Annotated in this window: 57 protein-coding genes and 1 other annotated feature (2 of these 58 cut by a window edge); of the genes, 20 read left to right on the forward strand and 37 right to left on the reverse strand. The window is 53.0% G+C overall.

The genetic code is table 11. The features are described from left to right. The 3 genes from OGX86_RS14570 to OGX86_RS14580 all read left to right on the forward strand — a co-directional run. Positions 1 to 614, forward strand: the 3' portion of a protein-coding gene (locus tag OGX86_RS14570) for a winged helix-turn-helix domain-containing protein (protein WP_071444560.1). It extends 160 nt beyond the left edge of the window; only the last 614 of its 774 coding nucleotides appear in the window; its start codon lies beyond the left edge, outside the window; it ends in the stop codon at positions 612 to 614. Next, positions 611 to 1075 carry a YqeJ family protein gene (locus OGX86_RS14575; protein ID WP_003827183.1) on the forward strand — a complete coding sequence of 155 codons (465 nt, stop codon included), beginning with the start codon at positions 611 to 613 and terminating at the stop codon, positions 1073 to 1075. The genes OGX86_RS14570 and OGX86_RS14575 overlap by 4 nt, the downstream gene beginning before the upstream one ends. 342 nt (positions 1076 to 1417) lie before the next feature. Further along, positions 1418 to 2914 carry a C69 family dipeptidase gene (locus tag OGX86_RS14580; protein ID WP_286640236.1) on the forward strand — a complete coding sequence of 499 codons (1497 nt, stop codon included), beginning with the start codon at positions 1418 to 1420 and terminating at the stop codon, positions 2912 to 2914. Between the two features lie 36 nt (positions 2915 to 2950). On the opposite strand, the gene OGX86_RS14585 is transcribed toward OGX86_RS14580, so the two are convergent. Next, positions 2951 to 3853 (reverse strand): LysR family transcriptional regulator, encoded by a 903-nt coding sequence (locus tag OGX86_RS14585; RefSeq protein WP_048215260.1) that lies wholly within the window; start codon positions 3851 to 3853, stop codon positions 2951 to 2953. A gap of 238 nt (positions 3854 to 4091) precedes the next feature. Between OGX86_RS14585 and OGX86_RS14590 the strand changes: the two genes are divergently transcribed. Beyond that, positions 4092 to 5099 carry a zinc-binding alcohol dehydrogenase family protein gene (locus OGX86_RS14590; protein ID WP_048215259.1) on the forward strand — a complete coding sequence of 336 codons (1008 nt, stop codon included), beginning with the start codon at positions 4092 to 4094 and terminating at the stop codon, positions 5097 to 5099. Positions 5100 to 5115: 16 nt separating this feature from the next. Continuing rightward, complete coding sequence (locus tag OGX86_RS14595; RefSeq protein WP_162623446.1) at positions 5116 to 5406, forward strand: putative quinol monooxygenase; 291 nt, start codon at positions 5116 to 5118, stop codon at positions 5404 to 5406. A 39-nt stretch (positions 5407 to 5445) separates the two neighbouring features. Here OGX86_RS14595 and OGX86_RS14600 read toward each other — a convergent pair whose 3' ends face one another. After that, positions 5446 to 6222 (reverse strand): SDR family NAD(P)-dependent oxidoreductase, encoded by a 777-nt coding sequence (locus OGX86_RS14600; protein ID WP_286640237.1) that lies wholly within the window; start codon positions 6220 to 6222, stop codon positions 5446 to 5448. A 146-nt stretch (positions 6223 to 6368) separates the two neighbouring features. Between OGX86_RS14600 and OGX86_RS14605 the strand changes: the two genes are divergently transcribed. Next, entirely contained in the window at positions 6369 to 7313 is a 945-nt protein-coding gene (locus OGX86_RS14605) for a LysR substrate-binding domain-containing protein (protein WP_286640249.1), read from the forward strand. Between the two features lie 25 nt (positions 7314 to 7338). Continuing rightward, positions 7339 to 8241: a carboxylate/amino acid/amine transporter gene (locus OGX86_RS14610; protein ID WP_003827166.1), complete on the forward strand. Its 903-nt coding sequence runs from the start codon at positions 7339 to 7341 to the stop codon at positions 8239 to 8241. A gap of 28 nt (positions 8242 to 8269) precedes the next feature. On the opposite strand, the gene nlpA is transcribed toward OGX86_RS14610, so the two are convergent. The 9 genes from nlpA to OGX86_RS14655 all read right to left on the reverse strand — a co-directional run bounded on the left by nlpA (position 8270) and on the right by OGX86_RS14655 (position 17221). Further along, a complete protein-coding gene (gene nlpA, locus OGX86_RS14615) occupies positions 8270 to 9088 on the reverse strand; it encodes a lipoprotein NlpA (protein ID WP_234096624.1) in 819 nt (272 codons plus the stop codon). A 215-nt stretch (positions 9089 to 9303) separates the two neighbouring features. Then, positions 9304 to 10047: a 2-dehydro-3-deoxy-phosphogluconate aldolase gene (gene dagF, locus OGX86_RS14620; protein WP_048227346.1), complete on the reverse strand. Its 744-nt coding sequence runs from the start codon at positions 10045 to 10047 to the stop codon at positions 9304 to 9306. Further along, positions 10034 to 11143 carry a D-glucosaminate-6-phosphate ammonia lyase gene (dgaE, locus tag OGX86_RS14625; RefSeq protein WP_167820540.1) on the reverse strand — a complete coding sequence of 370 codons (1110 nt, stop codon included), beginning with the start codon at positions 11141 to 11143 and terminating at the stop codon, positions 10034 to 10036. The genes dagF and dgaE overlap by 14 nt, the downstream gene beginning before the upstream one ends. 3 nt (positions 11144 to 11146) lie before the next feature. Further along, entirely contained in the window at positions 11147 to 12007 is an 861-nt protein-coding gene (locus tag OGX86_RS14630) for a PTS system mannose/fructose/sorbose family transporter subunit IID (RefSeq protein WP_005121522.1), read from the reverse strand. Further along, positions 12004 to 12753 carry a PTS mannose/fructose/sorbose/N-acetylgalactosamine transporter subunit IIC gene (locus OGX86_RS14635; RefSeq protein WP_003023960.1) on the reverse strand — a complete coding sequence of 250 codons (750 nt, stop codon included), beginning with the start codon at positions 12751 to 12753 and terminating at the stop codon, positions 12004 to 12006. Before OGX86_RS14635 ends, OGX86_RS14630 begins: the two co-directional genes overlap by 4 nt. Before the next feature lie 25 nt (positions 12754 to 12778). Continuing rightward, positions 12779 to 13264: a PTS sugar transporter subunit IIB gene (locus OGX86_RS14640; RefSeq protein ID WP_126317202.1), complete on the reverse strand. Its 486-nt coding sequence runs from the start codon at positions 13262 to 13264 to the stop codon at positions 12779 to 12781. A 12-nt stretch (positions 13265 to 13276) separates the two neighbouring features. Beyond that, entirely contained in the window at positions 13277 to 13702 is a 426-nt protein-coding gene (locus tag OGX86_RS14645) for a PTS sugar transporter subunit IIA (RefSeq protein ID WP_048215255.1), read from the reverse strand. A 213-nt stretch (positions 13703 to 13915) separates the two neighbouring features. After that, on the reverse strand, positions 13916 to 16714 hold the full coding sequence (dagR, locus tag OGX86_RS14650) for a transcriptional regulator DagR (protein WP_103014659.1): 2799 nt from the start codon (positions 16712 to 16714) through the stop codon (positions 13916 to 13918). 90 nt (positions 16715 to 16804) lie between these two features. Then, entirely contained in the window at positions 16805 to 17221 is a 417-nt protein-coding gene (locus OGX86_RS14655) for a GNAT family N-acetyltransferase (protein ID WP_003827152.1), read from the reverse strand. Between the two features lie 130 nt (positions 17222 to 17351). On the opposite strand from OGX86_RS14655, the gene OGX86_RS14660 reads away from it, so the two are divergent. Both OGX86_RS14660 and gmuD read left to right on the forward strand, forming a co-directional pair. Further along, positions 17352 to 17645 carry a YicS family protein gene (locus OGX86_RS14660; RefSeq protein WP_003827149.1) on the forward strand — a complete coding sequence of 98 codons (294 nt, stop codon included), beginning with the start codon at positions 17352 to 17354 and terminating at the stop codon, positions 17643 to 17645. Between the two features lie 93 nt (positions 17646 to 17738). Then, on the forward strand, positions 17739 to 19121 hold the full coding sequence (gmuD, locus tag OGX86_RS14665; protein ID WP_286640238.1) for a 6-phospho-beta-glucosidase GmuD: 1383 nt from the start codon (positions 17739 to 17741) through the stop codon (positions 19119 to 19121). Between the two features lie 56 nt (positions 19122 to 19177). On the opposite strand, the gene nepI is transcribed toward gmuD, so the two are convergent. From nepI to OGX86_RS14680, 3 genes are all read right to left on the reverse strand, one after another. Continuing rightward, on the reverse strand, positions 19178 to 20362 hold the full coding sequence (nepI, locus tag OGX86_RS14670) for a purine ribonucleoside efflux pump NepI (RefSeq protein ID WP_286640239.1): 1185 nt from the start codon (positions 20360 to 20362) through the stop codon (positions 19178 to 19180). Positions 20363 to 20503: 141 nt separating this feature from the next. Beyond that, positions 20504 to 21028 carry an SRPBCC domain-containing protein gene (locus OGX86_RS14675; RefSeq protein WP_003827143.1) on the reverse strand — a complete coding sequence of 175 codons (525 nt, stop codon included), beginning with the start codon at positions 21026 to 21028 and terminating at the stop codon, positions 20504 to 20506. A 99-nt stretch (positions 21029 to 21127) separates the two neighbouring features. Continuing rightward, positions 21128 to 21580 carry a DUF1198 family protein gene (locus OGX86_RS14680; protein WP_003827141.1) on the reverse strand — a complete coding sequence of 151 codons (453 nt, stop codon included), beginning with the start codon at positions 21578 to 21580 and terminating at the stop codon, positions 21128 to 21130. A 105-nt stretch (positions 21581 to 21685) separates the two neighbouring features. Here OGX86_RS14680 and OGX86_RS14685 point away from each other — a divergent pair, with 105 nt between their 5' ends. Further along, on the forward strand, positions 21686 to 22591 hold the full coding sequence (locus tag OGX86_RS14685; RefSeq protein ID WP_048227350.1) for a LysR family transcriptional regulator: 906 nt from the start codon (positions 21686 to 21688) through the stop codon (positions 22589 to 22591). Positions 22592 to 22638: 47 nt separating this feature from the next. On the opposite strand, the gene uhpT is transcribed toward OGX86_RS14685, so the two are convergent. The 7 genes from uhpT to rbsK form a co-directional block, all read right to left on the reverse strand. Beyond that, entirely contained in the window at positions 22639 to 24030 is a 1392-nt protein-coding gene (gene uhpT, locus OGX86_RS14690; RefSeq protein WP_048227351.1) for a hexose-6-phosphate:phosphate antiporter UhpT, read from the reverse strand. Positions 24031 to 24172: 142 nt separating this feature from the next. Beyond that, positions 24173 to 25501, reverse strand: a complete 1329-nt coding sequence (locus tag OGX86_RS14695; RefSeq protein ID WP_048237040.1) for an MFS transporter — start codon at positions 25499 to 25501, stop codon at positions 24173 to 24175. 9 nt (positions 25502 to 25510) lie between these two features. Next, positions 25511 to 27013: a signal transduction histidine-protein kinase/phosphatase UhpB gene (uhpB, locus tag OGX86_RS14700; RefSeq protein ID WP_213785866.1), complete on the reverse strand. Its 1503-nt coding sequence runs from the start codon at positions 27011 to 27013 to the stop codon at positions 25511 to 25513. Beyond that, complete coding sequence (gene uhpA, locus OGX86_RS14705) at positions 27010 to 27603, reverse strand: response regulator transcription factor UhpA (protein ID WP_003023923.1); 594 nt, start codon at positions 27601 to 27603, stop codon at positions 27010 to 27012. Before uhpA ends, uhpB begins: the two co-directional genes overlap by 4 nt. Positions 27604 to 27756: 153 nt before the next feature. Next, positions 27757 to 28770, reverse strand: a complete 1014-nt coding sequence (locus tag OGX86_RS14710) for an aldose 1-epimerase family protein (RefSeq protein WP_048215247.1) — start codon at positions 28768 to 28770, stop codon at positions 27757 to 27759. Between the two features lie 11 nt (positions 28771 to 28781). After that, on the reverse strand, positions 28782 to 30098 hold the full coding sequence (gene fucP / locus OGX86_RS14715; RefSeq protein ID WP_048227353.1) for an L-fucose:H+ symporter permease: 1317 nt from the start codon (positions 30096 to 30098) through the stop codon (positions 28782 to 28784). Between the two features lie 27 nt (positions 30099 to 30125). Further along, positions 30126 to 31046 carry a ribokinase gene (rbsK, locus tag OGX86_RS14720; protein ID WP_003827124.1) on the reverse strand — a complete coding sequence of 307 codons (921 nt, stop codon included), beginning with the start codon at positions 31044 to 31046 and terminating at the stop codon, positions 30126 to 30128. A gap of 324 nt (positions 31047 to 31370) precedes the next feature. Between rbsK and OGX86_RS14725 the strand changes: the two genes are divergently transcribed. Next, a complete protein-coding gene (locus OGX86_RS14725; protein ID WP_003827122.1) occupies positions 31371 to 32156 on the forward strand; it encodes a DeoR family transcriptional regulator in 786 nt (261 codons plus the stop codon). Between the two features lies 1 nt (position 32157). On the opposite strand, the gene ilvN is transcribed toward OGX86_RS14725, so the two are convergent. The 3 genes from ilvN to ivbL form a co-directional block, all read right to left on the reverse strand. Beyond that, positions 32158 to 32448, reverse strand: a complete 291-nt coding sequence (gene ilvN / locus OGX86_RS14730) for an acetolactate synthase small subunit (protein ID WP_003023914.1) — start codon at positions 32446 to 32448, stop codon at positions 32158 to 32160. Between the two features lie 3 nt (positions 32449 to 32451). Continuing rightward, positions 32452 to 34140, reverse strand: coding sequence for an acetolactate synthase large subunit (gene ilvB, locus OGX86_RS14735; RefSeq protein WP_286640240.1), 1689 nt, complete (start codon positions 34138 to 34140; stop codon positions 32452 to 32454). A gap of 107 nt (positions 34141 to 34247) precedes the next feature. Then, positions 34248 to 34346, reverse strand: a complete 99-nt coding sequence (ivbL, locus tag OGX86_RS14740; RefSeq protein ID WP_003827118.1) for an ilvB operon leader peptide IvbL — start codon at positions 34344 to 34346, stop codon at positions 34248 to 34250. Positions 34347 to 34868: 522 nt separating this feature from the next. On the opposite strand from ivbL, the gene tisB reads away from it, so the two are divergent. The 3 genes from tisB (at position 34869) to emrD (ending at position 37291) form a co-directional block, all read left to right on the forward strand. Beyond that, positions 34869 to 34958 carry a type I toxin-antitoxin system toxin TisB gene (gene tisB / locus OGX86_RS14745; protein WP_003023909.1) on the forward strand — a complete coding sequence of 30 codons (90 nt, stop codon included), beginning with the start codon at positions 34869 to 34871 and terminating at the stop codon, positions 34956 to 34958. Between the two features lie 123 nt (positions 34959 to 35081). Beyond that, positions 35082 to 35915: an EamA family transporter gene (locus OGX86_RS14750; protein WP_286640241.1), complete on the forward strand. Its 834-nt coding sequence runs from the start codon at positions 35082 to 35084 to the stop codon at positions 35913 to 35915. A gap of 191 nt (positions 35916 to 36106) precedes the next feature. After that, on the forward strand, positions 36107 to 37291 hold the full coding sequence (emrD, locus tag OGX86_RS14755) for a multidrug efflux MFS transporter EmrD (RefSeq protein WP_048227356.1): 1185 nt from the start codon (positions 36107 to 36109) through the stop codon (positions 37289 to 37291). Here the strand turns inward: emrD and OGX86_RS14760 are convergent. Both OGX86_RS14760 and dsdC read right to left on the reverse strand, forming a co-directional pair. Then, positions 37218 to 38300, reverse strand: coding sequence for a cellulase family glycosylhydrolase (locus OGX86_RS14760; protein ID WP_048227380.1), 1083 nt, complete (start codon positions 38298 to 38300; stop codon positions 37218 to 37220). The genes emrD and OGX86_RS14760 overlap by 74 nt on opposite strands. A gap of 78 nt (positions 38301 to 38378) precedes the next feature. Then, complete coding sequence (gene dsdC / locus OGX86_RS14765) at positions 38379 to 39305, reverse strand: DNA-binding transcriptional regulator DsdC (protein WP_286640242.1); 927 nt, start codon at positions 39303 to 39305, stop codon at positions 38379 to 38381. Positions 39306 to 39534: 229 nt separating this feature from the next. Between dsdC and dsdX the strand changes: the two genes are divergently transcribed. Together dsdX and dsdA are read left to right on the forward strand one after the other, a co-directional pair. Beyond that, complete coding sequence (dsdX, locus tag OGX86_RS14770) at positions 39535 to 40872, forward strand: D-serine transporter DsdX (RefSeq protein ID WP_048227357.1); 1338 nt, start codon at positions 39535 to 39537, stop codon at positions 40870 to 40872. Between the two features lie 16 nt (positions 40873 to 40888). Next, a complete protein-coding gene (gene dsdA / locus OGX86_RS14775; RefSeq protein ID WP_286640243.1) occupies positions 40889 to 42211 on the forward strand; it encodes a D-serine ammonia-lyase in 1323 nt (440 codons plus the stop codon). 12 nt (positions 42212 to 42223) lie between these two features. Here dsdA and OGX86_RS14780 read toward each other — a convergent pair whose 3' ends face one another. The 5 genes from OGX86_RS14780 to OGX86_RS14800 form a co-directional block, all read right to left on the reverse strand. Next, on the reverse strand, positions 42224 to 43336 hold the full coding sequence (locus tag OGX86_RS14780) for an anaerobic sulfatase maturase (protein ID WP_167493765.1): 1113 nt from the start codon (positions 43334 to 43336) through the stop codon (positions 42224 to 42226). Further along, positions 43333 to 43695 (reverse strand): DUF202 domain-containing protein, encoded by a 363-nt coding sequence (locus tag OGX86_RS14785; RefSeq protein ID WP_043018797.1) that lies wholly within the window; start codon positions 43693 to 43695, stop codon positions 43333 to 43335. Before OGX86_RS14785 ends, OGX86_RS14780 begins: the two co-directional genes overlap by 4 nt. Beyond that, the gene (locus OGX86_RS14790; protein WP_006687714.1) at positions 43685 to 44032 is read right to left on the reverse strand and encodes a YidH family protein; all 348 of its coding nucleotides are present in this window, start codon (positions 44030 to 44032) and stop codon (positions 43685 to 43687) included. The genes OGX86_RS14785 and OGX86_RS14790 overlap by 11 nt, the downstream gene beginning before the upstream one ends. 98 nt (positions 44033 to 44130) lie before the next feature. Then, the gene (locus tag OGX86_RS14795; protein ID WP_286640244.1) at positions 44131 to 45624 is read right to left on the reverse strand and encodes a sulfatase-like hydrolase/transferase; all 1494 of its coding nucleotides are present in this window, start codon (positions 45622 to 45624) and stop codon (positions 44131 to 44133) included. Further along, positions 45621 to 47336 (reverse strand): solute:sodium symporter family transporter, encoded by a 1716-nt coding sequence (locus OGX86_RS14800; RefSeq protein ID WP_286640245.1) that lies wholly within the window; start codon positions 47334 to 47336, stop codon positions 45621 to 45623. Before OGX86_RS14800 ends, OGX86_RS14795 begins: the two co-directional genes overlap by 4 nt. Positions 47337 to 47502: 166 nt before the next feature. Here OGX86_RS14800 and OGX86_RS14805 point away from each other — a divergent pair, with 166 nt between their 5' ends. After that, positions 47503 to 48366: a helix-turn-helix transcriptional regulator gene (locus OGX86_RS14805; protein WP_048227363.1), complete on the forward strand. Its 864-nt coding sequence runs from the start codon at positions 47503 to 47505 to the stop codon at positions 48364 to 48366. Positions 48367 to 48415: 49 nt separating this feature from the next. Here the strand turns inward: OGX86_RS14805 and OGX86_RS14810 are convergent, their stop codons facing one another. The 3 genes from OGX86_RS14810 to ibpA all read right to left on the reverse strand — a co-directional run bounded on the left by OGX86_RS14810 (position 48416) and on the right by ibpA (position 51136). Then, entirely contained in the window at positions 48416 to 50077 is a 1662-nt protein-coding gene (locus OGX86_RS14810) for a putative transporter (protein ID WP_048227364.1), read from the reverse strand. Between the two features lie 124 nt (positions 50078 to 50201). Then, the gene (gene ibpB / locus OGX86_RS14815; protein WP_003827096.1) at positions 50202 to 50630 is read right to left on the reverse strand and encodes a small heat shock chaperone IbpB; all 429 of its coding nucleotides are present in this window, start codon (positions 50628 to 50630) and stop codon (positions 50202 to 50204) included. A gap of 92 nt (positions 50631 to 50722) precedes the next feature. Beyond that, positions 50723 to 51136, reverse strand: coding sequence for a small heat shock chaperone IbpA (gene ibpA / locus OGX86_RS14820; RefSeq protein WP_003023882.1), 414 nt, complete (start codon positions 51134 to 51136; stop codon positions 50723 to 50725). After that, positions 51130 to 51202: a sequence feature (ROSE (Repression Of Heat Shock gene Expression) occurs in the 5'-region of heat shock genes and acts as an RNA thermometer to modulate expression.), on the reverse strand. Its footprint overlaps the gene before it by 7 nt. Before the next feature lie 238 nt (positions 51203 to 51440). Between ibpA and OGX86_RS14825 the strand changes: the two genes are divergently transcribed. Further along, entirely contained in the window at positions 51441 to 51773 is a 333-nt protein-coding gene (locus OGX86_RS14825) for a YceK/YidQ family lipoprotein (RefSeq protein ID WP_003023879.1), read from the forward strand. 1 nt (position 51774) lies between these two features. On the opposite strand, the gene OGX86_RS14830 is transcribed toward OGX86_RS14825, so the two are convergent. Then, a complete protein-coding gene (locus OGX86_RS14830) occupies positions 51775 to 53001 on the reverse strand; it encodes a YidR family protein (protein WP_136391321.1) in 1227 nt (408 codons plus the stop codon). Positions 53002 to 53100: 99 nt separating this feature from the next. On the opposite strand from OGX86_RS14830, the gene cbrA reads away from it, so the two are divergent. After that, positions 53101 to 54246 (forward strand): colicin M resistance lipid reductase CbrA, encoded by a 1146-nt coding sequence (gene cbrA / locus OGX86_RS14835; RefSeq protein ID WP_032945448.1) that lies wholly within the window; start codon positions 53101 to 53103, stop codon positions 54244 to 54246. Positions 54247 to 54328: 82 nt separating this feature from the next. Continuing rightward, positions 54329 to 54898 carry a YidX family protein gene (locus OGX86_RS14840; protein WP_053069302.1) on the forward strand — a complete coding sequence of 190 codons (570 nt, stop codon included), beginning with the start codon at positions 54329 to 54331 and terminating at the stop codon, positions 54896 to 54898. A 44-nt stretch (positions 54899 to 54942) separates the two neighbouring features. Here OGX86_RS14840 and yidA read toward each other — a convergent pair whose 3' ends face one another. Both yidA and gyrB read right to left on the reverse strand, forming a co-directional pair. After that, complete coding sequence (yidA, locus tag OGX86_RS14845) at positions 54943 to 55755, reverse strand: sugar-phosphatase (RefSeq protein ID WP_003827086.1); 813 nt, start codon at positions 55753 to 55755, stop codon at positions 54943 to 54945. Between the two features lie 211 nt (positions 55756 to 55966). Continuing rightward, a protein-coding gene (gyrB, locus tag OGX86_RS14850; protein ID WP_048215237.1) for a DNA topoisomerase (ATP-hydrolyzing) subunit B crosses the window boundary here: on the reverse strand, positions 55967 to 56285 show its 3' portion. The gene runs 2096 nt beyond the window's last position; 319 of the gene's 2415 nt are visible here — the last part of the coding sequence; its start codon lies beyond the right edge, outside the window; it ends in the stop codon at positions 55967 to 55969.

Genomic DNA, 56285 nt, shown 5'->3' on the forward strand with positions numbered 1-56285 from the left:
CAATTGGTTGGGGTGAAAGAAATAATGTGACCACCACCAACACATTTTACCAGGCTATTCTGACGCTACGAAACGCGCTGGCGGACGTGGGGTTGCCTCGTGATACGGTGAAAACTATTTCCCGACGCGGGCTCAGATTAAATGAGAATACGCAAGTAGAGACAATAACGCTTCAACAGAGTGAAGTTTCCCCGTCGCCGGTTATTGAAGAAATCACCCCCGCAAAGATAATTCCTTCGACACCACAACAAACGACGCAGATACCCTGGTTTGAGGTTTTATTTAGCGCCAGTGCCGTGATTGCCACGTTGATCATCTGGCTGGTGTGGTATCAAACGCGCCCTGTTATGCCGTTTAGTAAATTTGTCCAGGCTTCCATGCAGACGCCATCGCGGCAAAATTGCAAAATCTATTACTCACCAAATGAACACGACCAGCAAGGCTATTTCAATCTGATGCAGTTACATCCCTATCTCTGTGAAAACAACAAGCACGTGTTTCTTACCGGTTACAGCAAAGCGGAAAGGATCGTGGCATTTGTCTGTGATAAAGATGCACGGGTGGATGCTAACGCATTTTGTTCTACTCATTATTACTGGATGCGCGGGCAATGAAAAAAACACGCCACCTTATAGTGCTCGTGGCCGGGCTGGTTACTGTGCTCGGTTCAGGCGGATGGTTATGGCATTCACGCTATGCCGACAAACCGCTGAATTGCATCGGTAACATGGAATGGAATATTGGCAGCAACCGCTTTACGGGTACGTTATCGTTTCGGATGTACAACAGTGAAGGCCTGGCCACTATTACCGGCAAACTGTACGGGCGTAATACCTCAGACATTAGCAGGAACATCTATTTTAACTACACCCAAAAGCGCGATGCCCGAGTGCTACAGGCGATGCAGGTCGTCAAAACCTTCGCTGACACCGCTGATGAAGCGGATATTAACGACACATTACCTGGATTTTACCGCCAAAGCGGACGAAGCCTGAGCCTGGTCATGGAGGAGTATAAAGGTGCATGGATTTTTGCCAGCTCCAATGTGCCCTCGCTGTATTGCCGCAAAAGGTAGCGTCATATCCGGAAACAAAAAGTACGGCCCCTCAATGAAATTCACATTTGTCATCATTGACTTACGCGACATGGGTCACTGAATCCACACATAACCCATTGCTATTCTTCATCGCGAATCAGGAAACATCCTGAATATCATAATATCCGTTGCGTAATAATTAAGCGAAATGGGCGTTATATTTTGCCCAGAAGACTTCAACCTACGGATGGATATTTGGAGAAGACGTGGGCAGGGGCGTTTATCTCTCTCGCGAGCAATGTCTGAGCGTTCAGGCGTTATCGCATTTCAGGAAACGGTGTGTTTCCGGTGTATTTTTGGCGTACATATGAGGGATACGTAATGTTTACTTTTAAAAAGTGCCTGATTGCACTTTCTATAAATTTGGCCGTTGTTTCATCAGGTTTTGCTTGTACGACCCTGCTGGTCGGCAACGAAGCATCAGCGGACGGCTCCATGCTGGTCGCCCGTAGCGCAGACAGCGATGCCCTGAAAGCACAGCATTTTGTCATTCATCCGGCAAAGCAAAATCAGACCGGGGTATACAGCACCAAAGCACATAATGGTGCGAATGATTTTACCTGGCCACTGCCGAAAAACTCTCTGCGTTATACCACTGTCCCAAACTGGAAAACCCAACTGCACGGCGCGACCGGATTTAACGAGCTGGGTGTCGGCGTGAGCGGTACAGAATCCATTTTTGCCTCACCGAAAGCACTGGCCGCCGACCCGTACGTTGAGGATAAAGGGATCACCGAAGACGATATCCCGGATATTCTGCTGTCACAAAGTAAAACCGCACGTGAAGCTGTGGCGCTGTTGGGCCATATCGTTGAGACCGTCGGCGCAGGCGAAGGTTTTGGCGTTGCCGTCGTCGACGATAACGAGATCTGGTACCTGGAAACCGGTAGCGGCCACCAGTGGATGGCGCAGCGTCTGCCGAATAACCAGTATTTTGCCACCGGTAATCAGGGCCGGTTACAGGATTACGATCCTAAAAATCCGGACATGATGGCGTCAAAAAACCTGATTCAATTTGCGACTGAAAAAGGGCTGTACGATCCGGCGAAAGACGGTAAATTCAACTTCTCCAAAGCCTATACCCGTGATGACGAGCGTGACCGCACGTATAACGACCCTCGCGTATGGACCATCCAGAAAGAGTTCAATCCTTCCGTAAATCAGGATATGGCCAAAGGGCGCGAATTCCCGGTCTTCATGACGCCAGAGAAGAAAATGACGCTGGACGATGTGAAAGCCGTGTTGCGTAGTCACTATGAAGGGACCAGCCATGACCCGTACACCAACGGTCTGAACGGCAAAGAGCCATGGCGTCCGGTCAGCGTTTTCCGTACCTATGAAGCGCACGTTATGCAGGTCCGTCCGTGGTTGCCAAAAGAGATTGGTGAAACGACCTACATTGGCCTGGGCATGGCTGACCTCACCGCCTTCGTTCCGTACTACAGCAGTCTGAAAGCGTATCCGGCTAACTACACGATGGGTACCGATAAAGCGGACGATCAGTCTATCTACTGGAAATATCGTAAATTACAAACGCTGACGATGACCGATTATCCGAAGCTCGCACCAATCGTCAAAAAAGCCTACAAAGCGTGGGAAGACAAAGTGGCGAAGGAGCAAAAAGAGGTCGAAGCAGAGTATCTGAAGATGGCGAAAACCGATAAACCCGCCGCGGATAAGATGCTGAATGACTTCAACCTGCGCATCATGGCCGACGCCGAGAAGCTGACGGAAGATCTGACTAATCAGCTCTTTACCATCCGCACTAAAGACATTCAGTCTGATATTTTCTTTGCGAATGCAACGAAAAAAGACTGAGTAACGACGCGATAGTATTCTGGCGTAAAGCGCTTATTAGCTTTGCGCCAGCATTTCACACCGTGCCTTCACCGCCTCGTGCAGAAGGCGTACCGCGGTTGAAAGCTGCTTCCGATGCGGGCAAATCATATTCAGCGGGACTTTCTCTCCCTGATAATCCGGCATCAGCAGTTGTAATCGACCGTCACGCACATCCTCGCTGACATCCAGCCACGACTTGTACGCCACACCTTCTCCGGCAATCGCCAGGCGCCGGATCACTTCCGCATCGTCACTCATAATGGTGCCGTTAACCTGCACACTGCTGACCTCGCCGTTGCGCGTAAACGTCCAGCGATCGTGCAGGCGGCCGCGTAATACGAAAGTCATGGCGTTGAGCTGTGTTAAATCATCCAGTTTTTGCGGCGCGCCGTTTTGCTCAACCCATTCCGGTGATGCCACCAGCACGCGTCGGTTACCCGGTGCAACCGGCAGCGCAATGTAAGACGCGTCTTCGGTGTTGCCATAGCGAAACGCAACATCGACGGGGTCTTTAAAGACATCCGTTACCTGGTCGGAGAAAAAAATCCGCAGGCGCAGCGCGGGATAGCGGCGTCGAAACGACTGAAAGACCGGTAGCAGCAGGTTACGACCGAGATCGGAAGGCACGGCGATTTGCAGCGTGCCTGACACTTCATCTTCCGGGGTCTGAATTTTTTGCAGCCCGGCATGCATTACATCCAGCATCTGGCGGGCATAGGGTAACCAGACTTCACCTTCTGGTGTCAGGCGCAGGCTGCGCGTGGAGCGGGCGAACAAGCGGATAGCCAACGTAGACTCCAGGCGCTTGATAGCTGAACTGACCTGAGCAGGCTGAACGCCGACTTCGCGCGCAGCATCACTAAAACTATTCAGCGCCGCGGCGCGGACAAACAACGTGAGATCTTCAAGCCGGAACATTTTCACTCCCCGAGTATAAGTCCTGTCGCCGTAGGGCTATTTTTCCCGTTCTGTTACCGGTTTACCATCAAATTATATCAACAGATATACCCTAAATAATTCGAGTTGCATGAAGGCAGCAAGAGAGTGAATCTCCAGGAGCATAGCAAACTATGTGACTGGGGTGAGCGAACGTAGCCAACGCACATGCAGCTTGAAGTATGACGGGTATAAACTGATTCCTGTGACCGGAGAGAATATGAAAGCCATCGCCATTACCCGCGCCGCGACCGACGGCAATAACATTGAATTTTTACAAGAGATTGACCTGCCCATGCCAGTTGCTACCGGGCACGATCTGCTGGTTGAAGTGAAAGCCATTTCCGTCAACCCCGTTGATACCAAGGTCCGCGAAGGTTTTAACGCTGATGTGCCGCGTGTGCTGGGCTGGGATGCCGTTGGCGTGGTGAAGTCCGTGGGCGAAGCCGTCACCCTGTTCGCACCCGGCGATGAAGTCTGGTACGCCGGAGCGCTCGGCCGCGCTGGCAGTAACAGTGAATTTCAGCTGGTTGATGAACGTATTACCGCGCTGAAGCCAAAAACACTGGATAATGCTTCTGCTGCGGCGCTGCCACTGACCGCTATCACCGCCTGGGAAATGCTGTTCGACCGTCTGGGCGTTGAGGAAAATGGCAATGAAGATGATGTGTTATTGATTGTTGGCGCGGCTGGCGGCGTCGGTTCTATTCTGACGCAACTGGCCAGTAAGCTGACCAAAATGACCGTCATCGGTACCGCATCACGTCCGCAGAGCCAGAAATGGGTACGTGAAGCGGGCGCTCATCATGTGATTGACCACAGCAAGCCGTTGACGGAAGAGCTGGCACGGATAGGCATTAAAGAGGTGACGCACGTTGCCAGCCTGAACAATACCGAGCAGCACTATTCGCAAATTATTGCCGCACTGGCGCCGCAGGGCAAACTGGCGCTGATTGACGATCCGCAAACTCTCGATGCGCGCCCGCTGAAGGCCAAAAGCATTTCGCTACATTGGGAGTTTATGTTTACCCGTTCGATGTTCACAACCCACGACATCATTGCTCAGCATCAGTTACTGACCCGCGTGGCGCAGCTGATCGACGACAGCACCCTTCGTACCACGCTGGGCGAACATTTTGGCGCGATTACCGCGGCAAATCTGCAAAAAGCCCACACGCAAATTGAAACCGGCCGCTCGGTTGGCAAGATTGTGCTGGAGGGGTTTTAACATGTCTGATTCTGACGTGATTTCAATTATTGCGGTACTGAAAGCCAAACCGGGGAAAATCGACGCACTGAAACAGGCGCTACAAGCTCTGCTGCTGCCCACGCGCCGGGAGCCGGGCAATATTGAATATGCCCTGTTCCAGTTACGCGACACGCCGGATGTGTTCTACGTGCGCGAATCCTGGCGCGGTCAGGCCGGTCTGGATGAGCATATCGCTCTGCCACATTTCCAGGCGTTCATTCTACAAATGAACGATCTGCTAGCCGAACCGCTACGGCTGGATTATCTGACGCCGATTGAGCCTTAATGTCTCGACACTCCCCCGCAGCTGTGCGGGGGATTTCCATCAGCCATTACGTCCGGCCATAACACCGCCATCCACATCCCAGATAGCGCCAGTTACCCATTGCGCTTTGTCTGACAACAGGAACGCGACGGATTCAGCCACATCACGCGGCGTACCAACCCGACCAATCGGATGGAAGCTGTCAAAGCTGCTCATCACACCTTGTACGTCTTCTTTCGGGATAAATCCTTCGTAGATAGGTGTATGCACAACTGCTGGCGAAACGGCATTGACGCGGACCCCATTCGCCCCCAGCTCGATGGCCAGATTTTTAGTTAATGCATGCAGGCCCGCTTTTGCCATTGAGTACGCTGAAGAAGGTGTTGCGCCAATTGCCTGTTGTGCCCACATCGAACCAATATTCACGATGGCACCCTGGATGTTAGCCGCCACCATATTACGCACGACATCGCGGGTGATAAAAAACGTCGCGCGGTTGAGGCTCATGTACAGTTCATAATCTTCAACTTCATGATCAGTGAAAGGTTTTGGGAAGAAAACCCCAGCTGCATTTACTAACAGGTTGATGTCTTTGTGCTCAGCATTCACCGTTGCCATCACCTGCTTAACGCCCGCTTCTGACATCAGATCCGCCACAATGACAGAGACGTCACCCAGCTCCGCCAACGCCTGATGGGCCTGTTCCGCTTTCTCGGCACGATTGCCAACCAGCACCACTCGACCACCACCCTGGAGGATCAGTTTTGCGGTTTCAAATCCGATACCACTGGTACCGCCCACCACTAACAGTTTTTTGCCGACAAATAATGTGTTCATCGCTAGCCTCGTTTCAAGTATTCGTTAATGCGCTAACAATGCCACTCCCCTGAGGCGCTGACGAATGAGAAGAAATAGCGAACCGAGAAAGAAAATCTATCTCGATGGCATATACTGAAGATATTCACAAAACGGGAAATGACCTGATGCGCTCGCTTAATCGGCTTAAATGGTTACACGCTTTTGAGGCCACAGCCCGCCACGGCAGTTTTACTGGTGCGGCGCAGGAACTGGGGGTCACTCCGGCTGCCGTTGGGCAACTGGTTCGTGCGCTGGAAGACTGGGTTGGCCACCCGCTGCTGCATCGAACCCGTTCAGGCAAAGAGCGTCTCACGCTGGTCAGCGAAGCACAGTACGCGTTGCGTGAAATAACCCAAGGACTGGATAGCCTGGAATCTGGGCTGAACAAGTTACGCGGCCGACGGGCGCGCTCGGTGGTGATCATCACGGCCTCTCAGGTACTGGTGATGAACTGGCTGATGAGCCGCCTCAATCGCTTCTCACAAGCGCATGAAAACATAGAATTACGCTTGAACGTGACGGAAAAGCTGATGGATGTTGCTCATGGCGAAGCGGATCTGGGCGTACGTTGCGGTAAAGGCGACTGGCCTGGGGTAAATAAAACCTGGCTGATGGATGAAGAAGCGGTTCTGGTTTGTAGCCCGCGTATTGTGCCAGTAGATAAAATTTCCTGTGGAGAATGGTTGGCCGCACAGAAGCTTATCCATGATGACACTCCCCACCCCGGCGCCAATTTCCCGGGCTGGAATGATGTCCTGACCGCCACCCAGGCACCTGCCGTTTGCGACAGTGGATTGCACATCAACTCTACCTCTGCGGTGATTCTGGCGGCGCTCAGCGGTCAAGGTGTCGCCATTGTGCGTAGAGCATTGGTGCAGCAGCTACTGACAGACGGACAACTGGTTCAGCTTCATCCCAACACCCGCTGGCCTCTGGCGTGGTCTTACTACATTGTTACGCCACAGCACGCGGTAATGCGTCCGGAGGTAAAAGTCTTTAATGACTGGCTGATTGCGGATGTGCTGGCAGAAATCACAACCATCTCTGCTATGATGCCTGCACACAAATAAAACAAAACAACATGCCGAGGGAAAGATGAGTTCCACCAGAAGAGGGATGATGAACGTCCTGATTGCCGCCGTATTGTGGGGAAGTTCAGGCGTTTGCGCGCAATACATCATGGAGCAAAGCCAGATGTCGTCGCAGTTTCTGACCATGACGCGCCTGATTTTCGCCGGGCTCATTCTGCTGATGCTCTCTTTCGTTCACGGCGACAAAGTGTTCTCCATTATCAAAAACCGCAAAGACGCCATCAGCCTGCTGATTTTTTCCGTGGTTGGGGCGCTCACCGTACAGCTAACCTTTCTGCTGACTATTGAAAAATCCAACGCCGCCACCGCGACGGTGCTGCAATTTTTGTCACCGACCATAATCGTGGCGTGGTTTTCCGTGGTGCGCAAAGCACGACCGGGGATTTTAGTTCTGACTGCGATCTTCACATCGCTTATCGGCACCTTCTTGCTGGTCACCCACGGTAACCCGACGTCGCTGTCTATCTCACCTGCCGCGCTGTTCTGGGGAATTGCCTCGGCGTTTGCCGCCGCGTTCTACACCACCTACCCCTCAACGCTTATCGCGCGCTACGGCACGCTGCCAGTTGTCGGCTGGAGTATGTTAATCGGCGGGATGATCCTGCTGCCGTTTTATGCCGGACAGGGCACTAATTTCGTGGTGAATGGCAGTTTGATTCTGGCGTTTTTCTATCTGGTGGTCATCGGCACGTCGCTGACGTTTAGCCTGTACCTGAAAGGCGCGCAGATGATTGGTGGACCGAAAGCGAGCATTTTAAGCTGCGCGGAACCGTTGAGCAGCGCATTGCTGTCCCTGCTGCTGTTAGGTATTACCTTTACCCTGCCAGACTGGCTGGGCACGCTTTTGATCCTCTCTTCGGTAATACTTATCTCAATGGACTCACGTCGCCGCGCCAGAGCGGTTTAACACCAACCGGCGCGGCAAAAGGTCATGATTACCAGCCCGGAACCGCGCCACCGTTAAAGATAGTTTCTGCCGCCTTCGCCACTTCAAGTGACTGATAAGATTGCAGGAACTCTTTCACATTCTCGGCATCTTTGTTGTCTTCTCGCGCCACCAGAATGTTCACATACGGTGAGTTTTTGTCTTCAATAAATACGCTGTCATGTACCGGGGAAAGCCCGGTTTGCTGGATGTAGGTGGTACTGATAATCGCCACATCCACTTTCTGATCGTCCAGTACACGCGGCAACTGCGCACCTTCCAGTTCCATAATTTTCAGATGCCGCGGATTATCAGTGATATCCAACGCTGTTGGCAGCAGGCCGGTATCCGCTTTCAGCGTAATTAACTTCTCTTTTTGCAGCAGCAACAGCGCCCGGCCCAGATTGGTAGGATCGTTAGGTATCGCAATCGTTGCACCGTCTTTTAGTTCAGCGACAGTTTTGATTTTCTTCGAATAACCAGCCATCGGGAACACAAAGGTATTGCCCACTGCGACCAGCTTATAGCCGTGTGCTTTATTATCTTGTTCAAGGAACGGGCGATGCTGGAAGACGTTGGCATCCAGCTCACCATGATTGGTGGCATCGTTGGGCAGCAGAGAACCGCTAAAACCCACCAGTTCCACCTCCAGACCATATTTTTCTTTAGCGACTTTCTTCGCGACCTCCGCTACATCCTGCTCAGCACCGTTAATTACACCCACTTTGATATGCTTTGCATCACTGCTCTGTTGATCGCATCCTGCCAGCAATAATCCCGCCAGTAATACCGCCGCCCCGGCCCCGAAATAAGGTATCTTCAGCTTCACGTTTTATCCTTTTGCAATAACCGCCTGATGAGTAATGAAATGACTATAGCGGGAAGGCCGCTGCGGTTTAAAAAACGAAAAAGCATCAGCAAGAAGAAAAAAGCATAAAGCAGACATATGGACAAAAATGCCCGATAGCGCTTACGCTGACCGGGCTGGTGACATGAGGTTATCTGTAGGCCGGATAAGCGAAGTGCCATCCGGCGATAGCAACATCACACCAGGGTTTTAACTATCTCCATCAACCTGACGACGTCTGCAGGCCGGGTATTACCGGTCTGTGGGTCGATAATCGAGCTGTAAACATGCGGCATGACGCGCGGTACTCCCGCCTCCAGACAGGATTGCAGGATAACGCCGAAGTTATCGAGATCGATACCGCCGGTCGGTTCAATCAGCGTCATGCCGTTTCTCGCCGCTGTCGTCGCCAGTGCATATAGCTCAGGCAGCGACTGTTCACCGCCCATTGGGAAGAACTTCGCCGCATGGGCTCCTGAATCCAACATCATACGGACCGCTGCATCGCAGGAAACGCGGGCTGGCGTGCCCTGGCTGCTGCTGACGCCGGTCGAGATCAACACGTCCCCCGGCGTGCCACTGGGACTGACTAACGCGTTGATATGGGTCTGTTCACCGCCCGTTGCCGCCAAGGCGCCTGCCGCAAACCCGCAACCGGTAAAGGTCTGGTTGACGTGTGCTGGATGTACCTGTGAGGCAATCATCGCCGCTTTGTAATACTGCGCCGGGTCACCGGCCCCCAACCCCACAGAAATCGACGGCACGTCGTTCATCCAACGTTTTACTTCCAGAATACCTTCCTCAACCGAGGAAAACTGCGCCGAAAGAATGCCGATCACCGCGTGGCCTTCGGCAGCATCATAGATTTCCCGCGCATTGGCGATATCCTTCGCCAGCACGTTAATAGCCACTTTATTACGATAAAAATTAATGTGTTGCATGTTCTGCAATCTCCTTTAATCGGGCCACGATCAGCGCCATTTCCCCTTCTGCGACCGTACGCGGGTCAAGGCTAAAGACGCCCTGATGAAGGTTGTAACGGCGAGCGTAGATCGCGATATCGCCCTCACGCAGGTGCGCTTCTACAGCGTAAGCATCCATTCCCAGCACCTGCGCATTCACCCGAATACGAATCCGCCAGATGGCGCGTCCGGCCTCATCCTGCTCGATATCCGCATCCAGTCCGCGAATCTCTGAAATCGCCTGCGCCACGGGGCGGAGCTCTTCGGCAGTGACTACGGTTTGTCCCTGATGGTAGTTTTCCAGGGCATACACCAACCCAACCATATTCTCTTTACCGATTTTCATCGCCCGGGCAATCCCGTGGTGCTGCGCTTTACACGCGGCAATCCACTGTTTCTTCCCGGTGATAAATCCGGAGGTCGGCGCGTTAAAGGCTTTTGCCCCGCTGTAGACCACCATATCCGCCCCGCTCGCCACCCATGCGTGTAAATCCTCCTCGGCGGCAGCATCGACAATCAGCGGCAGGTTGTGAACCTGCGCGATCTGCACAAAATCCGCAATGCTCAACATCCCCTTCTGCACGCAGTGGTGCGATTTCACGTACAGCAGCGCGGCGGTGCTATCGGTAATCGCGCTCTCCAGCTGCCAGCGGGCCGCCAGATTACTTGAGCCAACCTCCACCACCCGCCCGCCGCCCAAACGGATGGCGCTGGTGATGGGCGCACCGTAGTCAACGTTATGCCCGCGCAGCATGACCACTTCATTGGCCATACCTGCGCTGTCCGGCATCAGCGAGACTCGCGCCTGGTCGCCGCGAGTAATGGCGGCGGCAACAGCGATAGCAATGCCCGCCGATGCACAGGAGGTGACATAGCTGTCTTCAGCCCCGGTGTAGCGGGAAACCAGTTCTCCAGTTCTGTCCACCAGCCGATCAATTTCAACAAAGGCTGAAGCAGCCCGCGCGGTGGCCTGCATTACTTCCGGCGCTACGCTGGAAACACCCAGAATAGTCATCTTGCCGCAGGCGTTAATGACCTGTTTTAGCCCCAATTGTTGGTAGATATTCTGTGTCATGGCTTACAGTACTCCCAGCAGCGAACAAACCACGCTGAGCGCGACAATCGACAGTAAAATCGTTGTGTAACGCGGTCCTTTCTTCACCAGATAGAAATAGATGGCGAACACCGCCGCCAGCGGCAACAGGCCGGGGGCAATAGAGTCGAGGATTTGCTGGACCACAACTTCAGAGCCTTTCAGGGCGCTAAGTTTTAACGGCGTGGTGATCTTGACGTAGCTTGCAGAAAGCGCGCCCATCATGATCAAACCCAGCACGTTAGCGCCGTAGATAAGTTCCTTTATTCGCCCTCCCTGCAGCAGCCCAATTATCGAGTCACGCCCCAGCGTATAGCCTTTGTGAACCATGCCATAGCTGATTGCCAGCGTAATAGCAGGATAGAGAATTAACGGTACAATTCCGCCCATCGCGCTGCCATTCGCCGCAAACGGGATGAATATAGCAATTAACAGCGGCATCACGGCGGCCCAGATGATGGAGTCCCCCATCCCGGCCAGTGGTCCCATCAACCCGGTTTTAATCCCGGTAATTGAGGCGTCGCTGATCGGCTCGCCGCGGGTTTTCTGTTCCTCCATCGCAATGGAGATCCCCTGAATCACCGCCCCGAACGTCTGCTCCGAGTTAAAGAAGTTCAAATGGCGTTTCAGCGCTTCAACCTGCTCCTCTTTTTGCGGGTAGAGTTTTTTGATGATCGGCGTCATTGAGGCGCAGAAAATAAGGCTTTGCAAACGTTCATAGGAGCTGGAAACTTCCGCGCCTAGCCAGTAGATAAACCAGGCTTTGGTGATGTCTGCTTTGGTCAACGTGCCGCTTTCACGCGCGCGCTCCACCAGTTCATGCTGCATTACATCGCTGCTCATCATGCTGCTCCTTCATTTTTCGCCAGACCTTTAATGAGGAAGGCCACACAGGTACCAAAGATTGCCATCGCCATGATGTCTACCTTCAGGTACAGCACCGCAAAGAAACCGCCGATAAACCATGGCAGCAGGCTCTTTTTACCGATCACCATAATGGTGATGGCGAAGCCCAGCGCCGGCAGAATGCCGCCCATAATTTCAAAGGAGTGCGTCAGCCAATGCGGCATCAGCTTAAGGAAGCTTTCCACAACGTCCTGACCAAAATAGTTGGCGGCGAAGACCACCGGGAAACGCAGTACCAGCCCGAGCAAAGCCGGGTAGAGGAACGCACAGCGCATAATGCCCGCCATGTTTGCCGTTTCCGCATGCTTGTCGGCCATATGTACCCACGCCGCGTTTAGCGTGCGGCGCAACTGGTCGAGGAACACGCCGATAACGCCAAACGGGATCGCCAGTGCGATAGCCAGGTTCGGGTCCATTCCGGCCTTCACGGCGATAGGAATTGAAATGCAGGCAGCCAGCGCCGGATCCGACGGGACGTTGCCGCCTGGCGTGGAGGTCACGCCGAGATAAACCAGCTGCATACCTGCACCGATGATCATCGCCGTTTCCATGTTGCCTAACAGCAGACCAACGAATACGGCAATCACCACTGGCTGTAGCAGCATGGCGGAGAAGGTGTAGCCAAGGCGTAATCGGGCAAACCAGTAATACAACCCCATCAGGCTTGCGAAGACTAAAGTATCCATAATTAAGTACCCTGTTATCAAAGAATTAGAATTTTTTCAGGATATCGTCCAGCGACTGCGGCTTATCTTCCGGGATAGTCTGGAAGAACACCTGAATCCCACGATTTTTCAGGTCGCTCAGAATGCCGACGTCTTTTTCATCCAGCGTAATGTTCTGAAATACCGCTTTGCGGTTTGGCCCTCCGCCCAGCCCACCGACCTGAATGGTGGTGACATCAAAACCCAACTGGACCGCTTCCTGAATCGCCGCCAGAGAGGGGAAAAGCACCAGCACTTTGCCGTCACCAAGCTGATTTTCTTTCCAGGCAGCCGCAAAACTTTGGTTACCAAAGCAATCCACTTTGATGTTCGGCGGCGCTGCCATCAGGTAGATGTTTTTCATAAACGGATCGGCATCCAGCTCATCGCTGACCACCGCAATCCGGTTTGCCTGAGATTGCCCAACCCATTTGGTCACCACTTGTCCATGAATCAGACGGCTATCAATACGACATAAGACGATGTTTGCCATGATGTTTATTCCTTATTGTGATTGTTGTAATTGACGTACGTGGGCAACAACGTCCAGGCAGCTGCTACGCCCGGCCTCGACCAGATCGGCCACGCAGGTGGTCAGTTGGCCATGCTCGCGTTTGTCGAGCGCCTCCAGTAACAAAGAGGCGTTGAGCCCGGAAATCACTGCCACCGGGTAATCGGCACTCAGCCGGGCCGCCACGTTAGACGTGGTGCCGCCAATAAAATCGGTCAGAATCAGTGAGCCTTCCGGCATGGTTTTCACCACGGCTTCGACGCGTTGATAAAACTCGCCGAGCGTATCAACAGGCATCAACGCGATTTCTGTTACGCCTTTGATTTCGCCCATCACCATGCGCAGGCTGTTGCAAAGCTGTTGCCCCCAGCCGCCATGGGTCAGCAGCAGGATCTGGGGCAAGGATTCAGTGGTAGTCAAAATGGCCTCCTGGCTCGATTACATGAGACTTGCAATGCCTGATGGCGCTTTCGCTTATCAGGCCTACGGGAAGTGCTTTTGTAGGCTGGATAAGGCGTTTTATGCCGCCATCCGGCAAACTCATCAAAGTAAGAGCAAAGGCTGTGCCAGAATTTGTGTCACGCGGGGGAATTGTGGGTGTTGGCGGGGCGCAAAGCCCCACCAGACAAGGGATTAGCTATACAACAGTTCGTAGATATAAAAATATTCCGCGTCCGATAACCGAATGGCATAGGCCTCTTCGATCGGCAGAAAAGCGGATTTAATGACACTAAACGCACGAATATCCAGATCCGGCTTGTTCTCCAGCGCCATCTGTAACGGTTTGCGGTTAATCACAATACGCTCGACCATACAGCAGCAATGGATCAGGAAGCGCAGTGTCACCTGACGGCTCGGTTTGAGCGACAGCGCAGCGGTCAGATTATTCAGCACGCCTTCCATCTCTTTCAGAATACGCTGCGGGTTGAGCACCGAAATATGGTTAATGATGCTCTCCATAGTCAACGCGCTGATAAAGCGCATCGCGCTACGCTCCATCTCCAGCCGGCGTTCGCTGCTGGAGAGATCTGGCGTCAGCAGGCTGAGCACCAGCTCAGGGCCTTGCTCAGAGAACAACTCCTCGAGCGAGATAAACGGAATATCCGGCAGTCCTGGCTGGAAAGTACCCACTATGCCCGCCAGACGTTCACTGGCGTTAATCGCCTGCTGAACACGCTCCAGGCTGCGAACTTCGTTGTAATCGAGGATCACCATCCGCGTATCCTGCGACATCAACTCACCGAAGCTCTCTTCCAGCACCTTTTTGATTTTTTCTGCTGTTCCCATCCCTGTAATGCAAGAAATGACCAGCACTTTACCGCTGTTTTCCTGCTGTGGCGTACAGAGCTGACAGGGAATATTTTTGCTCTGCATCAACGCCGCCAGCTGCGGCAAGTCGCTGGTTTCGTAGCTTAAATCCAACCCTATTTCCAGCAGACTGGTGAGCGTGATGTTGGGCATCAGCAGAACGTCTATCTGGAATAATTTGCTGATCGTACTGCCAAAATGGACCAGCGAGCCAATATCCACCATCAGGATCAATCGGCGATACTGCCGGGTTTGGATCATCTGCGTCAGGGCTTCCAGCGTGTCATGCACCGACTGCTCGAAAGGCATATCGATAGCGCTGAACACCTCGCGCTCCAGCACGCGATTCACGTACTGCGCCTGGCTTGTGGCGGTCGTCGCACCGTGGGCAATCAAAATCACCCCGCAGTCCGGACTGGCGTCAATCCGTTGGCGGTAATGACGGCACTCTTTGAGGAACAGGCACAGCCAGACCACCTCCGTCGCCGGACACTGAATATGCAGCAGTTCATTGATTTTTCGGCATAACAGCGTGGCGTTTTCGTATTCATCTTTGCAGCGATCGAGGATCAGGCTGGAAGAATAAAGTTGCGGAATAAGGCCGCGCTGCACGTAGCCAATCAGCGCCAGAAAGTGTTTGCGCAGCGGGTTTACCAGATTTTCCGGCAGCGTAAAACCAAGCACCTGCTCAACGCAGCCGATCAGCAGTGTAACTCGCTCTTCAATCTGATCGCCATAGCGCGGGGGATGCGCCACACTGTCGCGGCTGTAGAGACCATATTCAAAAATCGAGCTGAGTTTGTTTTTGAGGATTGCCAGCGTTTCAGCAGGTGGTACGTTGCTGTTACGCAGGTTGATATATTCCCGGGTCAGGAAGCTGTAAAAGAGATCACTCTCTTCAATTTCGGCTCCGGTGGCCAGCGAATTTTTCAGTGCCGGCAACGTGCGGGCATCGATGCTCAGGTGCTCTTTGCCTTCGAACAGCGCCCCAACCAGCAGACGTTGTTCCGGCGTGGCGTTAAAGGGGATCTCGGTCAGACGTTTATCCAACTGTAGCGTATCGCTGTGCTCCGTCATCCCCGAGGCCCAGGCCTGGGCGCAGAGAAACTGAATGTCGCTCTTGAGCTGACCAATATTGCCTTCCAGCGGCTTGTTCAGCAGCCAGAGCAGCAGGGTACGGTCGATGCTTATCGTACGCTCGATTTTGCGGCTCTCACGCTGTAAGAAACCAACGATCAGCTCAACCTGCTCTTCGACCGAACGCTGGCGAATGCCGGGGAGATCGATACATACCTGAATACGTCGCTGGAAAGTGCGCAGCAACGCCGAACTTACCGGTTCGGTGGTCGCACATATCAGGCGAACCGAGATTGAACGCGCCACGGCGCTTGAACCCAGCGGCCGGTATTCACCTTTATCGAGAATAGAGAACAGCTTTTCCTGACCTTCATACGGCAGACGATGCACTTCATCGAGCAGGAGATAGCCGCCATCAGCCTGTTCGACCAGACCGGGTTTATTCTCGTTTGCACCGGTAAACGCTCCCTGTCGATGACCAAACAGGTGCGATGAGAGCAGCTCCGGGTTATGCGCGTATTCCGCGCAGTTGAAATAGACCAGCGGTGGAGGTGTTCCCGGTGCACGTTCGCAGGCGAAACGGTGCATCAGTTCGGCAAAAAAGGTTTTACCCACGCCGGAGGGACCGGTCAGCAGAACATGTAGCCCGTGGGGATACAGCACCGCCGCGCGGCCTTTTTCCACCGCATCGCGCAGGCTGCGATCGTAACCAATCAGGCTGGAAAAGGGATCGTCTGTCGCCTGGTTTTCCTGAACAGGCAACAGGTCGGCAACGGTTTGCACTTCACGCTCGGACTCATCTAATTTACGCCCCAGCAGCGCTTCAATCGCCTGACGATGCAGAAAGAATACCGGGCGCCCGCGGCTTTTAATCGCCAGGCCGTCGTTCCAGAGCTGATTGAGATCTTTACTGACCGAGTTGCGCGCCAGCCCGAGGTTGAAGCCGATGGCCTCCGCCGTGAACGCCGTTTCCTGCGCCAGATGGGCAAGATTCAGTCCTCGCGTCAGCCGTTCCAGCTCTCCCAGTATTATCTCAATCCGTCTCATCTCTTTACCGCTTAAGAAATAAATGATTGTTCAGAACATACACTATTATGCTGCGCAAGAAAGTGAGGCGGCATCCAGACCTTCCGGTCATCAAAACGTTTTCGACAAATAATGGCGCGCGGAACCGGTTTCCGGGAAGTTATCGAGGGTCATTTGCAGCTGATAGCCGTTTTTCTGATAAAACGGCAGCGCCTGGAAACTCATGGTATCCACCAGCGCATGCAGGCATCCTCTCTCACGCGCCGTCTGTTCTGCGGCCTGCATCAATTTTGTGCCGTAACCACCTTTACGCAGCGAGTCATGCATCCACAGAAAATCAATGCACAGCCATTCGCCTTTGATTTTGCCGATCAGCCCACCCAGAATGTCATTGCGCTCATCGCGCCAATACACAGCCAGGTCGCCAAAATTGGTGGTTCTGAGAAACTGCCGGTTGTAAGCGCGCAATCCGGCAAGCAGGGCATTTTGATCGTCTTCGGTAATCGTATCTGTAATCTGTATTTGCATCCTATCCTCCTGAAATAACTACAACTTCTGGCTGATTTATTTTTAGACATTAACACAGGGTGATGAGTGAGTCGTATGCCGTCTACACTTACTCTTGAGATGATGCGCATAGACAACAAGGATTATTATCATGAAACGAGTCATTTTTCCGATTATTGCCGTCCTTTTCACGCTACCCGGTCTGGCGCAAGCCGACTCGGCTTATGGCAGTCTGCAGGCTGTACACGAAAAGAATACTGTTATGAAGGATTTGCGTAAGATTTGCACCCCGCAAGGGTCGCCATCTGATGAGGTGTGGGAAAAAACGATTATGGCTGATACGCGTAATCAGCAGCACATCCGCGAAGCCATTCTGGCAATTCAAAGAAACAATCAAAACAACTACTGGGAAGCGCTTGGCAAAGTTGAATGCCCGGATTTATAGCCATTATGTTGTAAAATGAGCACTGTAACCGGTTTCTGTATCGTAAAAACACGTATTGTTGCCAGAACAGATAAATAGCAATGGAGCAACAATATGCGATACCGTTTTCCTGAAAACTTCTGGTGGGGCAGTGCCTGCTCGGCGCTACAAACCGAAGGAGATAGCCTGAACGGCGGCAAAAGCCAGACCACGTGGGATGTGTGGTTCGACCGCCAGCCAGGTCGTTTCCATCAGGGGGTTGGCCCGGCGAACACCTCAGGCTTTTATCAGCACTGGAAACAGGACATCGCACTGCTCAAACAGCTGAAACACAACAGCTTCCGTACATCTCTGAGCTGGTCACGCCTGATCCCGGACGGCACCGGTGAGGTTAATCCTGAGGCCGTCGATTTCTATAATAACGTCATCGACGAGCTGCTGGCGCAAGGCATAACGCCATTTATCACTCTGTTCCACTTCGACATGCCGATGGGGATGCAGGAAAAAGGCGGCTGGGAAAACCGTGAAGTGGTCGAGGCGTTTGGCCACTACGCACAGACGTGTTTCAAATTGTTCGGCAACCGCGTTAAGCACTGGTTCACCTTCAACGAGCCGATTGTTCCGGTAGAAGGTGGTTATTTGTATGACTTCCATTACCCTAACGTGGTGGATTTCAAACGTGCGGCCACCGTGGCGTACCATACCGTGCTGGCGCATGCGACGGCGGTGCGGGCGTATCGTGATGCAAACCATGACGGTGAAATTGGCGTGGTATTAAACCTGACGCCTTCGTATCCGCGCTCGCAGCATCCGGCAGATGTCAAAGCCGCGCACCATGCGGATCTGCTGTTTAATCGCAGCTTCCTCGACCCGGTACTGAAAGGGGAATATCCGGCGGATCTGGTGGCATTGCTGAAAGAGTACGATCAGCTTCCGGCCTGCCAGCCAGGCGATGCGCAGTTGATCGCCGACGGCAAAATCGACCTGCTGGGGATTAACTATTATCAGCCGCGTCGTGTGAAATGCCGCGATACGGCAGTCAATCCGAATGCGCCATTTATGCCGGAGTGGCTGTTTGATTACTACGAAATGCCGGGACGTAAAATGAACCCTTACCGCGGCTGGGAAATTTATGAGCCGGGTATTTACGATATTATTACCAATCTTCGCGATAATTACGGTAACCCACGCTGCTTTATTTCAGAAAACGGTATGGGCGTAGAAAACGAACAGCGCTTTATTCAGGAAGGGCAAATTAACGACAGCTACCGTATCGAATTTGTTGCTGAGCATCTGAAATGGCTACATAAAGGCATTAGCGAAGGCTGTCATTGTCTTGGCTACCATATGTGGACCTTTATTGATAACTGGTCATGGCTCAACGGCTATAAAAACCGCTACGGTTTTGTCCAGCTGGATTTAGAAACGCAAAAGCGCACAGTGAAAAAGAGCGGCGAATGGTTTGCCCATACCGCCGAAAATAATGGTTTTAATTGATTAAGTTGCCGGATGACAGTGTTGACTGAAAACGATGCGCCATCCGGCAACTGTTTTCACTGAATCCTGACCTTCATCGTAACCAAAAGCGCCGTCAGCAGCATCAGGCTGCCGGAAAGCATCAGGGGCGACAGCAGTCCGAGGTTATCGAGCGCATAGCCTCCCACCGCAGCCCCGCAGGTATTGGCAAGCTGGATCACGGCGACCTGGACGGATCCGGCTTTTTCTGCCTGATCGGCAAGCGAACGGGTGATCCACGTCGACCAGCCGACCGGTACCAGCGCAAACAACAGCCCCCAAATAATCGCAATACCCGCCGCGACCACTTTGTCGCTGCCCCATAGGATCAGGACCAGCGCACTGAGCGCCAGCACCAGTGGCGCACCGGCTAACGCCAGTTTGACCGAACGCTTCAAAATCATCGACGAGAACGACGTACCAACGAAACTGGCAATACCGAAGCTCAGCAGCACCAGCGTCAGGCCATCAACGTCAAAGCCCGCCAGATTCATATAGATCGGGCGAATATAGGTAAAGAAGGCGAACTGACCAGCAAAGGACATGAAGATGGCAATCATCCCGGCCATCACCCCAGGACGCTGCAACAGGCTGAACATGTTTTGTTTCTGATGCGAAGGTTCACCAGGCAGCGAAGGCAACGCTCTCACCACCCAAATCGTGCACAGCACGCCCATTACCGCCGCCGCATTAAACACGTTGCGCCAGCCGATAATGCCGCCCAAAAAGCTCCCCAGCGGCGCGGCAATTACCAGCGCGATGGAGACCGCGCCAAAAATAACCGACAGCGCTTTCGGCACCGTACGTGCAGGAACCAGACGCATGCTCAGCGACGCCGACATCGCCCAGAAGCCGCCAAGCGCCAGACCGAGGCAGGCGCGGCCAACGAGCAGCAGCGAAAAAGAATTGGCAAAGGAAACCAGCAGACAGGAAAGCGTCAGCAGAATCGAAAACAGAATCACCACATAGCGACGATCGGTCGCCTGGATAATTTGCGTCACAAACAGGCTGGCAAACATGGCGACAAACGCCGTCACGGTCACTGATTGTCCGGCAACGCCTTCCGAAATGCCCAGATCCTGCGCCATCGGCGTTAACAGGCTAACGGGGAGAAATTCAACGGTTATCAGGCAGGCAACACAGAACGCCACGGCAAATACCGCCGACCAGTTAGGTCGGGAATTTGCCTCAGCGCGGGATTTTTGTTCAACAGCTTCACTCATTTTGTTACCTGCGTGGGGTTATTGTAGAAAAGTTACGCAGTGTAACATTAAATTTGTGACGTAATTAACGTTTTGACAACTATTCACCAGAGATCGGCTGCGCCTTATCCGGCCCAGGACAGAGAGCCCTTTCTGGCTCAATTAAGCGTCACGCGCAGCCCGGGCCAGGCCGGTTATCCACTCCTGGTGACCGTTGATCATCGGATTGGGCAGCGTACGTGCCAGTTCTTGTGCCGGAACACCAATTTGTGATTCCTGGGTCAGAATACGTACGCGCCCGCCGGGTAAATCCTCAAAGAGCCAGGCGTGGATCACATCCAGACGTGTAGTGGCATCGCCTTCCGCCCAGCCATGCCAGGCAACACGCGCGGCCTGGCCGTCAACCGGCGGCACATACTCGGTGATTTGCGCTTCGATGGGGAAACCAAAAGTCGTAAAACGAAAACGGGCATCCATGCTTAACAATGGACCGGAACCGTCGTGAAAACGGATATCCGCCACGTTGCTGTAATACGTCGGCCAGCGCGTTGTGTCATTAAGCTGTGCCCAGACGGCACGGGCGCTCAGTCCGGCAACGATAATTTCATTTGAAGCAAAGTTATCAGTCGTCCCCGGCAGATACGCTGCAGGCCAGATAATTGCACGTTGTTGAGTCGCTTGATTCATGATGTACCTCGTTGTGTGAGTTAACGAGGTACATCATGCTTTCGCGTAAGATATAAAGATAATGACGATTCAAAATAGTCGTCATCATAAATTTTGATATCAGTGCAGCCAGTGCACGCCATCCTCGGGCTGGAAAAAGGCGTTATAGCGCATCTGGAACGCATTAAGCTCCTGCATATCCGGCTCCATCTCGCGCAGAAAACCGAGCGCCAGACGCACCTGCGCGTCGGTAATCGGTGCAGCCAGCCGGGCTTTTTGCAGCCAGCGGTGCCATTGCAGCAAGTTCTGCTCACTGCCGTCGACAATAACGATTTGCCAGATCAACAGCACCTGGGCGGCATTTTGTAGATGCGATTCATCAGGACGGTGGAGGTACTGTAAAAAAGCCTCACCCTGTACTTTTCCCATCTGATCGATCATCGATTCTACCGGCACGACATCAATGTTCAGCCGCTCGCTCAGACGGCGAATTGCCCGCCGCGACCCGGACGTTAGCACCCGAAATCCCACCACAAAAACAACCACCAGCGTGGCCAGCATTATCCAAATCATGCGCACATCCATTACCAGACAGGACGCCCATCATAGCGGCAAATTCACCTCTGTCGACGACTGAACGTGTCATAATGTGACTTATCGAACTCGCAGGCAGACATCATGAAATCTGATATCAGAACGCTCGATCTCAATCTGTTAAAAACGCTGGATGCCCTGCTGGATGAACGCAGCGTAACCCGGGCGGCGCAGCGGCTGTCGCTCACCCAGCCTGCGGTAAGCGGTATGCTCAACCGCCTGCGCGACTATTTTGACGATCCGCTGTTTAGTCGCACACCGCATGGCATTGTTCCGACGCTGCGTGCCCAACAGTTGGCCGCCCCGGTCAAACAGATCCTCAGCGATATCGATATCCTGCTTAAACCGACACAATTTGACCCGCTCACCGCAGCGCTCACCTTTACCGTCGCCGCTACGGATTACGCGCTCAAAGCGGTTATCGTGCCATTTATTGCCGCGCTTCGCGTGCGCGCACCGGGCATTCGTGTACGAGTGATCCCGGTTGAGCCAGTGCTGCTCACCACACAGTTTGAGCAGGGGAAAATCGACCTGGCGTTGCTGACGCCGGATTCCACGCCCGACAACCTGCATAGCCGGGCGTTATATGATGAAGAGTACGTTTGTCTCATGCGTCATGCGCATCCTGATGCGGGGCAACCGCTGACGCTCGATCGCTTCTGCGCGCTGGAGCATGTGCTGGTTTCTTATGAGGGTGAAAGTTTCTGGGGCGTCACCGATGAGGCACTGGCAAGCGTCGGACGCCAACGGCAGATTGGTTTGTCGGTTAGCAGCTTCCTGGTATTGCCGGACATCCTCGCCATCAGCGATATGATTGCCGTTGTTCCTGCCCGTCTGGCGTATGACGACACCCGTATGCACGTTTTACCGCCCCCGCTGCCCATAACCGGTTTTACAAAAAGCATGGCCTGGCATGAACGCACGCATCGCGATGCCGCTCATCAGTGGCTGCGCAATCTGGTACATGAAACCAGCCAGTTTAGAGCATAAAAAAGCCCGCCATTAAGGCGGGCAAAAGTTACCAATGCACACTTAACTTAAGCTACTTTCAATTGTTGAATCTTTTTCTCGCGGCGAATTTTACGTTCTTCAAACACAGCCACGATGGCCATCAAACAGATACAACCGATAGCGGCAGCATCCAGCGCGGCGAAAGTGCCTGCCCAGCCGGTCAGCCCGAAAATCGGCGTGCCGTCGGCAATCATCCCCAAACCGAGCTTGGCGAAGCTGTCACCAATCAGATAAGCGAAAGTGCCTTTAATCCCATCGGCTGCGCCGATCGCTTTTTTCGGCACAAACCCGACTGCCGCAACGCCGATTAACAGCTGTGGGCCAAACACCAGGAAGCCCAGCGCAAACAGCGAAGCCAGATAAACGTACTGGTTGCTGGCGTGCTGATAAACGCCCAGGGTGGCGATAATCAACGCCAGCGCTACACAGGCCACCAGCGCACGACGACCGTTCGCCAGGTCAGAGAGCCAACCCCACAGCAGCGTACCGACCAACGCGCCCACTTCGAACAGGGTAAAGCCCTGAATCGCCACTTCTTTGGAAAGCTTCAGCTCCTGGAAGGCGTAGACTGTGGACCACTGGTCGATACCGATACGCACTACGTACAGGAAGATGTTCGAGAAACATAACAGCCAGATCACTTTGTTTTTCAGCACGTACTCAACAAAGATCTGCCATTTGGTCATCTCGTTTTCTTCGGTCTCTTTGTCTTCTTCGCTGATCTCCTCACCGAACAGCTCTTCAGCTTTACCGAGGCCATAAGATTCCGGGGAGTCGCTGCCGTAGCGCAGGCCGATAAAGCCGACAATCAGAGCAATAATCGACGGGAAGATAAACATACCGATGACGTGACCGTCGAACAGATAGTTAGCGCCAAACAGCGCCACGCCCGCCGCACCCGCACCGCCGAGGTTGTGGGAGATATTCCACATGCCGAGGTAAGAACCCCGTTTGCGACGCGGCGTCCATTTAGTAATGGTGGAATAGCTACATGAGCCGCCAGTACTCTGGAAGAAACCGCTCAGCGCGTAGAAGGCGATCATCAAAAACAGGCTGGTTGAACCCGCGCCCATGCTGGCGCTGAAGCCAAGCATACAGATGGCAGAGAGGATCAGCATAAACGGCAGGAACTGCTTGGTGTTTTTGCCGTCCGCGTAGTAGGAAACCAGCGTTTTACCCACGCCGTAGGTGATGGAAAAGCCCAGGCCAATCATCCCCAGCTGCGTCATGCTCAGCCCGTAGGTGGAGATCATGTCGTTCTGCGCGATGTTGAAGTTTTTGCGGATCAGGTACATGGTCAGGTAGCCGATAAAGACCACCAGATAGGACTGCATGAACGGTTTGAACCACATTTTGCGCCGCACATCGAGCGGCAGATCCAGGGTCGGCTTGCGCACCTGGTTTAGAAAGGCCAGCATTTGACACTCCCGAGCTAATTTTTATACCTGCGAATGGCAGGCATTGTAAAAATCAGCCGGAAGACGCGCCTGAGACAGCGTCCAGGTGAAACCGGGAAAATTTCTTAGTTTTGCTCCACTCGGGACAAAAAGGTGAGGTACATCACGCTTCGTTGAGTTCGCGCGGAGCCTGGGCATTTAAAAACGGCAGCAGCAGCAGCGCGGAAATTCCCGCCGCAATAGCGATCACCACAAAGAATCCGGTCCAGTGCCAGACCTCCATCACCTTCGCCAGCGGCCAGCCGGAGAGCGATGCCCCCAGATAAGCAAACAGCCCGACAAATCCGGTTGCCGCGCCCGCCGCCTCTTTGTGCGAACACTCCGCCGCTGCCATGCCGATCAGCATCTGCGGGCCGAAGACGAAGAATCCGGTGGTGAAGAAGCACGCGGCCTGCATCACATAGCTGGCGAACGGCATCAGCCACAGCGAGCCAACGGAGAGCAAAATTCCGGCGGCGAAAATCAGGTTCATTGGACCGCGGTTGCCGTTAAACAGCTTGTCCGAACCCCAACCCGCCACCAGCGCGCCAACAAATCCGCCCAGCTCAAACATGGTCACGGCGGTATTGGCGGTCACCAGATCCACGCCGAGGGTCTCCGACATGTACAGATTGCCCCAGTCGTTAATCGCGGCACGGACCACGTACACCAGCACATAACACAGTGACAGCAGCCAGATATAAGGATTCAGCAGCACATAGCGGGTGAGGATCTCTTTGCGGCTCAGCCCAGCACCTTCCTGCTGTTGGGCAATTTCCAGTTCATCATGCCGCCAGTCGCCAATTGGCGGCAGACCAATCGCCTGCGGCCTGTCGCGCAGCCGCCAGCAGAGAAAAATCCCCACCACAATCGCCAGCAGCCCGGCGATCATCATCCCGGCGCGCCAGCCGTAGTGCAGCGCTGTCGCCGCCATCACGATAGGGATCAGCGCCCCGCCGACGTTGTGTGCGGTGTTCCACAGCGCCCACCAGCCGCCGCGTTCAGTACGCGAATACCACGCGGTCAATAAACGTGCGCAGACCGGCGATCCCCAGCCCTGGAAAAAGGCGTTCAGCGCCCACAGCACCGCAAAGGCCCATAGCGAGGTGGAGAATCCAAACAGAATGTTTACCACGCCGGTGGCAATCAGTCCGATACCCATAAAATAGCGGGCGTTCGAACGGTCGCTGACGATACCGGAGACAAACTTCGACAGGCCGTAGGTGATGTAAAACAGCGTCGCCAGCAGCCCAATGTCGCTGCGAGTCAGCACGCCGCTGGTGAGGATATCCGGTACGGCGGCATTGAAGCTCTTGCGTGTGAAATAGAACAGCGCGTAGCCGAGCCAGATGGTGGTCAGGATATGCCGCCGCCAGTAGCGGTAGAGAGCATCCACTTCACGCTTATCAGTAATGAGCGGCGCACTGGCCGGAGCTTTTAAAAATGAAAACATGACCGCGCCTTACACATATCGCTGGGGTAACGACACGCTGACCCGCGTGCCGTGCGTACAGGAAATCGAGAGCGATCCGCCGAGGGCGCTAATCCGTTCACGCATCCCAGTGAGGCCAAATCCCTGTTGATTCGACCCAGGCGGCAGGCCGCTGCCGTCGTCCTCAATCACCAGCATTAGCCGTTCATCCTGTTGCCAGCCCTGAAGCGTCACCGCGCTGGCGTTGGCGTGCTTAACGATATTGTTCAGCCCTTCCTGACAGACGCGAAACAGCGTCACCCGCTGGCTTTCGCTAAGTGCAGATTCGTCAATTCGCCAGTCGAGATGGCTGACGATGCCACGGCTTTCCAGCTCCATTTCGCGCATCAATGAGCGGATGGCCTGCTCCAGCGTGAGATCGTCCAGCTGGCGCGGTCGCAGGCGGCCTAACAGGCGACGCACCGAATCGTACACGCCGAGAGAAAGTTGTTCGATGTGCGCCCCGCTGCGCTTCACCCCTGCGTTTTCCGGCGCCAGGCGCTGGACAATACCCGCCTGAGTGCGAATGGCGGTGATGGTCTGGCCGATATCATCGTGCAGTTCGCGCGCCACATCCCGGCGCACGCTCTCTTCGGTTTCCAGCAGGCGTTCCGCCAGACGATGGTTGCGTGCTAATTCATTTTGCAGCGACTGGTTAAGTTCGCGCAGACGCTGAATACCCGCACCGAGCAGCAGCCCGGTCAGACTTTGCACCAGCAGCGAGAGCAACAGATCGACGGGATAATCGTGCCAGGTCTGGCTGGCAATCAGCGCGATGGCGTTCATCAGCGTCGCAATCAGTGCCCCTTGCCAGCCGTAGTGCCAGGCCAGCGCAATGATCGGCAACGCGAGGCAAAACGGCGTGAAGCGCGAAAGTTCGGCGGGTAAACCGAGCTGTAGCCACAGGCTGACGCTAAACAGCAGCAGGTACCAGACCAGATGCCGCCCGCGCCAGTTCACCGGCTGCGACACCACCGCCGGGCCCAGCGGCAGCCAGGTCGTGCTGGTCAGATAGTGCCAGAACACCAGGCAGATCGGCGCCAGCGTTAATCCGCCGGTGAGCGTCAGCAACAGCGCGTTCCACGCCTCTTCACCTTGCCCAAGCCAGGGCAGCGATTGCAGCAGCGCCGCCGCCGTGAGCGCCGCGCCCTGCAACAGCAGCGTGCGCCAGTCGCGCTGATGGCGGTATCGCGAAATCAACATCACCGGGAGTAACGTGAGGAAGCTGCCGATCATCAAAAGTGGTAAATGGACCAGCGCCACTTCCTGCGCCAGCCAGAAAAGAAGCAGCCATTCCGCGCCCAGCAGCACCGGCCAGTAGCCGCGCGGACATTGCAGCATCAACCCCAGACGCAGGCCAAACGGAAACAGCAGTACCGCCAGCTCCGGGCGCTCAACCAGATGCAGGCTGATGCTCCACAGGCAAAACCACGCAGCAGAGAAGATAAAGAAGCAGGCAACAACGGTGATTAACCGGGAACAGAACGTGTTCATTGCCAGCCGTCAAACATCCGGCGGGCCAGTTCGACGTCGTTGCTGACGCCCAGCTTTTCCATCAGGTTAGCGCGATGCACGTGCACCGTTTTCGGCGACAGACCCAGTTCAGCGGCAATCTCTTTGACCGCCATACCTTGCGCCAGTTTTTCCGCCACCTGACGTTCGCGTTTGGTGAGCGGATCCTGACGACCGGCAGCCAGTTTGACGGCGATGTCCGGCGTCAGGTAACAGCCGCCGGTCGCTACGGTATGCACCGCCGCGATCAGCTCATCCGGGCTACAACGTTTAGAAAGGAAACCACGCGCGCCCGCGTTGAGCGCCTGCTCCACCAGCGCCGGGCTGTCATGTACAGAGAGCATGATAATCGCCATTCCTTTTGGCAACTGGCTTAACAGTTCAAGACCGGAGATATCAGGCATCGAGATGTCGCAGATACACACCTGCACGCCGCGTCCCGGTAATCCCGCCAGCGCCTCACTGCCTGAGCCAAACTCAGCGACCACCTGCAAATCAGGTTCCAGCCCCAGCAGTTGGGCAAAGCCGGAGCGGACGATGAGGTGGTCGTCAATAAGGGCAACGGTAATCATGGGTTCATCCTGGCGCTAAGGCATGCCTGATGGCGCTACGCTTATCAGGCCTACGGGCGGGTGCCGTTGTAGGCCGGATAAGGCATTAATGCCGCCACCCAGCAAAAGCGCTTACCTTAACGATAAGTGCTTTGGTGTTCAAGCCTTGAGCGATCAGGCTATGCCAGTTGTGACTGTAAATGTCCGGGTGTGCTGCGGTTCTATTTCAATCAAGGTGCCATTGCGTTGTGCTGCCAGGAATCCTTCAGGTCGACAGGTTGCAGGCAAGGCGAATGCCGCAACCTGCTGATCGCCGTTATAGAGGATCCAACGCGTCACATAATTCAGCTCCGTGCTGGAGAAACGCGTAACGAACGTGGTGCCATCAGGCGCGATCATGCTAAATTCTGGCTTATCGGTGTACCTGTCCAGTTGGTCAGCAAAGAAGACAATTTCCGGATCGTAAAAATGCGGTTCATTGAGCCGCGCCAGAGAAGCCTCGCCCTGAACAATCCGCTGATTAAACGCCAGCCACTGCTCAGTCGGCTTAACATGCGCGGGTATCGACTCACGCAGCTTCATGGCCTCATCCGGAATATTCTGGCTGAAGGTAGCTTCCGGTACGTAGGCATAGTTCATATGGCACATGTACTGCAACGGCATTGCCACTGAGGCGAGGTTGGTAACCGCCATCTGAATATCAAACAGCGCGCTCGCTTTGTGCATTACCACCGCAGGATGCGCCTGATAATGATGACCGAACCCCATCACATACTCATAGCGTCCAGCCACGCGCAAATTCTCACCCTCCAGCTCCAGCCAGGCTTCATCCATCGCGGCACAAGCCATTTCACCGTGCAAAGGATGTGAATCCTCTGGTGATGGGCAGCCATTTGCCAACAGACCTGAGTGGAAGGCAAAACAGCCGTAGGTCGCCACCACTTCCGCCGCCGGTTTCGGCTGACTGAACATGTTGCGCATGGTCAGGTCATGGCCATCAAACTGAGCATCCCAGATCATCTGCCCCATCCAGGGCAGAATAACCAGATGTCCACGACTGTTTTCTACCTTCAGCCCTTCCACTCCGCTGGCGTAACGAAATGCGGTAACCGTAAAGTCGTTATTCTTCAGTAAGATTCGCGGATGCTCTGCAAAGAGTTCTCGCCACAGCGTTATACGTGTTGTCATGATCGCTCTCCTCAGGAAACGGTCGCTTCAGCCAGGTTGTTGCGCACTTTGCTTTCACGCCAGAAGTAGATCCCGACGTACACGAAACAGAGCATGGAAACCAGGAACGAGAGTTGCAATGAATGGAACATATCGGCCACATAGCCCTGAATCGCAGGAACCACCGCCGCACCGACAATCGCCATGACAATGACAGCACCTGCCATTTCGGTATGTTCGTTATCCACGGTATCAAGCGTACCAGCATAGATTGTCGCCCAGCAGGGTCCAAACAGGACACTCACCAGCACTGCGACATACACAGCGCTGAAGCTTGGCGCCAGTGCAACATAGACGAGGAACAGCGCACCAATAATGGAATAGAGAATCAGCACTTTTTCCGGATTGAAGCGCGTCATCAAAATGTTGGCGATAAACTTGCCGATAAAGAAGCAGGCGAAGCTATAGACCATGAAGGTTGAGGCGTCGCGCTCGTTGATATCACCTAATTCCAGTGCCAGACGGATGGTGAATGACCACACCGCGACCTGCATCCCCACATAAAGAAATTGCGCCACAATTCCACGACGGAAACGGGCATTGCTGGCCAGATAACGCAGTGTATCCATCGCTGACGGGCGTTTATGACTCGTGGTTTGCGCGACTTTACAGGTCGGGAAGCGAGTCAGGAGGAATAACACCATCACCACAACCAGTACCATAATCATGTACTTGTATGGCTCAAGGGTATTTTCCAGCATCAACACTTTAAAGTTATGGATCTGCTCAGCGTTCATCCCGGCCATCTGTTTTTCCAGGCTTTCGCCTTCAGAGAAGACCAGATATTTACCTAGCAGAATGCCAGCAGCCGCACCAATAGGATAAAAAGTCTGACTGATGTTCAGGCGTAAAGTGGCATACGCTTTTGGGCCGATCATTGAGCTGTAGGTGTTGGCTGCTGTTTCCAGGAAGCTCAGACCAATCGCAATCGCGAAAATCGCCGCAAGGAACATGGTGTAGGTGGCCATGTGCGATGCCGGGAAAAAGAGCATACACCCAACGATATAAAGGGTCAGCCCCATTAAGATGGCGACTTTATAACTGGTCTTTTTAATCACCAGAGATGCTGGAATCGCAATTAAAAAATAACCGCCATAAAAGGCACTCTGAACTAATGCCGAGGCAAAGTTGCTGAGTGAAAATACGCTTTTAAATTGCGTAATCAGAATATCATTTAATGCGGCTGCGCATCCCCATAACGGGAATAAACAGGATAACAAAATAAACTGGAACAGAGGGGTCTTATTCAAATAGCCGTCAGGCATCTGAATGATGTTTTTATCGTTCATAGTGCTACCTTTTACAGTGCAGGAGTATTATTCGTTTAAGGTAAGAAACTCATTAAATTGTTCGATGCTTGGATAAGATGATTGAGTGCCTTTCCCGGTAACGCTGAAAGCAGCGAAGAGAGCGGCTTTTTTCATGGCGGCTTCCACATCACCGCTTTGAACGTAATAGTGAGCAAAACAACCGATGAAAGCGTCGCCTGCACCACTGGTATCGACAGCGTTCACTTTAAACGCTGGAACATGGACTTCCTGGTCACGCGTCATCCACAGCGCACCTTTCTCACCCATGGTGACGATAATATTGTTCAGACCTTTATCAACCAGAGAACGTGCCGCTGCGCGAATATGGTCATAAGTATCCACTGGCATACCGGTTAATATTTCCAACTCGGTTTCATTCGGCACAAAAAAATCACATTTACAGGCATAAGACATATCTAATTCCCGTAATGCAGGGGCGGGATTTAGTAACACTTCAATACCGTGTTTTTTGCCAAATTCAATCGCGTGATAAACAGTTTCCAGCTGCACTTCCAGTTGCAGGACAATAAGCTGACATTTTTTCAGATCTTCCGCCGCACGATCGATATCTTCCGGGGAGAGAAATTTGTTCGCTCCTTTAATAATCAGAATACTGTTGCTGGAGTTGGCATTAACAAAGATCGGTGCGACACCGCTGCTGGTGCAGGGTACCTTTTCGACATAGGTGGTATTAATTCCCCAGGATTCGAGATTGCGAATAGTGTTATCCGCAAAAATATCATCACCGACTTTTGTCAGCATCAGCACTTTGGAATTGAGCTTAGCGGCCGCAACGGCCTGATTTGCGCCTTTGCCCCCGCAGCCAATTTTGAACGCCGGTGCTTCCAGCGTTTCCCCTTCTTTGGGCATCTGGTTGATGTAGGTGATGAGATCCACCATGTTGGAGCCAATAACCGCGATATCCATTTTACTACCTCTCAGAAACAATCACACAACAATGATATTAAAATAACATTATCATGTTACTTTCGTATCATTTGTGACTAGGATCGCGATTGGAAGATCATTTTATTGTTTATTTATTGCACTAACTGTTACACCCACATCACAATACAAATGATGAAGTTGCTTACAATTGACTGAAAATTAACTGGTTATAATCAATAAAACGTGAAAAAACACGCTTTTATTTCCGGATAGTCAGACGTATAGTAATGCGGCAATGTCATGTTCTCAGAAACACAAAAATGTTACTGAAGGAACATGGGAACATGATTCGTGGAGAAGCACATGGAAACTAAGCAAAAAGAACGTATTCGACGTCTGATGGAATTGTTGAAGAAGACCGACCGAATCCATCTGAAAGAGGCGGCACGAATGCTGGAAGTTTCCGTGATGACTATTCGTCGGGATCTCAGTCAGGATGACGAACCGTTACCACTCACGCTGCTCGGTGGTTACATTGTGATGGTGAACAAACCTGCTGCCATCGTTAACGCGCCACTCCCCGCGCAAAAACAGTATCACCGCGACGATTTACCGGTTGCCATTCTGGCTGCGGGACTGGTGAGTGAAAATGATCTGGTCTTTTTTGATAATGGTGCGGAAATGCCGTTGGTGGTCAGCATGATCCCGGACGATATTTCCTTTACCGGGATTTGCTACTCGCACCGGGTGTTCGTAGCGCTAAATGAAAAGCCCAACGCCACAGCGATTCTTTGCGGGGGGACCTACCGGGCGAAAAGTGACGCCTTTTACGACACCAGCAATCCCTCCCCGCTGGATGCACTCAACCCACGGAAAGTCTTTATCTCCGCCAGCGGAGTCCATGAGCATTTCGGCGTTAGCTGGTTCAATCCGGACGATCTGGCCACAAAACGCAAAGCGATGGAACGCGGATTACGCAAAATTCTGCTGACGCGCCACGCCCTGTTCGATGAGGTCGCCCCCGCCAGCATTGGTCCACTCTCCACCTTTGACGTACTGATAAGCGACCGTCCGTTACCGGCAGATTACGCAACCCACTGCCGGAACGGCTCTGTCAAAGTGATCACCCCGGATTCAGACGGCGATTAACTCACTCAAAGAACACGGTAATTTTGTTAAACATCGACGGATCGGACTGGTTGCGGGCCACTTTTACCACATCTTCCAGCTTGTCGATCTGGCTTATCATCTGCTCAAGACGTTGATCGTCGTTGACCAGTAGCCAGATGCGGCTCTTATCGCTGTCCTGAATCGGTAGACAGAGAATGCCTTCCACGTTGAACGCGCGGCGGGCGAACAGCCCGCAAACGTGAGTCATTACGCCCGGATGGTTGCGTACGGTGAGTTCCAGGATTACGTTGTCATGAGTCTGCTGTTGCATGGCTTATTCCCCCACCATTTCTGTGTTTGCCGCACCCGGCGGCACCATCGGGTACACTTTTTGTTCGGCATCGATGCGCACGTGAATCAGCGCAGGCCCAGGACGATTAATAATCTCCTGCAACGCTGCCTGTGGGTCCGCTTCGTTATTCAGATCGCAGGTTTCGAGACCAAACCCGGCGGCTATCTGCATAAAGTTAATCATCCCTGGATAGGTCGCGGCAAAAACACCCTGCTTATAGAACAGACTCTGCTGCTGATACACCAGACCCAACGCTTCGTTATTCATCAGGATGATTTTAATATCCAGCTGATTTTCGCTGGCTGTCGCCATTTCCTGAATATTCATCATCAGGCTGCCGTCGCCGGAGAAGCACAGCACTTTCTTGTCTGGATTGGCCAGCGCCGCGCCAATTGCCGCTGGCAGGCCAAAGCCCATAGTTCCCAGACCGCCGGAGGTCAGCCACTGACGCGGACGGTTCAGCGGATAAGCCTGTGCCGCCCACATCTGATGCTGGCCTACGTCGGTGGTGATAATGGCGCTATCGTCTACGCAGGCAGCCACGGCGTTGATCAATCCATAGTGGCTGAGCGGGTCGCTTTCCTGCGGAATAGTGCAAGGGAATTCACGTTGTAAATCGGCCACCGTCTGATGCCACGACTCTCGCGGCTGCGCGTCAATTAATGGGATCAATTGTGCCAGAACCTCATCGACATCCGCCTGAATCGCCACGTGCGGTTGTTTGATTTTACCCAGCTCCGCGCGGTCGATATCCACGTGAATGATTTTGGCGTTCGGGCAGAACTGCTCCGTTTTACCAATCGCCCGGTCATCAAAACGTGCGCCCAGAACAATCAATAAATCCGCTTCTTGCAGAATAAAGTTAGTGCTACGCGCGCCGTGCATGCCCAGCATGCCTAACGACAGCGGATGCGCTTTCGGCAACATACCGAGCGCCATTAAGGTCATAGTGGTGGGCAGCATCGCTTTTTCCGCCAGTTCACGTACGCGCTCAGGTGCGTTAATCACGCCGCCGCCGAGGTACAGCACCGGACGCTGTGCGGCGTTAATCATGGCTGCGGCATCGCGAATGCTGTCCTGGCTGAACGCTGGCGCCGCCATTTTCTGCGCAGGCTCCGGCATCTCTTCAATGTCAAAAACGGCGGTTTGAATATCCTTAGGAATGTCTATCCACACCGGGCCTGGACGTCCGGACTGCGCAATGCGGAACGCATCGCTCATGACCTGCGGTAATTCACTGATATGGCGGACCAGATAGTTGTGCTTAGTGATGGGGATAGAGATGCCGTAGGTGTCGACTTCCTGGAAGGCGTCGGTGCCTATCATTGAAGCCGGAACCTGCCCGGTGATACACACCAGCGGGATGGAATCCAGACGCGCATCAGCAATGGCGGTCACCAGATTGGTTGCGCCCGGTCCGCTGCAGGCCATACAGACGGCGGGTTTGCCATCGGTTCTCGCCATTCCCTGCGCGATAAACCCTGCTCCTTGTTCGTGGCGCGCCAGGATATGACGGATTTGCGTGCTTTGACTTAAGGCGTCATAGACGGGAAGAATCGATCCGCCGGGAATACCGGTAACAACCTGAATTCCCTGGCGTTCCAGGAAATGAACGATGAATTCTGCGCCCGTCAAACGCGTACGCTTGGATGTTATGCCCGAACTTGCCATGCTCCAGTCCTTTTATTCTGGGCCTTTGCTCCGGGCAGGTCTCTGAAACGAAAAACCCCGCCCGGTTTGCGCCGGCGGGGTTTTGGAATCGTGTGTTGATTCGGACCCTACGGCGCATTGCCGACGACCACCACCACACGCACGACGACCGCTGCGCGAGATGGCGCAGTTTTTAGTAGGGTCGCAGTCAGCATGGAAGGGTTCATTAGGGACCTGTCTGTTTGTTGATTAACTGGATTTATACAAACACAGGTTTTTCAGCGTGACAATGGAAAAATTTTCATCTGCATAAAAATGCGTCAACGATCACATTTCGTTGTGCATTGCTGAAAAACAAAAAACCCCGCCGGAGCGAGGTTTTTTTCAGTGCTGTGCGGTTGGTAGCCGCCGAACACACTGTGTTATGTCAACGAAAAAAGTATACGCGTTCTGCGAAGAACACGCAATTTCGGCACGAATTTTGATGGTTTTGAGTATGGAACATGAATAGCGTAACGTCCATAAAATACTGTTAATTTATACAGTATTTATCTATAATGTCTCGGTACGCAATGTGTTATGCGGGGGCCGCATCGTAAACCGGCGCATCAAAGTCCTGGCTGAAACGGGTGGTGCCGTCAGCGCCTTAACCCCCGTGTGAGCACACTGTGTTATGTCAACAAAGGTGCTGGCAACAGGCAGCGGCGAGGTACGTCAGCACCGTGCTCCTTGTACCAAAAGGAGAGCGTATGAGCCTCGTGGATATCGCTATTCTTATCCTCAAACTCATTGTTGCAGCACTGCAACTACTTGATGCTGTTCTGAAATACGTTAAGTAATTCGGATTCAAGTCGCACCTAAGGGGGGCGGGTAACACTCCGCTCCCCTTTCACCTTCTCCCTGGTGCTTGTGTCGCGCCAATATGTTACGTTTTTATGACATTCTCAGGGAAGAATTCCACCATGACGCTTTCTGTTTTCTGCATTTTGCTGTTCGCCGCGCTGCTGCATGCCAGCTGGAATGCCATTGTTAAAGCTGGAAACGATAAACTGTACTCAGCGATCGGTGTCAGCGGTTCTGCTGCAATTATGGCATTAATTTTCTTACCCTTTGCGCCGCAACCTTCCGCCGCCAGCCTGCCGTTTTTAGCCGTCTCAACTGCGTTGCAAATTGTATATACCGTCCTGGTCGCCAAAACCTATCAGGTTTCGGATATGAGCCAGACCTATCCGTTAATGCGCGGCACAGCGCCACTACTGGTCGCAATTATCAGCGTCCTGTTTCTTGGCGATAGCCTCTCTGTTCTAGCCTGGGTGGGGATTTCCACGATCTGTCTGGCGATCCTCGGCATGGCGTTTAACGGACGCAGCAGCTCGCAACGCGGGATCGTGCTGGCGCTCATTAACGCCTGCTTTATCGCCGGATATACGCTGGTTGATGGCACCGGCGTACGTTTATCTGAAACCGCGCTGGGTTATACGCTGTGGACCTTCTTTCTGAACGGTTCCTGCCTGCTGGGCTGGGCGATGATTGCCCGACGCCGGGAAGCGTCACGTTATCTGGTACAACAGTGGAAAAAAGGTATTCTTGGCGGGATTGGCACAATGGGTTCTTACGGTCTGGCGCTGTGGGCCATGACTCAGGCTCCGTTGGCGGTAGTCGCTGCGCTGCGTGAAACTTCCATCCTGTTTGGCGCGCTGCTCGCGTGGCTGCTACTGAAAGAGAAGGTTGCCGGAATACGTCTTGTTGCGGCTGGAGGCATTGCCATAGGCGCAGTTTTGCTACGCTTATCATGACCTCTGTAAACCCGATGCAATCCGGCAACATTTGTTGCCGCTTTTTGTTTACATTTCCTGCCGTTCATCGTTTAAACATTCCAGCCCACTATCTGGCCTTCTTTTTCTGTTGTGGTAGATTCCACGCGCATTTACGGGAAAGCTCAGCACCTTATTCTTATTTTTTCACTTTTTGAAAAGTAATCAGCGAAATGAAAAGGCATAGAAGCGTCAATTTGTTGTTGATGTTGGTATTACTGGTGGCGGTAGGTCAGATGGCGCAAACCATTTATATCCCCGCGATTGCTGATATGGCGCGTGAACTGAACGTTCGCGAAGGGGCGGTGCAAAGCGTGATGGCCGCCTATCTATTGACCTACGGCCTGTCACAACTGATTTACGGCCCACTTTCCGATCGCGTTGGCCGCCGCCCGGTGATCCTCGCTGGGATGTCCATTTTTATGCTGGCTACGCTGGTCGCCATAACCACCCACAGCCTGACGGTACTGATTATCGCCAGCGCAATACAGGGGATGGGAACGGGCGTCGGCGGTGTGATGGCGCGAACCTTACCGCGCGATCTGTACGAAGGCTCGCAGTTACGCCATGCGAACAGCCTGTTAAACATGGGGATTCTTGTCAGCCCGCTGCTGGCTCCGCTTATTGGCGGTATGTTGGATACCCTGTGGAACTGGCGCGCGTGCTACATCTTCCTGTTGGTTCTGTGCGCAGGCGTCACGTTTAGCATGGCGCGCTGGATGCCGGAAACGCGCCCCGCAGGTGCACCGCGCCCACGACTTATCGCCAGCTACAAAACCCTGTTTGGCAACAGCTCTTTCACCTGTTACGTGCTGATGCTGATCGGCGGTCTGGCGGGCGTTGCGGTCTTCGAAGCCTGCTCCGGGGTGTTGTTAGGTGCGCGACTCGGCTTAAGCAGCATGGTAGTCAGCATCCTGTTTATTTTGCCCATCCCGGCGGCGTTTTTCGGCGCCTGGTTCGCCGGTCGCCCGAACAAGCGTTTCTCGACGCTGATGTGGCAGTCGGTTATCTGCTGTCTGGTCGCCGGTTTGATGATGTGGATCCCAGGCCTGTTTGACGTGATGAACGTCTGGACGCTGCTGGTTCCCGCCGCACTGTTTTTCTTCGGTGCCGGGATGCTGTTTCCGCTGGCAACCAGCGGCGCAATGGAGCCTTTCCCGTTCCTGGCCGGTACTGCTGGCGCGCTGGTTGGCGGATTACAGAACATTGGTTCCGGCGTGCTGGCGTGGTTCTCTGCCATGCTGCCGCAGACCGGGCAAGCCAGTCTGGGCCTGCTGATGACCCTTATGGGGCTGTTGATTTTTGTTTGCTGGCTCCCGCTGGCGTCACGCGTGTCGCATCAGGGACAGGCGGTTTAAGCGTATGATGGCCCGGCTTCTCGCCGGGCTTTTCGCACTCAGGGGCAATCATGGTATTTAATAACGGCTCGAGCGCCGGGCGCCATGCCCCTTCCTCACCATCATAGAACTGCGTATCCGCATTGATAGCATAGGGAATTTTCGCTTTCTTCAGCTCGCAAGCCATAAAGCGGGCAAACGCCATTTGCGAGGCAGAAGGCGCGTTCCTGATGGTTTCTCCCGCCGACCAGCCACCTACCCAGCTGACATGACCGGTTTTCTGCTGCCAGTGAATAGCGGTATTGATTCGGGCGCGAATGGCGGCCTTTTCTGACGCAGTCCCAGAGGTCCACGGGTATTTGCCGTTATTTTTCAGCGGTCCCCACGGGAAAATATGCCATTGGGCCAGCACGGTATTCTGACTTTGCGGCGGCAACTTTAGGTTGACCAAATCTTCCGGAGCGGCATGCAGTCGCGGCGCGATAAAAATCATTCGCTGTGGATCGATGGCATGGATGGTACGGATAGTTTTGTCATACACCCGATTGAGCGACGCCTGATTATGGGTGAGCTTATCAGAGGGTTCGTATATCAGGTCGAAACCCAGCAACGGCGAGCTTTGGCCAAAGTAATGCGCCACCGCCACCCACCAGTTAACCACCTCTTTTTCGTTACTTACACTGGGGTCTTTTTTATACTCATCAGCCTGATAGGCGATTATCGGGATCACGCCATACTGTTCGCAGGCTTCCACCAGCTTGCGCAGATGTATAAGCCGCGCCTCCGTAGGCTCTCCCGCCACGCGAATGCGCACATGGGTCAACCCTTTCGCCTTATAATCCCGCACCACCAGCGGATCGAATTCACGGATGCCCCGATCGGTACGCGCCCAATCTACGTTCATCCCAACCCCAAGCTGCTGCACATACTGCGCCGCCGTCAACACAGGTTGCGCGGCACACACGGTGGCGCTGGCCAACAGTAAAAGGGAAACAATCGGCTTTAACACGGTCGTCCTTACGCAAATCATCAGGAGTGATATCACGTATTTAGCACGCTTTTTCACTTTCCGTGTAGAGCGAAAGCGTAAAAAACATTCGCGACCCGCTTATTTAACCTGCTCCTGTAGCCAGCCAATAAACGCCTCGATTTTCGGCCACTGCCTGCCGGGCAGCGTGGTGATGTAGTAATGCTGATGACATTTCAGCGCCATATCGCCAAAAGGCGCAATCAATTCTCCGCTGTCGAGGCGTTTTTGCACCAGCCGTTTTCGGCCCATCGCCACGCCGATATGGTTCATTGCCGCAATCACTGCTAAATCAGAACGATCAAAACCAATCCCCGACGATGTCGGCAAATTCGCCGCAAAATGCTGCGCCCAACTGTGCCACTCATCGGTCCCGGAATCGTTACTCCACGCCTGTCTGTCGTGCAGCAACGTACAGTGCGGCAAATTCACCAGCGAGCCAGTGAGACCATAACGAGAGGCATAGTCCGGGCTGCAAACCGGCAGGATCTCTTCATCCATCAGAAAATGATGCGTGAGCTGCGCGGAGGGTGCATCGTCAAAATAGATGGCGAGATCGATACCCGCACGCTGCAGATTGACGTTGTCGTTCCCGGTCAGCATGGTCAGCGAAATTGACGGGTAGCGACGGGTAAAATCGCCGAGCGCCGGAACCAGCCAGCACTGGGCGATAGAAGGCCGTGAGTATACGGTGAGCGTCCCCGAGAGCTCCTGATTCTTAATATCAAGAATCTCCTGGTTGAGCGTGTCCAGCGACGACTTCAGCGCCCAAAATACCCGTTTGCCCTCGTGAGTGAGTTCCACTTTGCGATGAGAACGAACAAATAATTGGATGCCAAGCTCATCTTCAAGCTGATTTATACGATGGCTGACGGCGCTGGGGCTCAATGACAGCTCGTCTGCCGCCAGCGCAAACGACTGATGCCGGGCCGCCACTTCAAACGTATACAGCTTTGACAACTGCCAGCCATTAAGCAGCCGGTTTCTGACTTCGCGTAGGGGATCCATTCTCACCTCCTGTCCTCCTGATTCGTGCGCTGGAGTGTAAAAAAGTTCGCTGCAAAAATCAGCATAAAGGTGATTCAGAGTGAACCATATCGCATAAACCAAGCGCAATTAGACATAAATCACTCATTTGATGCAATCTGGCTCATGTGAAGGGGGATTTATATCGTTTGTCAGACCCTGCCTTATTTTTGTCCAATACCCCTATATTAATCACAGGGCAAGGTGAGTTATGCACTCTCAAATCTGGGTTGTGAGCACGCTGCTGATAAGCATCGTGTTAATCGTTTTGACCATCGTGAAGTTCAAATTCCACCCGTTTCTGGCGCTGCTGTTAGCCAGCTTCTTCGTGGGTACGATGATGGGCATGGGGCCGTTGGATATGGTCAATGCCATTGAGAGTGGCATCGGCGGTACGCTGGGCTTCCTCGCCGCGGTTATCGGCCTTGGGACCATTCTGGGCAAAATGATGGAAGTGTCCGGTGCAGCCGAACGCATTGGCCTGACGCTGCAGCGCTGCCGCTGGCTTTCCGCCGACGTCATTATGGTGCTGGTCGGGCTGATTTGTGGGATCACGCTGTTTGTGGAAGTCGGCGTGGTGCTGTTGATTCCGCTGGCTTTTTCGATTGCCAAGAAAACCAATACTTCATTACTGAAGCTGGCGATTCCACTGTGTACGGCGCTGATGGCAGTGCACTGCGTGGTACCACCGCATCCGGCCGCCCTGTTCGTGGCGAACAAGCTGGGCGCGGACATTGGCACCGTGATTGTCTACGGCTTACTGGTCGGCTTGATGGCTTCGCTTATCGGCGGCCCGCTGTATCTGAAATTCCTCGGTAACCGTCTGCCGTTTAAACCGGTTCCGGCTGAGTTTTCTGACCTCAAAGTGCGTGACGAAAGTACGCTACCGTCGCTGGGCGCTACGCTGTTTACCGTTCTGCTGCCGATTGGCCTGATGCTGGTAAAAACCGTCGCTGAGCTGAACATGGCGAAAGGCAGCACGGTATATACGCTGCTGGAGTTTATTGGTAACCCGATCACCGCGATGTTTATTGCCGTTTTCGTGGCCTATTACATTCTCGGCCTGCGTCAGCACATCGGTATGGGTGCATTGCTGACCCACACTGAAAATGGTTTTGGCTCGATTGCTAACATTTTGCTGATTATCGGCGCAGGCGGCGCATTCAACGCTATCCTCAAGAGCAGTGGGCTGGCGGATACCCTCGCGCTGATCCTCTCGAACATGCATATGCACCCGATTCTGCTGGCGTGGCTGGTGGCGTTAATCCTGCACGCTGCAGTGGGCTCTGCCACGGTGGCGATGATGGGCGCGACGGCAATCGTGGCACCGATGCTGCCGCTCTATCCCAACGTCAGCCCGGAGATCATCGCCATTGCTATCGGTTCTGGCGCTATTGGCTGCACGATCGTCACCGATTCCCTCTTCTGGCTGGTGAAGCAATACTGCGGTGCCACCCTGAATGAAACGTTTAAATACTATACGACCGCGACATTTATCGCGTCCGTGATTGCACTGGCTTGCACATTCCTGCTTTCCTTTATTATCTAGCGCAAAGAGACTAACTATGGAAAACATTCAAACACTTATCGCCAAGTATCCTTTAGTGGAAGATCTGGTTGCTCTCAAGGAGACAACCTGGTTTAACCCTGGCACCACCTCTCTTGCGGAAGGTTTACCGTATGTTGGCCTGACTGAACACGATGTTCAGGATGCCCACGCCCGTCTGACGCGTTTCGCGCCGTACCTGGCAAAGGCATTCCCGGAAACTGCAGCCACCGGCGGCATTATTGAATCTGAGCTGGCCGCGATTCCGGCCATGCAAAAGCGGCTGGAGAAAGAGTACGGGCAGCGCATCAATGGCGAAATTCTGCTGAAGAAAGACAGTCACCTGCCAATTTCTGGCTCGATTAAAGCCCGTGGTGGTATTTATGAAGTATTGACCCACGCGGAAAAACTGGCGCTGGAAGCCGGTCTGCTGACCACACAAGACGATTACAGCGTTCTGCTTTCGCCTGAGTTCAAACAGTTCTTTAGCCAGTACAGCATCGCGGTAGGCTCCACCGGTAACCTCGGCATGTCTATCGGTATAATGAGCGCCCGTATCGGCTTTAAGGTAACAGTGCATATGTCTGCCGACGCCCGCGCATGGAAAAAAGCCAAACTGCGCAGCCACGGTGTGACGGTCGTGGAGTATGAAGAAGATTACGGCGTGGCGGTTGAACAGGGCCGTAAGGCGGCGGAGTCCGATCCAAACTGCTTCTTTATCGATGATGAAAACTCGCGCACGCTGTTTTTAGGCTATGCGGTGGCCGGACAGCGCTTAAAGGCGCAGTTTGCCCAGCAGGGGCGCGTGGTGGATGCAGACCATCCACTGTTTGTTTACCTGCCATGCGGCGTCGGCGGTGGCCCTGGCGGCGTGGCGTTTGGCCTGAAGCTGGCGTTTGGCGACAACGTGCACTGCTTCTTCGCAGAACCAACCCATTCACCGTGCATGCTACTGGGGATTTATACCGGACTGCACGATACGATTTCCGTGCAGGATATTGGCATCGACAACCTGACGGCGGCTGATGGGCTGGCTGTCGGCCGTGCGTCTGGCTTTGTTGGCCGGGCAATGGAACGTCTGCTCGACGGTCTGTACACCCTGGACGATCAGACTATGTACGACATGCTGGTCTGGCTGGCGCAGGAAGAAGGTATTCGCCTCGAACCGTCAGCGCTGGCAGGGATGGCCGGTCCGCAACACGTTTGCGCCTCTGCTGACTATCAGCACATGCACGGCTTCAGCGCGGATCAGCTCAATAACGCCACCCACCTGGTGTGGGCGACCGGCGGTGGAATGGTCCCGGAAGATGAAATGGCGCAGTATCTGGCCAAAGGACGTTAAATACCGCTGAGCTTAACGCAGCATCGCCATCAGCTCCATCGGTGAGCGATGCTGCTTAAGCAGGTCACGCATCACGCGCATATGCGGCGCGGTGTGGTTGAAGAAAGCGCTGTACCCGCCGCAAATCGCACTCTTTCCACTGCTGTCGCGATGCTTTGGACAATCACCATGGCAAAAGCGTAACAGCGAACACGCCTGACATTCCGCACTCAGCGTGGTCTTCTTGGACTGACCAAATTCCGTTGCCTGCGGGCTGGCATTGAGCTCACTCAGCGACGTGTGATGAATATTACCCAGGCGAAAATCAGGGTAGACATAGTGATCGCACTGATACAGATCGCCATTCGCTTCCAGGGCAAACGCATGCCCGCAAGTGGAGCTCAGAGAACACATCTGCGCCGGGTGCCCGCACCATACGCCCAGGGTTGAATCAAATAACTGGACGAATACGCGGCCAATATCTTCTCTGACCCAGATATCAAAGACGGAATTCAGGAAGGTTCCCCACGCCCGTGGCGGTACGGATTCAGCGGTAAGCTCGCCTTTTTCATCATATTCAACCAGCGGAATGAACTGCAAAAAGGGCGTGCCAAGCTGGCGAAGGTAGCGATACATCTGCCCGGGCCGCTGACTGTTCAGAGAGTTCACCACCACCAGCAGATTGAATTCCACCTGATGCTCACGCAGCCTGGCAATGGCGTCCACCACCTTATGGTGAGTCGGTTTTCCGCTGCGGTTAACGCGATACGCATCGTGCAACTCGGCGGGGCCATCCAGGGAAATCCCAACCAGCCAGCCGTTTTCACGTAAAAACTGACACCATTCGTCGTTGAGCAAAATCCCGTTGGTCTGGAAAGCATTATGGATTTGCTTCCCTTGCCCGTATTGTTTTTGCAAGGTCACTACGCGGCGAAAAAAGTCGATACCACAAAGGGTTGGCTCCCCGCCCTGCCAGGCGAACATCACTTCAGACCCTGGCTGCGCGGCAATATGCTGGCGAATAAACGTCTCTAAGGTGGCATCATCCATTTCGGGTTGCGTGGGTTTATCAATGTAAAAACAGTAACGACAATCAAGGTTACAACGAGAGCTGGCCGGCTTGGCCATGACCTGACATCCTGTCATGCTAAATTCCCGATAAATGCAATAAGTTGGCGAACATGCGTTACAGCAAACAGTATTGCGAGGGATAACACCGCGAGGGAGATCATAAATTTGTCACGCACCGCGCGAGATTCAGAAAAATCACTATGCGTAACGTCCATCAGGGTACGACTGCGGGTATAGCGCCAAAGTACGATCGCCACCATGGCCAGCACCACAATTGAAACCCAAAACAGAAAGCCCGCCTGATGCCAGTTGTGCTTCAGCGCCAGCGCCATTAGCGCGCCATAGCCCAGCAGGGTACGAAACCAGGCCAGCGATGTTCGTTCCGGTTGCAACCCCGGGTCGGCGATACGTCGCGACTTACGGCTATCCGGCATACAGTACAAGTCCCATGACAATCACCGCGACGCTCATCAAAATCAGGCTGATGATTAACAGGCTATGGGTATACGGCAAATCCTCTTTCAGACGCATTGCCCTCTCATTACGCAGCCAACGCAGGTAACCATAAATCGCCAGGCCACCGGCAAACAGACACAGTAACAGCGCCAAAAGCTCACGAATTACCGGCGTGGCGAAATCCGGAGCCAGTTGGTCGAGACCAACGCCCGCCGCCAGAAATCCCAACGCGGTACGGATCCACGCCAGAAAGGTACGTTCATTTGCCAGCGAGAAGCGATAATCCGGGGCTTCTCCAAGGCGGGAAATCTTCATCCAAACTCCTCTGACTGTCATTGCCGGATGTCGGCTGGCGCCTTATCCGGCCTACAGGTAAGTGCAAATGTGGGTATTTGCGTCAGATGGCATTGTAGTCAGAACTTCTGCTTTTTCTCCTCCACTTTTACGCCCTGGGTTGGTAAACCGGTGTCGTAATCACGCACCACCGGAGAATAGCCGTCTTGCGGGCGTGGGCGGAAAGCGCCCATCCAGCGCGGTACGGCGTCTGGACGCCAGGGACGCAAACTCCACTGATAGGTGCGGAACGGATCGCGGATTTTTTCCATATAGTCCAGCAACGCGTCGTGCATCTGGCAGCGAACGTCGGTCAATTGTGGTGAATCTACCAGGTTGTGTAGCTCATCGGGATCGTTTCGTCTGTCGTAAAGCTCATCGCTGGTAAACAGGTTCAGCACCAGCTTCCAGTCGTCCGTCACCCAGCAGCGTACCGGGATAAATCCGCCAAAACTGTCATGTTCAATCTCATAACGGTTGAACTCCACCATCACACCGCGTGGCTTTTCAATGTTAAGAATGTTTTCACCCGGCAGGATTTGTGGCTTCTCAATACCCGCCAGCGCCATCATCGTCGGCAGCAGATCGATGTGACTGACCGGCGTGTCTACCTGCATAGGTTCTCCCTGCGGCGGGCGCATGATCAGCGGAATTCGCGTGATGTCGTCATACATTGCCGCCCCCTTACTGATGAGCTTATGCGCCCCCATCATCTCACCATGATCGGAGGTATAAATGACCCAGGTATTCTCCTGCTGTTCTGGCGTTAAGGCATCAATCACCCGGCCAATTTGATCGTCAACAAAATCGTTGCAGGCAAAATAGAGCGGGTGGTGATAACGTCCGTCATCCCCCACTGGAGATGGCATCGCTTGCGACCACAGGCGATGATGCTCAGGCTTATCACACAAGGTATCCTGCGCTTTTGCGCCCAGATCGTAGTAAAAATCCTGATATTTCTGCAGATACTCCACCGGACAGGTAAACGGGTGATGCGGCTCGTCATAGGAAACCACCATCAGGAAGGGTTCGTCATCACGCGCTGGCTGATGGAGGAAATCGACCGCCCGGTTGCTGATACGATGCGCCCAGGTGAAGGTTTCGTCGATATTGTTGACCAGCAAATCCTCCACGCTGTTCAGGCCGTTACGCCACAAACCGATCTCTTTTTCCGTCAGTTCCGCGAGGTAATTAGCCCCGTCATACCAGTAGTCGGCATCCCACTCGGGTGGACACTCGCCGGTACCAAAGTAATCATGCCCGTCGAGATGCCACTTGCCGATGTAGCAGGTGTGGTAGCCCGCATCCTTGAAGTAGCGCCCCATGGTGGAAATGTTTTTCCCCGGTGCGACGTTATTGGTCCACGGGCCGGACTGGTTGGCATAAATACCGGTAAACAGCCCCGCGCGGGCCGGGGTGCATACCGGTGAACAGGTATAAGCGGAATTGAAGCGAATGCCTTCCGCCGCCAGGCTATCGATATTATTGGTATTCAGTGGCTTACCACTGTAGCAGCCGACCATATTGGTCGCCTGAGTGTCGGTCATAATGAACAGAAAATTAGGGCGGGTCATGCTTTATCCTTAGCGTCAGAGACACATTGTGCAGTAGAGATACGGCGCGACTGCCAACTGCTGTAAATCAAATACACCATCACTGCCGCCGTAATTGAGTAGCAGAGAATCGTCAGCCATTGAGTGTTGTACCCTCCAAACTGCGCCAGTCCGGCATAGACGCCGAGCATCGCGGTCAGGATACCGACAGAGGCAAATTTGGCGTTTTTCCACGGCTTCATGTCTACCGCGAAAGCATCATGGAATTTAAACGGCGTGGCACGCGGCTTGATAACACCGATAACCAGCATGACCACCACGTTAATGCAGAAGGTACAGGCCAGAACGTAAAGGAAGTGAAAGTCGAACTTCACCAGATAGTTAATGGTGATGTAGCTAACGATACCGAGCCCCATGGCGACTTTCGCTGCCAGCGCAGGGATGCGCGGGAAAAAGAATCCCATGATGATGATGGTCACCAACGGCACGTTATAAATACCGTTGAGCTGTTTCATCCAGCTATAGAGTCCTTCCGGCGCATTAGCGATCCACGGCGCTACCAGTACGGAAATTACCGCAATAAAGAATCCGAACTTACGCCCAACCCGAACCAGCTGTTCCGGCTGGGCGTGTTGATTAATAATTCGTCGGTATATGCCCATGCTAAATAAAGTACTGGCGCTGTTTAAAAATCCATTGAACGTACTGATTACCGCACCGAATAAAACGGCACCGAAAAAACCCACCAAAGGGACAGGTAGTACGTTATTTACCAGCGTCGGATATGCCATATCCGCCTTCGGCAGATCCTGGTACAGATGAAAAGCAATTAAACCCGGTAATACCAGCACCAGCGGATCGAGCATTTTCAATACCGCTGTGAGCAATGCCCCTTTCTGCCCTTCGGCAAGACTTTTGGAAGCCAGCGTACGTTGCACGATGCCCTGATTGGTACACCAGTAGAAGGTATTCACCAGAATCAAACCGGTAAAGGCCGCACCAATCGGCAGCGGATCGTTGACCCCGCCAATCGAGTTTAATTTCTCCGCATGCACGGTGGTCAGTTGCTCAACACCTTGTAAAAAACTGCCTTTTCCCATCGCAATCAGGCCAAATACAGGGACCATCAATCCACCAATCACCAGCCCTATACCATTGATGGAATCAGCCACCGCCATCGCACGTAATCCGCCGATCACCGCATAAATAATCCCGGCAAGGCCCAGCAAAATAACCAGCAACCAGATTGCTGCCCCCTGAGAAATATTCAGTGATTCACCGATGTGAAAAAGGCTGTTTAGCGCCAGCGCCCCTGAATAAAGCACAATCGGCAAGAAGCAGACGCCAGTGGCAATAAGAAAGCAAAAGTCGATAATGATCCGCGTGGTTTTATCGTAACGTTCTTCCAGAAAATCAGGGATCGTAGCGATACCACGTTGCAGATAGCGAGGCAGAAAGATCAGCGCCAGAAAGATAAGCGTCACCGCAGAGGTGACTTCCCAGCCCATGACCGACATTCCGCTTTTGTAAGCCTGACCGGACAGACCAACCAACTGTTCGGTGGAAAGGTTAGTTAACATCAATGACGCGGCAATCACCGGCGCTTTCAATGAACGCCCGGCAAGAAAATAACCTTGTTGCGATCCGGTATCCGCCTTACGTACTTTCCACCAGGTGATTACCGCCACCAGCAGCGTAAAACCCACAAAGCTTAGAATTTGTAGCGTATTCATCTCATAGCCCTTTTTATCATTATGTCCCGGCAGCGGTAGGGAAATTCGGAGGTATTACGCACCGGGTCAGGCAGTCAGATTTCTTAAAATAAAAACGTCATATCCCTGAACAGATTTTTTCTGTTAAGTTCAGGTTGTGGGCATAATTCTCCGTCGGGAAATTAAAATGAATGGAAAGATGCAAAGTTCGCATGTAAAAAACGAAACTACGTACAATATTCCCCTGTTGATTAACGAAAATGTGATCTCTAGCGGAATTTCATTGATTTCGCTGTGGCATACCTATGCCGACGAACATTACCGGGTTATTTGGCCGCGCGATAAGAAAAAGCCACTGATAGCTAATTCATGGGTTGCTGTCTATACCGTCCAGGGCTGTGGGAAAATTCTACTCAAAGGTGGCGAACACATTACCCTCACCGGAAACTGTATAATTTTTTTAAAACCAACAGACATCCAGTCTTATCATTGTGAAGGATTAGTATGGGAACAATACTGGATGGAGTTCACGCCAACCAGCATAATGGATATTCCGCTACGCCAACAAAGTATTATTTATAATGGTGATATTTATAATCAGGAGCTGATCGAAGTCTCGCGATTAATTACATCTTCAGACTCAATGGAAAATAATCTGGCAGTCGCCTTTCTCACGAAAATAATTTATCAATGGATTTGTCTTATTTATGCCGAAGGTAAAAAAGACCCACAGCGAATACAGATTGAAAAACTGATTGCCACTCTGCATGCCAGCCTGCAAATGCGATGGAGCGTGGCAGATATGGCGGCCACCATCCCCTGTAGCGAGGCGTGGCTACGTCGTCTGTTTTTACGTTACACCGGTAAAACGCCGAAGGAATATTATCTCGATGCCCGGCTGGAACTGGCGCTTTCACTATTAAAGCAGGAAGGAAATACGGTCGGACAGGTGGCGGATATGCTTAATTTTTTTGACTCGTTTCATTTCAGCAAAGCCTTTAAACACAAGTTTGGCTATGCGCCCTCGGCAGTGCTCAAACATGAGAAGTAAAATACCGTCTTATCCGGCCTACAGAAGATGCAGGCCGGATAAGTCAGTTTTAACCTAATCCCCAGAAGAGTACCGCCAGCAGTTGCGGGGTAATAATCCTCAAGAACATGACCAGCGGATAAACGGTAGCGTAGGAGAGCGCTGCCGCCCCGCTGGTGGCATGCAGGTTGTTAGCAAACGCCAAAGCCGGGGGATCGGTCATTGAGCCAGCCAACATGCCACACAGAGTCAGATAGTTCATTTTGGCGAAGATCCGCGCCAGCAAACCCACGGTAATTAACGGTATTGCAGTGATGAAAATGCCGTAGCCCACCCAGCTCAGGCCATCGCCCTGCGTCAGGGTATCGACAAAATCGCCACCTGACTTCAGGCCAACTACCGCGAGAAACAGCACAATACCCAACTCTCGTAACGCCAGGTTAGCGCTGGGAGGCATAAACCAGTACAGCTTACCGATGCTACCAATACGTCCCAGAATCAAGGCCATAATCAGCGGGCCACCGGCCAACCCCAGTTTCAACGCCACCGGGAACCCCGGGATGAACAGCGGGATTGAACCCAGTAGAACCCCCAGCCCGATACCGATAAATACCGGCAGCATCTGCACCTGCTGCAGTTTTTGCTGCGCGTTACCCACAACATTGGCGACGGCATCAATGGACGCGGGACGCCCCACCAGATTGAGGATATCCCCGAATTGCAGGCTGGCGTCACTGCTGGCTACCAGCTCAACACCCGCACGGTTCAGGCGGGAAATCACCACGTCGTAACGCTCTTTGAAATGCAGGTCGCGGATTCGTTTACCCAGTACCTGTTCGTTGGTCACCACCACGCGTTCGACGCGTAAATCGGTACCTCGCGTGGACAGCGATGTGTCTACCTCCTGCCCAATCACCACCTGCGCGTTATGCAGGTCAGCAGGCTGCCCGACCAGGTGTAGCAGGTCGCCCATCTGGATAACCGTCCCTGGCGACGGCACCATCAATGTCTCGTCACGTTTCAAACGCGAGCAGATGATTTTGTCGCTGTTCAGAATCGGGACATCTTGAATCGCCATATTGTTGATGTTTGGGTTTTCCACACGGATGTTCATCGTCTGAATCAGTGCGTGCCCGTTGGTCAGCGTGGATTCATGCTGCTGGGCTTCAGCATCGACGTTAACGCGGAAAATAAGGCGCATCAGCCACATGGTCAGTAAAATTCCGCAGATGCCGAAAGGATAAGCCATGGCATAGCTCATCCCCATCTGGTCAACCACGTCGCCAGGCGTACCTAAATCGCGCAGAATTTGCTGCCCCGCACCTAACGCCGGGGTATTGGTGACCGCTCCAGAGAATATTCCCAGCACCACAGGGAGAGGAATGGCAAAAATCTTATGCAGGATCGCGGTGACCAGGCCACCCATGATGACAATCAGCACAGCAAACAGATTCAGCCGCAGGCCCGAAACGCGCAGAGAAGCAAAAAAGCCCGGCCCCACCTGAATACCAATGGTGTAGACGAAAAGAATCAGGCCAAATTCCTGAATAAAATGCAGCATGTCGCCGCTCAGGGTCATCCCTGCCTGATCGACAAAATGCCCGACGATAATACCGCCGAACAGCACGCCTCCAATGCCAAAACCCACGCCACGTATTTTTATGTTGCCGATCCATAACCCGACAACTGCCACTAATGCCAGAACGCTGACCGTCAATGCTATATCACTCATATCCTGTTCCCTGTGAATAACATCATTAAGTAAATGGATTCTCGCAGAGTACAGTCGCAATGTATGGGTGGTAAAGCACAAAAAAAGCCCCGTCATTTCTGGCGGGGCAAAGGCATGGAGCTATTTAACTATCTAATGCAGGACGTTCGCTGATGGCGATACGTTGTGGAGCAATGGTTTCAGGTTCATTCCGGGTCAAATCAATATGCAGCAAGCCGTTAGTGAAGCTTGCGCCGGAGACCTCCATATTTTCAGCCAGCGTAAAGCTCAGGCTGAACGGCTGAGTGACCAGCCCCTGATGCAACCATTTGGTCTCTTTTTCCGGCTGCTGCGGCGTACCTTTCACGGTCAGGCGCGTACCTTCCAGTTGAATATCCAGATCTTCCTGGCGGAAACCGGCTAACGCAAGGGTAATGCGGTAGTGGTTATCATCGCTCTTTTCGATGTTATAAGGCGGGAAGCTCTGGCTTTCACCGGTGTTTTGCAAGGCATTGGCCAGTTTGTCAAAACCGATCCATTGACGCAGCAGTGGGGATAAATCGTAGTTACGCATAATAATCTCCTTCTAAGAAGCGAGTAGGTACCTTTCGGCTCCCTGACGGCAAGCCGATGACTTAGCAAGGCCGCCTGAAGCGGCCTACAAAATTAGTTGATTTCGATGCGGCGCGGTTTGTTCGCTTCAGGAATCACGCGCTCAAGATCGATATACAGCAGACCATTTACCAGGTTTGCGCCGCGAACATGAATGTTCTCCGCTAACTGGAACTTGCGTTCAAAGTTGCGCTCGGCAATACCCTGATACAGGTAAGTACGTTCTTTTTGATCGTCCGCATGGGCGCCTTTTACCACCAGCAGATTGTCCTGGGCAGTAATTTCCAGTTCGCTTTCAGCAAAACCGGCAACGGCAATTGCAATGCGGTAATGGTTTTCGTCTACCAGCTCAACGTTGTACGGAGGGTAGCCACCATTGCTCTGGCCCTGATTGTTTTCCAGCAGGTTAAACAGACGGTCAAAACCAATAGCAGAACGGTACAGCGGGGATAAATCAAAGTTACGCATAATCAATAGCTCCTGAAATCAGCGAGAATAATTGACCTTCCATCATGGACAGGTCAGGTAGCCAGGACACCCATCAGGCATGCCCTTCATTTGTCTACACTCTAAAAATGGGTCTTAATACAAACTTTTCAAGCGTATTCATCTGACTTTTTTTGCAGTTTGTTGTCTATTGCATACACTGGGGGGAGCAGTTGTTCTCGTTAAATCGCGATGGCCGCCACAGTGCGACGAAATGGTGATGTTATTTTCGCAACGGATCGCTTTAACTCACCATGCAAACACGATAAATACAGATGAATAAATGATGATTAAAAAAATGTTGGTAACACTGACGATGTGTAGTGGGATGGCGTTTGTAAGCGGCTGTTCCAGCATCATGTCGCATACAGGTGGCAAAGAAGGGACGTATCCTGGCACGCGAGCCAGTGCCACAATGATTAGCGAAAGTGATACGAACTGGGGAACCAAGTCGCTGGCGATTCTGGATATGCCTTTTACCGCGGTGCTCGATACGGTATTGCTACCTTGGGATCTCTTTCGCAAAGATAACTCGGTGAGATCCCGCGTAGAAAAGAGCGAGGAGAGAACCCAGGCCACGAACGCCGTTATTCCCCCGGCAGAAATGTCTGCTCCATAAATTAACGCCCGGTTTCAGTCACCCATAACTGGCGGAAACCCTCGACGTCTTCCATCCACGCAACCTGTCGACCATCAGGGGAGAAGACGATCGCATCGGCCGACGGCGGGTTATCATGACGTTCCGTTAAAAAATCAATCTCGCCCGTTTGAACATCACAACAGGCAATTCTGTTCTCCAGTACAAATCCCAGCCATTTCCCCGATGGGTGCCAGTTAAAGGCTGACTGAATATTCGTAACGCACTGGGTAAGCTGACGCGGCGCTCCACCCTGTGGGGAAATCAGCCATAGCTGTACAATACCGTTGTCATCACGCATTAAAAACGCAATCTCAGCTGCCTTTGGATTACTGCGTACCCAGTGGCGAGGCTGATTCACCAGCCCCGGGAAGGCGCGCTCATGGGTAAACGTCAGACGGCGTTGGCGGATACCGGATGGTGGCGCAGGCATGGTCATGTCAGTCCCCTCCAGAGGCGCGTCCCCCGGCTGTTTCCAGCCGCTTTCATCCTGTGGCAAATCAACAATAAACAGCTCTGGTACTTTCTCTCCAGTGGCTGATAGCGTATCACCGATAAACGCCAGCCTGTTTTCTCCAACCCAGCCCTCTTCATAGGCGCGGTTAATCTCATCGCTACCCGGTTTTGGCGTTGGTGTCGTCTGGCTCACCAGCACGCACCAATGGCTGCCACTGTATTCACGCGGATGCTGCGCGGAGACCTTCACCGGACCATACGGTGCAGCCACACCGACGTTGCGTAAATCGAGCGCCGGAGAGCGCTCATGCAGTACATGGTCGTTATAGGTGAAACTGACAAACTCACCGTGCGGGCTAAAGACATGCACATGACTCCCGCCGCGCAGCGCACCTGGCGTATAGGGCGCAGTAATATCCATTGCATCCAGATTCTCCACCCCAGCCTGCGTGACAATCACCCCACGACGATGATGGAAGTCGTAATGCCATGTTTCATCAGGATTTTCAGGCCCGTGAATGAAGACATATTTTTCCAACTTTGGATGAACGGTCACCACACCAACGTGCGATCCCTGAGTAGCCCGGTAAATCACCTCCAGCTCGCCAGTATGGATATTGACGCGCTCAATTGTTTCACCGGTAAAAGAGGCGCCGGAAGGGCGCACATCAAAGACCAGCCACTGGCTGTCCGGTGTCCAGGTATTGATATTGGTAATCTGATGATTACGCGGCGTAAAGGTGATTTGCTTCATGGGATGCCCTGATACAAGACGATTAAAACAATCATACTTCACAAGCACTTCACTTTCAGGCTTTAGCGTATCGCCATCTTCATTTTTGCGGACAGAAAGATGGAACATTTTGACGTAGCGATTATCGGTTTAGGTCCGGCAGGCGCAGCGCTGGCGCGACAGTTGAGCGGAAAAATGCGCGTGATTGCGTTGGATAAAAAACGCCAGTGCGGCAACGAAGGTTTCACTAAACCCTGCGGCGGTCTGCTGGCCCCGGACGCCCAGCGTTCGTTTATCCGCGACGGGATTACCTTACCCGTTGATGTTATCGCCAACCCGCAGATTTTTAGCGTTAAAACGGTTGATGTTGCCGCTTCTTTGACGCGTAACTACCAGCGCAGCTACATTAATATCAACCGCCATGCTTTTGATTTATGGCTTAAATCTCTCATCCCTGATGATGTGCAGGTGTATCACGACAGCCTGTGTCGGAAAATCTGGCGCGAGGGCGATAAATGGCATGTTATCTTCCGCGCCGACGGTTGGGAGCAGCAGATCACTGCACGTTATCTGGTGGGGGCAGACGGCGCGAATTCACTGGTGCGCCGTCATCTCTATCCACAGCACCAAATCCGTAAATATGTCGCTATTCAACAATGGTTTGCGGAAAAGCATCCCGTACCGTTCTATTCCTGTATTTTTGATAACGATGCAACTGACTGTTATTCCTGGAGTATCAGCAAAGATGGCTATTTTATCTTTGGTGGTGCCTACCCCATGAAGGACGGACAGGCACGCTTTGACGCGCTGAAAGAGAAGCTGGAAGCGTTCCATTTCCAGTTCGGCAAACCGGTGAAAAGTGAAAAATGTACGGTGCTATTCCCCTCACGCTGGAAAGACTTCGTCTGCGGCGAGGACAACGCATTTTTGATTGGTGAAGCGGCCGGTTTTATCAGCGCCAGCTCGCTGGAAGGGATTAGCTATGCGCTGGACAGCGCGGAGATCCTCAAATCGGTACTGCTGCGGGATACACCAGATATGAATCACGCTTACCGTAAAGCCACCCACAAGTTACGTCTCAAACTGTATGGCAAAATCCTGAAAAGCCGGGCCCTGACGTCAGCGTTTTCCCGTAAATGGATAATGCGCAGCGGCGTGGCGCATATTCCCTTGGCAAAATCTGAAAGTCACCCGCCAGCAAAAGCAAAGCGTGAGAAATCGCGTAGTATGGCTATGACATTATGGCGCGTTTTTTTAAGGGATTAAGTTGAACATAAAATATAGCTGGTTGGTAAAATCACTGGTCGTATCATCGCTTAGCGTTATGTTATCAGGGTGCCTGAGCTTTATGTGGCTCAAGGCAGGCGATCCACACACAACAATGGAAAAGTGGGAAACAGACACCGTTATTGGCTTATCGTCAGGTAAAGATAATGATGGTAATGAAGGCTATGTCTTTGTCGGTAAAACGTTTGATTATCTGATAACCAGTGGTGCCGAAAGCGTGGTGAAGTTGCTGCAAGATCCGCAAATCGACCGTCATAATTTACAGGCAGTTGATATCGCCAAATTCATCATCAGCGACAATAAAAAGGTGTTTAAAGGCGTATTAACGCTTAAATACACAGGGGAAACGCAGGACGTTAAACAAGTGCTTACGGGCTACGGTTTTGACTGCTCAGCGCAATACTGCACTAAAAATCTATCCAAACTGCAAGGGACAATCCATAAAAAAAGCACCAAACAGGATTACTCGCAGATGCTTACGTTTTATCATCCATTTACCGTTGGTTTTTACGAATATAAAACCTCACATATACCCGAATTCGTCACAAACGGACTGCTGCCCATTACTATCACTCTGGATGTCGTAACCTCTCCATTACAAATATTATTTTTTAATTATTATCACCAATAAATATTTAAATGGGCAAATGTAACAAGGCACTTGCCCATAATTTCTTAATTCAGCGCAAATTTCTCAATGGCATACGCGACGCCATCTTCAAGGTTGGATTTGGTCACGAAGTTGGCGATTTCTTTGACTGATGGAATAGCGTTGTCCATGGCAACGCCCACGCCTGCGTATTCAATCATCGCGATGTCGTTTTCCTGATCACCAATCGCCATCACCTCTTCGGCTTTAATGCCTAACGCATCGGCCAGCGATTTTACGCCAGTTCCTTTGTTGACGCGTTTATCGAGGATTTCGAGGAAATACGGCGCACTTTTCAGCACGGTGTACTTCTCTTTTACTTCCGCAGGTAGACGAGAGATAGCTTTATCGAGGATCTCCGGCTCGTCAATCATCATAACTTTCAGGAACTGGGTTGCGGGATCCATTTTCTCGGCTTCACAGAACACCAGCGGAATGGTCGCGACAAACGATTCGTGCACCGTGTAGTAGCTGATATCACGGTTCGCGGTATACAGCGTATTGCGATCGAGTGCGTGGAAATGTGAGCCAACTTCCCGGGAAAGCTGCTCCAGGTAACGATAATCATCATAGCTCAGCGCGGTTTGCGCCACGGTACTGCCATCCCCTGCTTTCTGCACCAGCGCACCGTTGTAGGTAATGCAGTAGTCACCGGGTTGTTCCATATGTAGTTCTTTCAGATAGCTGTGAACGCCGGCATACGGGCGTCCCGTGGTCAGCACCACATTCACGCCACGCGCGCGTGCCGCGGCAATCGCCGTTTTGACCGCTGGTGAAATGGTGTGATCGGGCAGCAGAAGTGTGCCATCCATGTCGATAGCAATAAGTTTTATAGCCATGAGTTCCCCGGATTAAATGAGTCCGTCCTCATGCTAACGCGATTCCGCTCAAAAAACAGCTACGAAAAGGGGGATAGAAAGGGGAATCGAGATTCCCCTTTTTTGTAGATTGGTTGTCATTTGTAGGCCTGATAAGCAACGCGCCATCAGGCACAATACAACGTCTTGCCGGATAGCGGCGTAAACCGCCTTATCCGGCCTACAGATTGGCTTAAATATCGATGTTCGCCGCTTTCAGGGCGTTCTCTTCGATAAATGCGCGACGCGGTTCAACGGCATCGCCCATCAGCGTGGTGAACAGCTGGTCGGCAGCAATCGCATCCTTCACGGTAACGCGCAACATGCGACGGCTTTCCGGATCCATGGTGGTTTCCCACAGCTGTTCCGGGTTCATCTCGCCCAGACCTTTATAACGCTGGATAGCGAGGCCACGACGAGACTCTTTCTGCAGCCATTCCAGTGCCTGCTCAAAGCTGGCAACCGGCTGGCGACGCTCGCCACGTTCGATAAACGCATCGTCTTCGATCAGC

Source organism: Citrobacter sp. Cpo040 (assembly GCF_030332915.1).
Taxonomy (GTDB): domain Bacteria; phylum Pseudomonadota; class Gammaproteobacteria; order Enterobacterales; family Enterobacteriaceae; genus Citrobacter; species Citrobacter portucalensis.

What these genes read in the sequence shown, in the direction of transcription:
- OGX86_RS14575 (WP_003827183.1), top strand. Translation starts at nt 611, where the DNA reads ATGAAAAAAACACGCCACCTTATAGTGCTCGTGGCCGGGCTGGTTACT.
- OGX86_RS14580 (WP_286640236.1), top strand. Translation starts at nt 1,418, where the DNA reads ATGTTTACTTTTAAAAAGTGCCTGATTGCACTTTCTATAAATTTGGCC.
- OGX86_RS14585 (WP_048215260.1), bottom strand. Translation starts at nt 3,853, where the DNA reads ATGTTCCGGCTTGAAGATCTCACGTTGTTTGTCCGCGCCGCGGCGCTG.
- OGX86_RS14590 (WP_048215259.1), top strand. Translation starts at nt 4,092, where the DNA reads ATGAAAGCCATCGCCATTACCCGCGCCGCGACCGACGGCAATAACATT.
- OGX86_RS14600 (WP_286640237.1), bottom strand. Translation starts at nt 6,222, where the DNA reads ATGAACACATTATTTGTCGGCAAAAAACTGTTAGTGGTGGGCGGTACC.
- OGX86_RS14605 (WP_286640249.1), top strand. Translation starts at nt 6,369, where the DNA reads ATGCGCTCGCTTAATCGGCTTAAATGGTTACACGCTTTTGAGGCCACA.
- OGX86_RS14610 (WP_003827166.1), top strand. Translation starts at nt 7,339, where the DNA reads ATGAGTTCCACCAGAAGAGGGATGATGAACGTCCTGATTGCCGCCGTA.
- dagF (WP_048227346.1), bottom strand. Translation starts at nt 10,047, where the DNA reads ATGCAACACATTAATTTTTATCGTAATAAAGTGGCTATTAACGTGCTG.
- dgaE (WP_167820540.1), bottom strand. Translation starts at nt 11,143, where the DNA reads ATGACACAGAATATCTACCAACAATTGGGGCTAAAACAGGTCATTAAC.
- OGX86_RS14630 (WP_005121522.1), bottom strand. Translation starts at nt 12,007, where the DNA reads ATGATGAGCAGCGATGTAATGCAGCATGAACTGGTGGAGCGCGCGCGT.
- OGX86_RS14635 (WP_003023960.1), bottom strand. Translation starts at nt 12,753, where the DNA reads ATGGATACTTTAGTCTTCGCAAGCCTGATGGGGTTGTATTACTGGTTT.
- OGX86_RS14640 (WP_126317202.1), bottom strand. Translation starts at nt 13,264, where the DNA reads ATGGCAAACATCGTCTTATGTCGTATTGATAGCCGTCTGATTCATGGA.
- dagR (WP_103014659.1), bottom strand. Translation starts at nt 16,714, where the DNA reads ATGAGACGGATTGAGATAATACTGGGAGAGCTGGAACGGCTGACGCGA.
- OGX86_RS14655 (WP_003827152.1), bottom strand. Translation starts at nt 17,221, where the DNA reads ATGCAAATACAGATTACAGATACGATTACCGAAGACGATCAAAATGCC.
- OGX86_RS14660 (WP_003827149.1), top strand. Translation starts at nt 17,352, where the DNA reads ATGAAACGAGTCATTTTTCCGATTATTGCCGTCCTTTTCACGCTACCC.
- gmuD (WP_286640238.1), top strand. Translation starts at nt 17,739, where the DNA reads ATGCGATACCGTTTTCCTGAAAACTTCTGGTGGGGCAGTGCCTGCTCG.
- nepI (WP_286640239.1), bottom strand. Translation starts at nt 20,362, where the DNA reads ATGAGTGAAGCTGTTGAACAAAAATCCCGCGCTGAGGCAAATTCCCGA.
- OGX86_RS14675 (WP_003827143.1), bottom strand. Translation starts at nt 21,028, where the DNA reads ATGAATCAAGCGACTCAACAACGTGCAATTATCTGGCCTGCAGCGTAT.
- OGX86_RS14680 (WP_003827141.1), bottom strand. Translation starts at nt 21,580, where the DNA reads ATGATTTGGATAATGCTGGCCACGCTGGTGGTTGTTTTTGTGGTGGGA.
- OGX86_RS14685 (WP_048227350.1), top strand. Translation starts at nt 21,686, where the DNA reads ATGAAATCTGATATCAGAACGCTCGATCTCAATCTGTTAAAAACGCTG.
- uhpT (WP_048227351.1), bottom strand. Translation starts at nt 24,030, where the DNA reads ATGCTGGCCTTTCTAAACCAGGTGCGCAAGCCGACCCTGGATCTGCCG.
- OGX86_RS14695 (WP_048237040.1), bottom strand. Translation starts at nt 25,501, where the DNA reads ATGTTTTCATTTTTAAAAGCTCCGGCCAGTGCGCCGCTCATTACTGAT.
- uhpB (WP_213785866.1), bottom strand. Translation starts at nt 27,013, where the DNA reads ATGAACACGTTCTGTTCCCGGTTAATCACCGTTGTTGCCTGCTTCTTT.
- uhpA (WP_003023923.1), bottom strand. Translation starts at nt 27,603, where the DNA reads ATGATTACCGTTGCCCTTATTGACGACCACCTCATCGTCCGCTCCGGC.
- OGX86_RS14710 (WP_048215247.1), bottom strand. Translation starts at nt 28,770, where the DNA reads ATGACAACACGTATAACGCTGTGGCGAGAACTCTTTGCAGAGCATCCG.
- fucP (WP_048227353.1), bottom strand. Translation starts at nt 30,098, where the DNA reads ATGAACGATAAAAACATCATTCAGATGCCTGACGGCTATTTGAATAAG.
- rbsK (WP_003827124.1), bottom strand. Translation starts at nt 31,046, where the DNA reads ATGGATATCGCGGTTATTGGCTCCAACATGGTGGATCTCATCACCTAC.
- OGX86_RS14725 (WP_003827122.1), top strand. Translation starts at nt 31,371, where the DNA reads ATGGAAACTAAGCAAAAAGAACGTATTCGACGTCTGATGGAATTGTTG.
- ilvN (WP_003023914.1), bottom strand. Translation starts at nt 32,448, where the DNA reads ATGCAACAGCAGACTCATGACAACGTAATCCTGGAACTCACCGTACGC.
- ilvB (WP_286640240.1), bottom strand. Translation starts at nt 34,140, where the DNA reads ATGGCAAGTTCGGGCATAACATCCAAGCGTACGCGTTTGACGGGCGCA.
- ivbL (WP_003827118.1), bottom strand. Translation starts at nt 34,346, where the DNA reads ATGAACCCTTCCATGCTGACTGCGACCCTACTAAAAACTGCGCCATCT.
- tisB (WP_003023909.1), top strand. Translation starts at nt 34,869, where the DNA reads ATGAGCCTCGTGGATATCGCTATTCTTATCCTCAAACTCATTGTTGCA.
- OGX86_RS14750 (WP_286640241.1), top strand. Translation starts at nt 35,082, where the DNA reads ATGACGCTTTCTGTTTTCTGCATTTTGCTGTTCGCCGCGCTGCTGCAT.
- emrD (WP_048227356.1), top strand. Translation starts at nt 36,107, where the DNA reads ATGAAAAGGCATAGAAGCGTCAATTTGTTGTTGATGTTGGTATTACTG.
- OGX86_RS14760 (WP_048227380.1), bottom strand. Translation starts at nt 38,300, where the DNA reads ATGATTTGCGTAAGGACGACCGTGTTAAAGCCGATTGTTTCCCTTTTA.
- dsdC (WP_286640242.1), bottom strand. Translation starts at nt 39,305, where the DNA reads ATGGATCCCCTACGCGAAGTCAGAAACCGGCTGCTTAATGGCTGGCAG.
- dsdX (WP_048227357.1), top strand. Translation starts at nt 39,535, where the DNA reads ATGCACTCTCAAATCTGGGTTGTGAGCACGCTGCTGATAAGCATCGTG.
- dsdA (WP_286640243.1), top strand. Translation starts at nt 40,889, where the DNA reads ATGGAAAACATTCAAACACTTATCGCCAAGTATCCTTTAGTGGAAGAT.
- OGX86_RS14780 (WP_167493765.1), bottom strand. Translation starts at nt 43,336, where the DNA reads ATGACAGGATGTCAGGTCATGGCCAAGCCGGCCAGCTCTCGTTGTAAC.
- OGX86_RS14785 (WP_043018797.1), bottom strand. Translation starts at nt 43,695, where the DNA reads ATGCCGGATAGCCGTAAGTCGCGACGTATCGCCGACCCGGGGTTGCAA.
- OGX86_RS14790 (WP_006687714.1), bottom strand. Translation starts at nt 44,032, where the DNA reads ATGAAGATTTCCCGCCTTGGAGAAGCCCCGGATTATCGCTTCTCGCTG.
- OGX86_RS14795 (WP_286640244.1), bottom strand. Translation starts at nt 45,624, where the DNA reads ATGACCCGCCCTAATTTTCTGTTCATTATGACCGACACTCAGGCGACC.
- OGX86_RS14800 (WP_286640245.1), bottom strand. Translation starts at nt 47,336, where the DNA reads ATGAATACGCTACAAATTCTAAGCTTTGTGGGTTTTACGCTGCTGGTG.
- OGX86_RS14805 (WP_048227363.1), top strand. Translation starts at nt 47,503, where the DNA reads ATGAATGGAAAGATGCAAAGTTCGCATGTAAAAAACGAAACTACGTAC.
- OGX86_RS14810 (WP_048227364.1), bottom strand. Translation starts at nt 50,077, where the DNA reads ATGAGTGATATAGCATTGACGGTCAGCGTTCTGGCATTAGTGGCAGTT.
- ibpB (WP_003827096.1), bottom strand. Translation starts at nt 50,630, where the DNA reads ATGCGTAACTACGATTTATCCCCACTGCTGCGTCAATGGATCGGTTTT.
- ibpA (WP_003023882.1), bottom strand. Translation starts at nt 51,136, where the DNA reads ATGCGTAACTTTGATTTATCCCCGCTGTACCGTTCTGCTATTGGTTTT.
- OGX86_RS14825 (WP_003023879.1), top strand. Translation starts at nt 51,441, where the DNA reads ATGATTAAAAAAATGTTGGTAACACTGACGATGTGTAGTGGGATGGCG.
- OGX86_RS14830 (WP_136391321.1), bottom strand. Translation starts at nt 53,001, where the DNA reads ATGAAGCAAATCACCTTTACGCCGCGTAATCATCAGATTACCAATATC.
- cbrA (WP_032945448.1), top strand. Translation starts at nt 53,101, where the DNA reads ATGGAACATTTTGACGTAGCGATTATCGGTTTAGGTCCGGCAGGCGCA.
- OGX86_RS14840 (WP_053069302.1), top strand. Translation starts at nt 54,329, where the DNA reads ATGTGGCTCAAGGCAGGCGATCCACACACAACAATGGAAAAGTGGGAA.
- yidA (WP_003827086.1), bottom strand. Translation starts at nt 55,755, where the DNA reads ATGGCTATAAAACTTATTGCTATCGACATGGATGGCACACTTCTGCTG.